The 41,728-nt window shown below is 60.4% G+C and carries 40 protein-coding genes and 5 pseudogenes; 16 read left to right on the top strand and 29 right to left on the bottom strand.

The window, feature by feature from the left end; all coding sequences use genetic code 11:
- Together AC1DLB_RS04485 and AC1DLB_RS04480 are read right to left on the bottom strand one after the other, a co-directional pair.
- On the bottom strand, positions 1–737 hold a 737-nt coding region (locus AC1DLB_RS04485), incomplete at its 3' end, for a GTPase/DUF3482 domain-containing protein (protein WP_477784656.1).
- Positions 730–2,109, bottom strand: coding sequence for a DUF2868 domain-containing protein (locus tag AC1DLB_RS04480; RefSeq protein WP_477743616.1), 1,380 nt, complete (start codon positions 2,107–2,109; stop codon positions 730–732). The genes AC1DLB_RS04485 and AC1DLB_RS04480, both read right to left, overlap by 8 nt.
- 85 nt (positions 2,110–2,194) lie before the next feature.
- Here AC1DLB_RS04480 and AC1DLB_RS04475 point away from each other — a divergent pair, with 85 nt between their 5' ends.
- Entirely contained in the window at positions 2,195–2,707 is a 513-nt protein-coding gene (locus AC1DLB_RS04475; protein WP_477743617.1) for a dihydrofolate reductase, read from the top strand.
- A gap of 110 nt (positions 2,708–2,817) precedes the next feature.
- Here the strand turns inward: AC1DLB_RS04475 and AC1DLB_RS04470 are convergent, their stop codons facing one another.
- Positions 2,818–4,209 (bottom strand): L-cystine transporter, encoded by a 1,392-nt coding sequence (locus AC1DLB_RS04470; RefSeq protein ID WP_477784655.1) that lies wholly within the window; start codon positions 4,207–4,209, stop codon positions 2,818–2,820.
- Between the two features lie 238 nt (positions 4,210–4,447).
- Here AC1DLB_RS04470 and AC1DLB_RS04465 point away from each other — a divergent pair, with 238 nt between their 5' ends.
- On the top strand, positions 4,448–5,515 hold the full coding sequence (locus AC1DLB_RS04465; RefSeq protein WP_018928673.1) for an HAD family hydrolase: 1,068 nt from the start codon (positions 4,448–4,450) through the stop codon (positions 5,513–5,515).
- A gap of 91 nt (positions 5,516–5,606) precedes the next feature.
- Here the strand turns inward: AC1DLB_RS04465 and ilvD are convergent, their stop codons facing one another.
- The 5 genes and pseudogenes from ilvD to AC1DLB_RS04440 form a co-directional block, all read right to left on the bottom strand.
- Positions 5,607–7,448: a dihydroxy-acid dehydratase gene (ilvD, locus tag AC1DLB_RS04460; protein ID WP_477784654.1), complete on the bottom strand. Its 1,842-nt coding sequence runs from the start codon at positions 7,446–7,448 to the stop codon at positions 5,607–5,609.
- Between the two features lie 257 nt (positions 7,449–7,705).
- Positions 7,706–8,926 carry an MFS transporter gene (locus AC1DLB_RS04455; RefSeq protein WP_477743618.1) on the bottom strand — a complete coding sequence of 407 codons (1,221 nt, stop codon included), beginning with the start codon at positions 8,924–8,926 and terminating at the stop codon, positions 7,706–7,708.
- Complete coding sequence (locus AC1DLB_RS04450; protein WP_019580593.1) at positions 8,919–9,896, bottom strand: diiron oxygenase; 978 nt, start codon at positions 9,894–9,896, stop codon at positions 8,919–8,921. The genes AC1DLB_RS04455 and AC1DLB_RS04450 overlap by 8 nt, the downstream gene beginning before the upstream one ends.
- A pseudogene (locus tag AC1DLB_RS04445) lies at positions 9,893–10,807 on the bottom strand (SagB family peptide dehydrogenase); the annotation flags it as partial. The gene AC1DLB_RS04450 and the pseudogene AC1DLB_RS04445, both read right to left, overlap by 4 nt.
- Positions 10,808–11,096: 289 nt before the next feature.
- A complete protein-coding gene (locus AC1DLB_RS04440) occupies positions 11,097–12,293 on the bottom strand; it encodes a class I SAM-dependent rRNA methyltransferase (protein WP_477784653.1) in 1,197 nt (398 codons plus the stop codon).
- A gap of 232 nt (positions 12,294–12,525) precedes the next feature.
- Here AC1DLB_RS04440 and AC1DLB_RS04435 point away from each other — a divergent pair, with 232 nt between their 5' ends.
- The 3 genes and pseudogenes from AC1DLB_RS04435 to AC1DLB_RS04425 all read left to right on the top strand — a co-directional run bounded on the left by AC1DLB_RS04435 (position 12,526) and on the right by AC1DLB_RS04425 (position 14,129).
- A complete protein-coding gene (locus tag AC1DLB_RS04435; RefSeq protein WP_477784658.1) occupies positions 12,526–13,338 on the top strand; it encodes an HDOD domain-containing protein in 813 nt (270 codons plus the stop codon).
- Positions 13,339–13,368: 30 nt separating this feature from the next.
- Positions 13,369–13,839 (top strand): annotated as a pseudogene (locus AC1DLB_RS04430) (DNA-formamidopyrimidine glycosylase family protein); the annotation flags it as partial.
- Positions 13,821–14,129 (top strand): multidrug transporter, encoded by a 309-nt coding sequence (locus AC1DLB_RS04425; RefSeq protein WP_477784657.1) that lies wholly within the window; start codon positions 13,821–13,823, stop codon positions 14,127–14,129. The pseudogene AC1DLB_RS04430 and the gene AC1DLB_RS04425, both read left to right, overlap by 19 nt.
- A gap of 57 nt (positions 14,130–14,186) precedes the next feature.
- On the opposite strand, the gene AC1DLB_RS04420 is transcribed toward AC1DLB_RS04425, so the two are convergent.
- The 5 genes and pseudogenes from AC1DLB_RS04420 to AC1DLB_RS04400 form a co-directional block, all read right to left on the bottom strand.
- Positions 14,187–14,438: a YfhL family 4Fe-4S dicluster ferredoxin gene (locus AC1DLB_RS04420; protein WP_003195146.1), complete on the bottom strand. Its 252-nt coding sequence runs from the start codon at positions 14,436–14,438 to the stop codon at positions 14,187–14,189.
- 123 nt (positions 14,439–14,561) lie between these two features.
- Positions 14,562–15,041 carry a pantetheine-phosphate adenylyltransferase gene (gene coaD / locus AC1DLB_RS04415; protein ID WP_477784652.1) on the bottom strand — a complete coding sequence of 160 codons (480 nt, stop codon included), beginning with the start codon at positions 15,039–15,041 and terminating at the stop codon, positions 14,562–14,564.
- A gap of 115 nt (positions 15,042–15,156) precedes the next feature.
- Positions 15,157–16,752, bottom strand: a complete 1,596-nt coding sequence (locus AC1DLB_RS04410; RefSeq protein ID WP_477743619.1) for a GMC family oxidoreductase — start codon at positions 16,750–16,752, stop codon at positions 15,157–15,159.
- A gap of 73 nt (positions 16,753–16,825) precedes the next feature.
- Positions 16,826–17,371, bottom strand: a complete 546-nt coding sequence (locus tag AC1DLB_RS04405; RefSeq protein ID WP_477743620.1) for a twin-arginine translocation pathway signal protein — start codon at positions 17,369–17,371, stop codon at positions 16,826–16,828.
- A gap of 41 nt (positions 17,372–17,412) precedes the next feature.
- Positions 17,413–18,504: pseudogene (locus AC1DLB_RS04400) on the bottom strand (aldehyde dehydrogenase family protein); the annotation flags it as partial.
- Positions 18,505–18,650: 146 nt separating this feature from the next.
- Here AC1DLB_RS04400 and AC1DLB_RS04395 point away from each other — a divergent pair.
- Both AC1DLB_RS04395 and AC1DLB_RS04390 read left to right on the top strand, forming a co-directional pair.
- The gene (locus AC1DLB_RS04395; protein WP_018928685.1) at positions 18,651–19,322 is read left to right on the top strand and encodes a TetR/AcrR family transcriptional regulator; all 672 of its coding nucleotides are present in this window, start codon (positions 18,651–18,653) and stop codon (positions 19,320–19,322) included.
- 33 nt (positions 19,323–19,355) lie between these two features.
- Complete coding sequence (locus tag AC1DLB_RS04390; protein WP_086944402.1) at positions 19,356–20,210, top strand: sulfurtransferase; 855 nt, start codon at positions 19,356–19,358, stop codon at positions 20,208–20,210.
- A gap of 51 nt (positions 20,211–20,261) precedes the next feature.
- Here the strand turns inward: AC1DLB_RS04390 and AC1DLB_RS04385 are convergent, their stop codons facing one another.
- From AC1DLB_RS04385 to AC1DLB_RS04365, 5 genes are all read right to left on the bottom strand, one after another.
- Positions 20,262–21,104 (bottom strand): AraC family transcriptional regulator, encoded by an 843-nt coding sequence (locus tag AC1DLB_RS04385; RefSeq protein WP_018928687.1) that lies wholly within the window; start codon positions 21,102–21,104, stop codon positions 20,262–20,264.
- 3 nt (positions 21,105–21,107) lie between these two features.
- Complete coding sequence (locus AC1DLB_RS04380) at positions 21,108–22,118, bottom strand: hydrolase (protein ID WP_477784651.1); 1,011 nt, start codon at positions 22,116–22,118, stop codon at positions 21,108–21,110.
- 73 nt (positions 22,119–22,191) lie between these two features.
- Positions 22,192–22,803: a 16S rRNA (guanine(966)-N(2))-methyltransferase RsmD gene (gene rsmD / locus AC1DLB_RS04375; RefSeq protein ID WP_018928689.1), complete on the bottom strand. Its 612-nt coding sequence runs from the start codon at positions 22,801–22,803 to the stop codon at positions 22,192–22,194.
- Positions 22,803–24,293 (bottom strand): M16 family metallopeptidase, encoded by a 1,491-nt coding sequence (locus AC1DLB_RS04370; protein ID WP_477784650.1) that lies wholly within the window; start codon positions 24,291–24,293, stop codon positions 22,803–22,805. Before AC1DLB_RS04370 ends, rsmD begins: the two co-directional genes overlap by 1 nt.
- A complete protein-coding gene (locus AC1DLB_RS04365; protein ID WP_018928691.1) occupies positions 24,286–25,641 on the bottom strand; it encodes a M16 family metallopeptidase in 1,356 nt (451 codons plus the stop codon). The genes AC1DLB_RS04370 and AC1DLB_RS04365 overlap by 8 nt, the downstream gene beginning before the upstream one ends.
- Positions 25,642–25,986: 345 nt before the next feature.
- Here AC1DLB_RS04365 and ftsY point away from each other — a divergent pair, with 345 nt between their 5' ends.
- The 4 genes from ftsY (at position 25,987) to rpoH (ending at position 30,168) form a co-directional block, all read left to right on the top strand.
- On the top strand, positions 25,987–27,510 hold the full coding sequence (gene ftsY / locus AC1DLB_RS04360) for a signal recognition particle-docking protein FtsY (protein WP_477743621.1): 1,524 nt from the start codon (positions 25,987–25,989) through the stop codon (positions 27,508–27,510).
- Positions 27,507–28,178 carry a cell division ATP-binding protein FtsE gene (ftsE, locus tag AC1DLB_RS04355; protein ID WP_477784649.1) on the top strand — a complete coding sequence of 224 codons (672 nt, stop codon included), beginning with the start codon at positions 27,507–27,509 and terminating at the stop codon, positions 28,176–28,178. Before ftsY ends, ftsE begins: the two co-directional genes overlap by 4 nt.
- Entirely contained in the window at positions 28,175–29,200 is a 1,026-nt protein-coding gene (gene ftsX, locus AC1DLB_RS04350; RefSeq protein ID WP_477784648.1) for a permease-like cell division protein FtsX, read from the top strand. The genes ftsE and ftsX overlap by 4 nt, the downstream gene beginning before the upstream one ends.
- A gap of 113 nt (positions 29,201–29,313) precedes the next feature.
- Positions 29,314–30,168 carry an RNA polymerase sigma factor RpoH gene (rpoH, locus tag AC1DLB_RS04345; RefSeq protein ID WP_007897890.1) on the top strand — a complete coding sequence of 285 codons (855 nt, stop codon included), beginning with the start codon at positions 29,314–29,316 and terminating at the stop codon, positions 30,166–30,168.
- Positions 30,169–30,267: 99 nt separating this feature from the next.
- On the opposite strand, the gene mtgA is transcribed toward rpoH, so the two are convergent.
- Positions 30,268–30,990, bottom strand: a complete 723-nt coding sequence (gene mtgA, locus AC1DLB_RS04340) for a monofunctional biosynthetic peptidoglycan transglycosylase (RefSeq protein ID WP_477743622.1) — start codon at positions 30,988–30,990, stop codon at positions 30,268–30,270.
- A 74-nt stretch (positions 30,991–31,064) separates the two neighbouring features.
- On the opposite strand from mtgA, the gene AC1DLB_RS04335 reads away from it, so the two are divergent.
- The 4 genes and pseudogenes from AC1DLB_RS04335 to AC1DLB_RS04320 all read left to right on the top strand — a co-directional run.
- Positions 31,065–31,436, top strand: a complete 372-nt coding sequence (locus tag AC1DLB_RS04335) for a DUF423 domain-containing protein (RefSeq protein WP_019580607.1) — start codon at positions 31,065–31,067, stop codon at positions 31,434–31,436.
- Positions 31,437–31,526: 90 nt separating this feature from the next.
- Complete coding sequence (gene thiS, locus AC1DLB_RS04330) at positions 31,527–31,727, top strand: sulfur carrier protein ThiS (RefSeq protein ID WP_007897898.1); 201 nt, start codon at positions 31,527–31,529, stop codon at positions 31,725–31,727.
- Positions 31,728–31,790: 63 nt separating this feature from the next.
- Positions 31,791–32,585, top strand: coding sequence for a thiazole synthase (locus AC1DLB_RS04325; RefSeq protein WP_477784647.1), 795 nt, complete (start codon positions 31,791–31,793; stop codon positions 32,583–32,585).
- Between the two features lie 9 nt (positions 32,586–32,594).
- Positions 32,595–33,092 (top strand): annotated as a pseudogene (locus AC1DLB_RS04320) (tRNA (guanine(46)-N(7))-methyltransferase TrmB); the annotation flags it as partial.
- Positions 33,093–33,121: 29 nt separating this feature from the next.
- Here the strand turns inward: AC1DLB_RS04320 and AC1DLB_RS04315 are convergent.
- The 9 genes and pseudogenes from AC1DLB_RS04315 to AC1DLB_RS04275 all read right to left on the bottom strand — a co-directional run bounded on the left by AC1DLB_RS04315 (position 33,122) and on the right by AC1DLB_RS04275 (position 39,603).
- A complete protein-coding gene (locus AC1DLB_RS04315; protein ID WP_477784646.1) occupies positions 33,122–33,445 on the bottom strand; it encodes a DUF3392 domain-containing protein in 324 nt (107 codons plus the stop codon).
- Between the two features lie 9 nt (positions 33,446–33,454).
- The gene (gene hemW / locus AC1DLB_RS04310) at positions 33,455–34,657 is read right to left on the bottom strand and encodes a radical SAM family heme chaperone HemW (RefSeq protein ID WP_477743623.1); all 1,203 of its coding nucleotides are present in this window, start codon (positions 34,655–34,657) and stop codon (positions 33,455–33,457) included.
- Positions 34,654–35,250, bottom strand: coding sequence for an RdgB/HAM1 family non-canonical purine NTP pyrophosphatase (rdgB, locus tag AC1DLB_RS04305; protein ID WP_007939349.1), 597 nt, complete (start codon positions 35,248–35,250; stop codon positions 34,654–34,656). The genes hemW and rdgB overlap by 4 nt, the downstream gene beginning before the upstream one ends.
- The gene (locus AC1DLB_RS04300; RefSeq protein ID WP_018928701.1) at positions 35,247–35,681 is read right to left on the bottom strand and encodes a DUF4426 domain-containing protein; all 435 of its coding nucleotides are present in this window, start codon (positions 35,679–35,681) and stop codon (positions 35,247–35,249) included. Before AC1DLB_RS04300 ends, rdgB begins: the two co-directional genes overlap by 4 nt.
- 26 nt (positions 35,682–35,707) lie before the next feature.
- Positions 35,708–37,393: a homoserine O-succinyltransferase MetX gene (gene metX, locus AC1DLB_RS04295; RefSeq protein WP_477784645.1), complete on the bottom strand. Its 1,686-nt coding sequence runs from the start codon at positions 37,391–37,393 to the stop codon at positions 35,708–35,710.
- 96 nt (positions 37,394–37,489) lie between these two features.
- Entirely contained in the window at positions 37,490–37,783 is a 294-nt protein-coding gene (locus tag AC1DLB_RS04290; protein ID WP_477743624.1) for a DUF167 domain-containing protein, read from the bottom strand.
- A gap of 4 nt (positions 37,784–37,787) precedes the next feature.
- Positions 37,788–38,051: pseudogene (locus tag AC1DLB_RS04285) on the bottom strand (YggT family protein); the annotation flags it as partial.
- 12 nt (positions 38,052–38,063) lie between these two features.
- A complete protein-coding gene (gene proC, locus AC1DLB_RS04280; RefSeq protein ID WP_018928705.1) occupies positions 38,064–38,882 on the bottom strand; it encodes a pyrroline-5-carboxylate reductase in 819 nt (272 codons plus the stop codon).
- A gap of 34 nt (positions 38,883–38,916) precedes the next feature.
- Positions 38,917–39,603 carry a YggS family pyridoxal phosphate-dependent enzyme gene (locus AC1DLB_RS04275; RefSeq protein ID WP_018928706.1) on the bottom strand — a complete coding sequence of 229 codons (687 nt, stop codon included), beginning with the start codon at positions 39,601–39,603 and terminating at the stop codon, positions 38,917–38,919.
- Positions 39,604–39,659: 56 nt separating this feature from the next.
- Between AC1DLB_RS04275 and AC1DLB_RS04270 the strand changes: the two genes are divergently transcribed.
- Positions 39,660–40,694, top strand: coding sequence for a type IV pilus twitching motility protein PilT (locus AC1DLB_RS04270; protein ID WP_018928707.1), 1,035 nt, complete (start codon positions 39,660–39,662; stop codon positions 40,692–40,694).
- A gap of 155 nt (positions 40,695–40,849) precedes the next feature.
- Here the strand turns inward: AC1DLB_RS04270 and AC1DLB_RS04265 are convergent, their stop codons facing one another.
- A complete protein-coding gene (locus tag AC1DLB_RS04265; RefSeq protein WP_018928708.1) occupies positions 40,850–41,470 on the bottom strand; it encodes a C40 family peptidase in 621 nt (206 codons plus the stop codon).
- Positions 41,471–41,728 lie beyond the last annotated feature (258 nt).

Here is a 41,728-nt window from a genome sequence, read left to right as displayed (position 1 = left end):
CTGCGGCGGCAGGCGGCGCAATCGATCAATAAATCGGCAATCAACTGTGCTGCACTCTGCTGACGGGCCAGGCGTTGGGCCTGCTGATCGGCGATCAGGCGTTCCAATTGTTCGCGGGAGTTTTCCAGCAGCAGCGCGAGGCTTTCATACAGTCGGCGTTCGCCATCTTCCGGCGGCGCGACGCTGTCGAACCGCACCAAGGCATGCAAGCCCAACCGCGCCAGGGCTTCACGCCAATCCGGTTCGCGCTGCTGGGCGCTGCTGACAAAATTCAGTACTGGCAGCAGCGGTTTGCCGCAACTGGCCAGCACTTGCAGTTCGTCGCGGTACTTGGCCAGCACTGGCTCCCGAGCGTCGATCACATAGAGGCCGGCGTCGGAGGCGAGCAATTGTCGCAACACCTTGGCTTCCTGTTCGAAGCGCTGCCGGGCTTCGCTGCCCTCAAGGAAGCGCGCCAGCCGCGCCGGGCCGTCGAGGCGTTCGCCGGGCCGTTCCAGGCGCTCGAGGTAGTCGAGCAGGGCGATGGCGTCTTCCAGGCCCGGCGTGTCGAACAGATCGAGCAACGGCTCGCCGTCTACCGACAATCGCGCGCCTTCGACGTGGCGCGTGGTGCTGGGGCGATGGGAGACTTCGCCGAAGCCGACATCCCGCGTCAGCGTTCGCAGTAACGAGGTTTTGCCGACGTTGGTGTGGCCGACCACGGCGAGTTTCAATGGCCGTTTCCAGGCATCAGTCATGACCCGTCTCCAGCCAGCTCAACGGCGCGCAATCGGCGAATGGCAAGTCCAGTTGTTGCAGCGCAACGTGCCAGTCGCCCAGGCGTTCGGCATCCAGCGCTTCGCCGGGCGGCGCTTGCAGCAGCCACACGCGGGTAGCCGTAGCACTGCGAGCCAGTTCGGCAATCAGCGCGAGGCTGCCACGGTCCGGCGAACGCCGTGGATCGCAGGCGATGGCCAGGCGGGCCGGGGGAAAGCGACTCAGCTGTTCAAGCAGTTTGTGCCGGGATTCGCGGCTGTCGAGGATGCCGGCGTCGTTGACGCTTTTCGGCAGCTGCGGTGGCCAGGGGCGTTGATCGTCCAGCTCGATGGCCACCAACAGTGCGCCATCGCTTTGCAGGTCGCTGGCCGCGTTTTCAACCCGGTGAAGTTGCTCAGGMGCGGCATCGCTAATACCCAGGCGTTCGCTGGTGGGCATCAGCCGTTCGCGCAGTTGGGCGTAACCTGGCAGGTTCAAGTCCAGATGCAAGGCTGCCTGGCCGGTTTTCCAGCGCCACCGGCAGAACAATGCGAGCAGCAAACGCGGTAACACGCCGTACACCAGCAGCACGCCCACCAGCCACGCCGCCCAGGCCTGGCGGGCGCTTTCGATGTTCAGCGCGGCATCGCCGCTGGCGCGGATCATCTCCACGCTGGGCACACTGAAACCGAGCAAGGCCGGCAGGGCGCCGAGGGCATGGGTCATGGCGACGAAGGTGTCGGCGCCGAGAATGGTGGTCTCCCAGACGAAGCCATAGCGCCGGGTCGCCATCAGCGTCAGCAGCATCACCAAGGCACTGAGCATCGCCAACAACCACAAGCCGTTGACCAGCACACCCAACGCCCACCGATTGAGTTTCTGCCGTTGCAGCAACAGCAGCAGGGCCGGCGCCAGTTGCGCGGCGTTGGCATCGCGGGCGAGTTTTTCACTGAGCCACAACCACAAGCGTCCGAGGGCGGCGCCCTGTTCGCCGGCGAACACCAGGCCCAGGGCCCAGCTCAATAGCAGAATCAGGTTCAGCCCCAGCAGGCTGCCCAAGGCCCAGAACACATTGACCGGGGTCTGGCCGTCGCCCAGCGCGGCAAACGCCAGGCCAGCGCCACTGATCACGGCCAGCACGGCGAGCACGATCAACGCCAGTCGCGCGCCTTGCAGCCAGTGTTTGAGGGCGCGGGTCTGCCCGTCGCGCTCGGCCAGCCACCGGGCGCGGCATTGAATACGCGTCGGCAGGTCGCCGCCGGCGCTACGGGCGACTCGGTTGGCTTCCAGATCATCCAGGGGGCCGGCGTGTTCTTCACGCAGGCGTATGGTTTCGCTCAGCCAGAGGTTTTGCAGGGGCGTCAGTTCAGTCACGCGGCATCCCGTCGCTTCATTGAGCGATGAGCATAACCGCTGTGACGCTTATCGGGGTAAGGGAGGCTCTGGTATCCTCGCCGGCATGACTAAATCACTCCCCCTCAGCCTGATCGCAGCCCTCGGTGAAAACCGTGTGATCGGCGTCGACAACAGCATGCCCTGGCACTTGCCGGGGGACTTCAAATACTTCAAGGCCACCACCCTCGGCAAGCCGATCATCATGGGGCGCATGACCTGGGATTCCCTCGGTCGTCCGCTGCCGGGCCGGTTGAACATCGTGGTCAGTCGCCAGGTGGATTTGCAGCTGGAAGGCGCGGAGGTTTATCCGTCACTGGAGGCGGCCGTGGTTCGCGCCGAGGAATGGGCGCTGGAGCAGGGTGCCAATGAGTTGATGTTAATTGGTGGTGCGCAGTTGTATGCGCAAGGTCTGGAGCAGGCCGATCGGCTATACCTGACGCGCGTGGCGCTGAGCCCGGAAGGGGATGCGTGGTTTCCGGAGTTTGATGTGAACCAGTGGAAGCTGGTGTCGAATGTTCCGAATCCGGCAGAAGGCGATAAGCCGGCGTACAGCTTTGAGGTGTGGGAGCGCACATAGATCATTCCCACGCTCTGCGTGGGAATGCAGCCCGTGACGCTCGGCGTCACTGGACGCGGAGCGTCCCTTGAGGCATTCCCACGCGGGAGCGTGGGAACGATCAGTGCGGGCTAAGCGTGAGCCAACTCCGAATGCTCATCCGCATCCAACAGCGCTTTATCCGTCTGCTGCATGATCTGGCTGGTGATCGCCCCAGCGGTGATCGAGCCACTGACGTTCAACGCCGTGCGACCCATGTCGATCAGCGGTTCAACGGAAATCAGCAACGCCACCAGTGACACCGGCAAACCCATGGCCGGCAACACGATCAGCGCGGCGAAGGTTGCACCGCCACCAACCCCGGCCACCCCGGCCGAACTCAGCGTCACRATCSCSACCAACGTCGCGATCCACARMGGGTCCAGCGGGTTGATGCCCACGGTTGGCGCAACCATCACCGCCAGCATTGCCGGGTACAGACCGGCACAGCCGTTCTGGCCAATGGTCGCGCCAAACGAGGCAGCGAAACTGGCGATGGACTGTGGAATACCCAAACGGCTGGTCTGGGCTTCGATGCTCAGCGGAATGGTGGCGGCGCTGGAGCGGCTGGTGAAGGCGAACGTCAGCACCGGCCAGATCTTGCGGAAGAAGCGCAACGGGTTGATCCCGGCGGCCGACACCAGCACGCCATGGACCACAAACATCAGGCCCAGGCCGATGTAGGACACCACCACGAAACTGCCGAGCTTGATGATGTCTTGCAGGTTGGAGCCGGCGACCACTTTGGTCATCAGCGCCAACACGCCGTATGGGGTCAGCTTCATCACCAGGCGCACCAGACGCATCACCCAGGCTTGCAGGGTGTCGATGGCGTTGATCACTTTCTGACCTTTTTCGACATCATCCTTGAGCAGTTGCAGCGCCGCGACCCCAAGGAATGCGGCGAAGATCACCACACTGATGATCGACGTCGGTTTGGCGCGAGCGAGGTCGGCGAACGGGTTCTGCGGGATGAACGACAACAACAGTTGCGGCACATTCAGGTCGGCGACCTTGCCCGCATAGTCGGTCTGGATGGTTTGCAGACGCGCCATTTCCTGGGTGCCGGCGACCAGACCTTCGGCGGTGAGGCCGAACAGGTTGGTCAGGCCGATACCGATCAGCGCCGCGATGGCGGTGGTGAACAGCAGCGTGCCGATGGTCAGGAAACTGATCTTGCCCAGCGACGAAGCGTTGTGCAGACGGGCCACGGCACTGAGGATCGAGGCGAACACCAGCGGGATCACGATCATTTGCAGCAACTGCACATAACCGTTGCCCACCAGATCGAACCAGCCGATCGAGGCTTTCAGCACCGGGTTGCCCGCACCATAAATCGTGTGCAGGGCGATACCGAATACCACGCCCAGCACCAGCGCCAGCAACACCTTTTTCGCCAGGCTCCAGGTGGTGTGACGGGTTTGCGCCAGGCCAAAGAGCAAGGCGAGGAACACCAGCAGATTGAGGATCAGCGGCAGATTCATAGAGGCTCCATAGACTTGTGCCAGCCACCTTCGTGTGTGACTGCGAACCGGTGAGCCTAACAGCTTGATATGTAATGATTTAATATCAAAAACAGCGGTCAACTGTCGTTTTTGGAATAAGCCAATGCCGCTATAAGGAATGCCGCTGACGGAATCAGGATGCAAGCGGTCGCGGGCAGGCGAGGATTGTCACACTTATTTGTTAGCGTCGATTTCTTTGAACCGGGGAGAAACGCCGATGAAGCTTGCACCGAAATTTCTTGCTGCTGCACTTGGATTGGGTTTGAGTCTTGGCCTTGCCGGCCAGGCGTTCGCTACCGACCTGAAGCACTGGCCAGCGGATCAGGCCAAGGCGCTGGACGCGATGATCGCGGCCAATGCCAACAAGGGTAACTTCGCGGTGTTCGACATGGACAACACCAGTTACCGCTACGACCTCGAAGAGTCATTGTTGCCGTTCATGGAAAACAAGGGCCTGATCACCCGCGAGAGCCTCGACCCCTCGCTGAAACTGATCCCGTTCAAAGACACCGCCGACCATAAGGAGAGCCTGTTCAGCTACTACTATCGTCTCTGCGAAATCGACGACATGGTCTGCTATCCATGGGTCGCCCAAGTGTTTTCCGGCTTCACGCTTCAAGAGCTCAAGGGCTACGTCGATGAGCTGATGGCGTCTGGCAAACCGGTGCCGAGCACTTATTACGACGGCGATGTGGTCAAGACCATCGACGTCCAGCCGCCGAAAGTCTTCACCGGCCAGGCCGAGCTCTACAACAAGCTGATGGAAAATGGCATTGAGGTCTACGTGATGACCGCTGCCTCCGAAGAATTGGTGCGCATGGTCGCTGCCGATCCGAAGTACGGCTACAACGTCAAACCGCAGAACGTGATCGGTGTGACCACGATGCTCAAGGACCGCAAGACTGGTGAACTGACCACGGCGCGTAAGCAGATCACTGCGGGCAAGTATGACGAGAAGGCCAACCTTGGCCTCGAGTTGACCCCGTACCTGTGGACTCCGGCAACCTGGATGGCCGGCAAACAAGCGGCGATCCTGACCTACATCGATGAATGGAAAAAGCCGGTCCTGGTGGGTGGTGATACGCCGAGCAGCGACGGTTACATGCTGTTCCACAGCGTCGACGTGTCCAAGGGCGGCATCCATTTGTGGGTCAACCGCAAAGACAAGTACATGACCCAGATTAACGGCATGATGGCCAAGCACGCAGCGGCCCAGGCGAAAGAAGGGTTGGCGGTGACGGCGGACAAGAACTGGGTGATCGTCAAACCGGAAGAGATTCAATAAGCGCTGTGATCTCGTTCCCACGCTCTGCGTGGGAACGATCAAAAAAATGCCCCGCACTTGGCGGGGCATTTTTTTGTTCGACGGTTAAGTATTACAGCCCGTCGAGCATCGCTTTGTTACGCACGGCACCCTTGTCGGCGCTGGTCGCCAACAGGGCATAGGCTTTCAGAGCGGTGGTCACTTTACGTGGACGCTTTTCCACCGGCTTCCAGCCTTTCTTGTCCTGCTCGACCCGGCGCGCGGCCAGTTCTTCGTCGCTGACCAACAGGTTGATCGAGCGGTTCGGAATGTCGATCAGGACCTTGTCGCCGTCCTGCACCAGACCGATCGCGCCACCGGCAGCGGCTTCTGGCGAAGCGTGGCCGATGGACAGGCCCGAAGTGCCGCCGGAGAAACGGCCGTCGGTCAGCAGGGCGCAGGCTTTGCCCAGGCCTTTGGATTTCAGGTAAGAGGTCGGGTAGAGCATTTCCTGCATGCCCGGGCCGCCTTTCGGGCCTTCGTAACGAATGATCACGATGTCGCCAGCCTTCACTTCGTCGGCGAGGATGCCGCGTACGGCGCTGTCCTGGCTTTCGAAGATCTTCGCGTTGCCTTCGAAGACGTGGATCGACTCGTCGACACCGGCGGTTTTCACCACGCAACCGTCCAGCGCGATGTTGCCGTACAGAACGGCCAGGCCGCCTTCTTTCGAGTAAGCGTGTTCGACACTGCGGATGCAGCCGTTTTCACGGTCGTCGTCCAGGGTTTCCCAGCGGGTCGACTGGCTGAACGCGGTTTGCGTCGGGATGCCCGCCGGGCCAGCCTTGAAGAAGTGATGCACCGCTTCGTCGTTGGTCTGGGTGATGTCCCACTTGGCGATACCTTCGGCCATGGTCTTGCTGTGTACGGTCGGCAGGTCGGTGTGCAACAGGCCGCCACGGGCCAGGGAGCCGAGGATGCTGAAGATCCCGCCGGCGCGGTGCACGTCTTCCATGTGGTACTTCTGGATGTTCGGCGCGACCTTGCACAGTTGCGGTACATGGCGGGAGAGGCGGTCGATGTCGCGCAGGTCGAAATCGATCTCGGCTTCCTGGGCCGCGGCCAGCAAGTGCAGGATGGTGTTGGTGGAACCGCCCATGGCGATGTCCAGGGTCATGGCGTTTTCGAACGCCTTGAAGTTGGCGATGTTGCGCGGCAACACCGACTCGTCGTTCTCGCCGTAGTAACGCTTGCACAGCTCGACGATGGTGCGGCCGGCTTGCAGGAACAGCTGTTCGCGGTCGCTGTGGGTGGCCAGGGTCGAACCGTTGCCCGGCAATGCGAGACCAAGGGCTTCGGTCAGGCAGTTCATCGAGTTGGCGGTGAACATGCCGGAGCAGGAACCGCAAGTAGGGCAGGCGCTACGCTCGTACTCGGCGACCTTCTCGTCAGAGGCGCTGGAGTCGGCGGCGATCACCATGGCGTCGACCAGGTCGAGACCGTGGCTGGCCAGTTTGGTCTTGCCGGCTTCCATCGGGCCGCCGGACACGAAGATTACCGGGATGTTCAGGCGCAAGGCGGCCATCAGCATGCCAGGGGTGATCTTGTCGCAGTTGGAAATGCAGACAATGGYGTCGGCGCAGTGGGCGTTGACCATGTATTCGACGGAGTCGGCGATGATCTCGCGGCTCGGCAGCGAATAGAGCATGCCGTCGTGGCCCATGGCGATGCCGTCATCCACGGCGATGGTGTTGAATTCTTTGGCTACGCCGCCGGCCCGTTCGATTTCACGTGCGACCAGTTGACCCAGATCCTTCAGGTGCACATGGCCCGGTACGAATTGGGTAAAGGAGTTGGCAATGGCGATGATCGGCTTCTTGAAGTCGTCATCTTTCATCCCCGTGGCGCGCCACAGTGCGCGAGCACCGGCCATGTTGCGACCGTGGGTGGATGTTTTCGAGCGGTAATCAGGCATGGAGCACTCCGGGCGGCAAATCAGGTATCAAAAGGGAAGTGAGCTTCTATTGACGTCTGGAACACTCAGAAATGGCCGTGTGTCCGGAAGTTGCCGATAACTTTGCGGGATCGCCGCGCGCTTCAGCTTGAGCTCATAAACCCGCCGGGGGATGACTGGCGATGAATCTCGCGATTCTACACCGCTGGCGTCAGGAGGGAATGCCGGAAAACGTTGATCCAGTGCTGACGGGGCGTGTGGGATGACGACTGGCAGGATTATTCGACGCTTGGGCTGGCTCCCGGGCTCTTGGCTCGGCTATGGATACGACTGTTGAGTACCAGCGCCACGCTGCTCAGGATGATAAAGCTGTATCCCAGCGTGGATTGCAGGTTGGCCGGGCTCAGGCTGATGAGCGCACTGATTAACCCGCCACAGATGAAAATCACCGTACTGCCGGCCGACGCCGAAGTTCCCGCATTTTCAGGGAACAGGCTCATGGCTTTGGACGTGGCGGCCGGTCGGGCAATGGTGGTGCCGGCGGTACAGATGAGCATCGGTACCAGGACGGTAATCGGGGACAATGCAAAGTGGCTTGAGAGGTAAAGCATGATCAGGCCGGACAGCAGGATCAGGCTCAGCCCGCTGATGACTTGATGGCCGGGACTGAGACGTTTACCCAGCAGCGTCGCAACCGTGCCGCCGACAATGTAGGCGCCGCCATAGACCAGCAGAATCAGCGAGAAGTCATAGGCCGACAGCTGGAGTTGATCCATGAAAATCAGCGGCGAAATCACTATGAAGGAAAAATGGCAGGCGAAAGCAAAGGCGGAAATCAGCCAGTAGGACAGAAAGTCGACATCGCACAAGACCCGGCGGTAGGGCTGGAAGATATTCGATAGCGCCCCGGTTGCCGCAGGCCGAGTGCTTTCGAGAAAAAAACAGGCCTTGAGCAGTACTATTCCAGCCAGTGCGATAAACACCACAAAGCTGCCCTGCCAGCCCAGCGTGGCTTGCAGGAACGTGCCGGCCAACGGTGAGACCGAGATGAAAACGCCGGTGGCAGTCACCATCAGGATCCGCAACCGGTCACGCTCCTCGCCCTCGAACAGGTCCTGGATCAATGCTTGTGACAGCACGAAACACCCGCAGCCGAGTGCCTGAATCACACGGAACAACAGGAAGTGAACATAGTCCGTGGTCAGCGTGCAGCCCACTGCACCCAGCATCGAGATGGTTATTCCAGCGAGCAACAGTCCTTTGCGCCCGATCACATCCGACAGCGGCCCGATCAGCAGTTGGGAGACCGCTATGCCGACGGCAAACAGACTGATCGACAGCGCAATGTCGGCGGGTGTGCTGCGAAAGTGTTCGGCGAGCGCCGGGAAAGAGGGCAGCAGGACATCCAGCGGGAACACGCCAAGCAGCACCATGGCCAACAACAGGCTGACCGCTCCCCGACGTTGTTTGACGGTCGCCGCGGATTGTCCTTCAGCCATCGATAAGCCCTGCCTTCATGAACAGTTGCTGGTTGGAGGGCAAGTCGAAGAAACCAGCCTTTTTTAACGCCTGAAGCGTTGCGCCAGCACCGGATCGCGCCCGTTGATGGGTGGCTTGGGGGCTGGTCAGTCCGCCAAGAATTTCCGTGATGGTGGTCTCGCCAAGACCCGCGCTGAGCAGGCTTTCGCGCATCCATCGCTCATCGGCTTCGAAGAACATCCGGATGATGTCCAGCAGCGCTTTGGCGACAAACGTGCGTTGAGGGCTGTTCAGCGTCAGCCACAGGTAATGGAACACTTCAGAGAAATAGCGACTATGGCGCGCCTCGTCCGCCAGATGATCCCTGAGCATTGCCTGGACGCTGGAAACCAGGTCGTTACGGCAGACATCGAGCAGTTCCTTGGCAATGATCGTCTCCGACACGAACCCGACGAGGAACCAGGCCAGCGCCCTGTATCTTTCCGGGGCGCCGTCAAGCAGGGCGTTCAATCGCATGATGCGGTGGGGCATGACCGGACGTCGGCTGATCCCGTAGAAACTGGCTACTTGCTCGGCAAGGCTGTTGGAAAACAGGGCGTGATAACCCTCGTCGGTATAAAGCTGAAGCGCGGCGGTCTTCATTCGTGCGGGAATGTGGACGTTCAGTTCATCATGGATGATGGTTTCCACGGAGCGGTTGACGATGCGGTGCTCAAGCAAGGTGGTGTAGTCGAGGAAGTACACCAGATGATTGGCCGACAACCGATGGATGACGGTTTGACCTGCCGCCTGGATAGCCGGGTGAGTCAGGTAAGCCAGGAAGCCTGGAGGAAACCAGTGGCGCGTTTCCAGTTGCTGTTCCAGGTCTGGTGGTAATAGATAGTCGTGTTCGCTGGTGCGCACTGACGCACGGGTATTCCAGTCGCCCAGGGTGTAACGATGAGCCCAGGACACGGGCTGCTCCAACGGGGCAATGATGGGAGTGGTCATTGTTGCGGCTCCCGACTGCTCAGAAGATCTTTCAATTCCTTGCACATCACTTGTCCGTCGCTGTAGCCACAGCCGACAAAAAACAAAGGTTGTTCCGCGCTGTTCTCGATCCCCAGCAAGACCTCGACCTGATCATCGGCCAGCGCCCCCGTCAGCCAGGTGTTCAACCCCAGTGCAGTGGCCACCAGTTGGAATGTTTGAGAAATATGCCCTGCTTCCACGAAGGCCATTCGGTAGGCTCGCGAGTGTTCATATTTCCACCACAGCTTGTCGAACCGACTGGTGATGAACAGGCCCACGGGCAGGTTGTTGATGAAGTGCTGTCCACACAGCAACTGCCCCAGTGGTGAGTCAGGTGTCGGGTTGACGAAACTCAAGGCGTGGTCGGTGGGGTGATAGGCGTAGAGCCCGGGTTTCAGGCCGCTGACGTTGTGTACATGAAGAAAGCCTTCGCAGGCATTCAGCCCGCCACCGGATGGGCTGCTGCGCCGGGCATCGAGACCTTCGACAAGGGTTTCGTCGACATCGTTTTCGCGCTCATGCAAGTAGCCAAGGGACAGGTAAAGCAGCGTGCCGATAGCTTCCAGTGAAACTGCTGCGTCCGTGAAGGTGCGGCAGGTTTTTCGGCCGATCAGGACGTTGGCAAGAGACCCTTCCGGCAGGCAGGAAGGCTTTGGCAGGCCAATCAGCTCCCGCGCCTGGCGTTCTGTGGGCCGGTTGCTCGGCGCAGGAGCGGCCAGCACTTCGGTGCAGTGATCCAGGTAGTGTCTGGACCATTCATGAATATCCTGAGGGACATGTTCGCAGGGGATGTTTTTGGTACCGATATGGAATATCTTCGACAGTTCATCCCAGCCCCATTCAACAGTACCTTGTATTGATGTTGTCAGTATTCCTGCGTTCAGGAGTTGAGCTCCTTGTCATTTGATAGTGAGTGTCACTTCGAGGTGACAACTCAATCATAGGCTTTAATGGGCTCTTATCAAGGGGAGATCAAGTAGGAATATTCCAGTAATTTTGTCGGAGCAGTCTTGGGGTTGGAGAAAGTTTGTAAGTTATATTCTTTCAAATCAAATGTGCAGGGAAACGTCCTGCAAGTTTGTAGGACTGCAAGAGTAAGACGATGGGGCGGGAGAGGAGATGTCGCAGCGTCAGAATGGCTGACGGAGAGCCTGTCGGCTCCCCGTCAAACCGGCGTACTCAGCTGTTTGGCAGCAGACGGCAGGTAATGCTCTTGATGTAGCGGGTTTCGGCAATGGCTGGGTGAACCGGGTGATCCGGGCCTTGTCCGCCGCGCTCCAGCATCTGGATGTTGCGGTCCAGGTGACGGGCGCTGGTCAGCAGGATGTTCTGCAAATCGTCTTCCGGCAGGTGCATCGAGCACGATGCGCTGACCAGGATGCCGTCCTTGCTGAGCAGGCGCATGGCTTGTTCGTTCAGGCGACGGTAGGCACCTTCACCGTTTTTCATATCTTTCTTGCGTTTGATGAATGCAGGAGGGTCGGCCACGATGACGTCGAAACGTTCTTCGCTGGCTTTCAGCTCTTTGAGGGCTTCGAACACGTCGCCTTCAATGCAGGTCATTTTTTCGGCGAAACCGTTCAGTGCGGCGTTGCGCTCGACGCCGTCGAGGGCGAAGGCCGACGCATCGAYGCAGAACACTTCACTGGCGCCGAAGGCGGCTGCTTGCACGCCCCAGCCGCCGATGTAGCTGTACAAGTCCAGCACGCGTTTGCCTTTGGCATAAGGTGCCAGACGCGCGCGGTTCATGCGGTGGTCATAGAACCAGCCGGTTTTCTGGCCCTGGATGACCGGCGCTTCGAACTTCACGCCGTTTTCTTCCAGCGCCACCCACTCCGGCACCAGGCCGAACACGGTTTCGACGTAACGGTTGAGGCCTTCGGCGTCTCGGGCTGCGGAGTCGTTCTTGAACAGGATGCCGCTTGGCTTGAGCACTTGGGTCAGGGCCGCGATCACGTCATCTTTGTGAGCTTCCATGGTCGCCGAAGCGATCTGGACCACCAGGATGTCGCCGAAACGGTCGACCACCAGGCCTGGCAGCAGGTCGGAGTCGCCGTAGACCAGACGATAGAACGGCTTGTCGAACAGGCGATCGCGCAGCGACAGGGCGACGTTCAGGCGATGCACCAGCAGCGATTTGTCCAGCGGCAACTTGATGTCGCGCGACAGCAGGCGGGCGCAGATCAGATTGTTCGGGCTCATGGCAACGATGCCCAGCGGCTTGCCGCCGGCGGCTTCGAGGATCGCCTGATCGCCAGCCTTGAAGCCGTGCAATGGGGTGGCGGCTACATCGATTTCGTTGCTGTAGACCCACAGGTGACCGTTGCGCAGGCGTCGGTCGGCGTTGGCTTTGAGGCGCAGGCTAGGCAGGGACATGACGTCGCTCCGGAAAAAAGAGCGGGAGTATAGCGTGTTGAGGGAGTGGCGGGTTTGACGGACGATGAAACGCGCATGGCGCCATCGCGGGCCCGCACACATATGGATTGAGTTTGACTGGCTGTCGGATCGATCTTTTTAAGGGTTAGAATCCCCGCCTGACCCGGAGTGCGTACTTATGTCCCAAGAGCTGTCTTCTGAACAGATTCAACAGTCCCTGCAAGGCATCAGTGTGCCGGCCCAGCCGCAGATCATGGTGGATCTGCAGATGGAGCAATATATGCCCGACCCGGACCTGGAGGTGATCGCCAAACTGATCTCCCAGGACCCAGGCCTTTCGGGCGCTTTGTTGAAAATCGTCAACTCGCCGTACTACGGCTTGAGTAATAAGATCACCGCGATCCAGCGTGCAGTAAACCTGTTGGGCAGTCGTTCGATCATCAACCTGATCAACGCGCAGTCGATCAAGGGTGAGCTGAACGACGAGACCATCGTCACCCTCAACCGTTTCTGGGACACGGCGCAGGACGTGGCGATGACCTGCCTGAGCCTGGCCAAGCGCGTCGGTGTCCAGGCCGGCGATGAAGCTTATGCGCTGGGCCTGTTCCACGATTGCGGCATTCCGCTGATGCTCAAGAAATTCCCCGATTACATGAAAGTGCTGGAACAGGCCTATGCCAACGCCAGCGCCGAATGCCGCGTGGTGGATACCGAGAACAAGCAATACAACACCAACCACGCCGTGGTCGGGTATTACACCGCCAAGTCCTGGCGTCTGCCGGAACATGTCACCCAGGCCATTGCCAACCATCACAATGCCCTGGCCATTTTCAGCGATGAGTCGTGCCGCAATACGCCGCTGAAGAACCTGCTGGCAATCCTGAAGATGGCCGAGCACATTTGTGCTTCCTATCGGGTGCTGGGCAACCAGTCTGAAGACCACGAATGGAACAATGTCGGGCATCTGGTGCTCGATTACATCGGCCTATCGGAATRCGATTTCGAAACCCAGAAACAAGAAATTCGCGACCTCGCCACACGTTGAGTGTCGAACCTCGCCTGATTCGAGAGCCCCATGCCAGAACTGCCGGAAGTCGAAACCACCCGCCGCGGAATTGCACCGCACCTGGAAGGCCAGCGCGTCAGCCGGGTGATCGTGCGTGAGCGCCGTCTGCGCTGGCCGATCCCCGAAGACCTGGATGTGCGGCTGTCGGGCCAGCGCATCGTGCTGGTGGAACGGCGGGCCAAGTATTTACTGATCAATGCCGAAGTCGGCACGTTGATCAGCCATTTGGGCATGTCGGGGAATCTGCGGCTGGTGGAAGCCGGCTTGCCGGCGGCCAAGCATGAGCATGTGGACATCGAGCTGGAATCGGGCCTGGCCCTGCGTTACACCGACCCGCGTCGGTTCGGGGCGATGCTCTGGAGTCTGGACCCGCTGAATCACGAACTGCTGGTTCGCCTGGGGCCGGAGCCGTTGACCGATCTGTTCGATGGCGAGCGTCTGTTCCAGCTGTCCCGCGGGCGATCCATGGCGGTCAAGCCCTGCTGAGCATCGCTGCGCCCACGCTGGCTACTGAGAACGGCAGCGGCGACCCGCGTTACACCATCCAGAATCCACCGGCCTACGCCATGCTTGGCGATCTGCTGATTGCCCGACCGTTGCTGGTGGTGGCGACAGTGATCGGTGCCGGGGCGTTTGTGGTGTCGCTGCCATTTACCGCGTTGGGCGGCGGCATTGGCGATGCAGGACAGGCGCTGGTGGTCGACCCGGCGAAAGCGGCGTTTGTGCGGTGTCTGGGGTGCGTCGGGGAAGGGTTTGAGCAGCGGGAGTGAGGCATAAAAAAGATCGTCCGAAGGTTCGGGCCGCCTTCGGACGATCTTTCCAGGCTTTCAAGCCTTACCGGTAATCTTCCGGTACTTCTCCATCAACTGTTCTTCAGTTTCCGGATGGGCCTCGTCCAGTGGAATGCAATCCACAGGGCAGACCTGCTGGCACTGCGGTTCGTCGTAGTGGCCGACACATTGCGTGCACAGGTTCGGGTCGATCACGTAGATCTCTTCGCCCTGGGAAATGGCGGCGTTCGGGCACTCGGGTTCGCAGACGTCGCAGTTGATGCAATCGTCGGTGATGATCAGGGACATGCTAACTCCAGCCGGGGCGGCAGGCCCTGGCGCAATAAACCAATGCGCACAATTGTGCCGCATTGGCGCCCGCAGTGCACGCGGGCGCGATCAAGTGCAGCAGATCGCAGCCTTCGGCAGCGCCTACTTTTTGAAGCGTTCGGTGAGGGCATCGGCCACCACCGGGTGGACGAACTTGGTGAYATCGCCGCCCAGGGCCGCGATTTCACGGACCAGTGTCGAGGAAATGAACGAATAACGCTCGGACGGGGTAAGAAACAGGCTTTCCACATCCGGTGCCAGTTGGCGGTTCATGTTGGCCAGCTGGAATTCATATTCGAAGTCCGACACCGCGCGCAAACCACGCAGGAATACATTGGCGTTCTGCTCTTTGGCGAAATGCGCGAGCAGCGTCGAGAAGCCGACGACTTCAACGTTCGGCAAATGTTTGGTGACCTCGCGGGCCAGCTCCACACGTTGTTCCAAGGGAAACAGCGGGTTTTTCTTCGGGCTGGCGGCGACGGCGATGATCACGTGATCGAACAGGCGCGAGGCGCGTTCGACCAGATCGCCATGGCCCTTGGTAATAGGGTCGAAGGTACCTGGGTACAACACTCGGTTCATCGCGTCGTCCTGGCGGGAGTCCGTTGGGGAGTCGGATGGTATCGCAGCCTTCCCGGTCGGCCAAGTCGCCTGTTGGGTAAGAAAGCACTATAGACGATGGGAATATTCCTCGTTTTCATGGGTTTTTCAAACGCTGGGCCAGTGAATTCGCCAGTTGTGCCGTCAGTCCGTAGACCGACAATTGTGGGTTTGCACCAATGCTGGTGGGGAATAGCGAGCCGTCGTGAATCGATAGATTGTGCAGTTGGTGATGTCGGCCGAGGCTATCGGTCACGGCGTTTTTCGGGTCTTCACCCATGGCACAACCGCCCATTACATGAGCACTGCCCAGGCGCGTGCGATACAGCTCAAGGCTCAATCCATTGATCAAGGCACGCGCTTCGGTGAGGGTTCTGACGTAACGGGCGTCGGCATGCATCGGCATCACGGCGTTGGCGCCACCGGCGAACTGGATCTCGGCCATGCTATGGAACGCCCGACGCAACCCGTCCCAGGCATACGATGAAACCTGATAGTCGAGCACCGGCGTGCCGTCACTGCGTAATTCGACACTGCCGCCGGAGCTGTCCGGGTGAAAGCCGTCTCGCAGCAATGCCAGCATGGCGTGGGTATGCGGAAGGTTTTCCATGTGCCGGGCGTTTTCCGTGCCGAAGCCACCGAGCAGGGTGGTGGCCAGCGCCGGGTGCAGCGGTGGGACCTCCAATTTGTAGGACATCTTGCCGGTGATGCCGTCCTGCCACTGGAAATGGTCGGAATAAATCGACTGCGGCGCGCCGTAGAACGGGTTGATCACCTCGTCGAACAGCCCGGCGGACATGTTGACCAAATGCAGGAACGTCCGTTTTCCCAGTCGCTCATGGGGATCCGGCGCCTCTGAACGCAATAGCAGCGCCGGGCTGTTGATCCCGCCGCCGGCCAGCACGTAATGCCGTGCCTTGACCGTGATTGTGCGTCCGGTAGGGGCAACGCAACGCTCATCCATCGCCACACAGTGCAGACCCGTGACCCTGGCGTCCTTGATCGACAACTTTTCAGCGCGGGCCAGATAGAGCAGCTCGCCACCTTTTTCCAGGGTCGCCGGGATGGTCGTGACCAGCATCGATTGTTTGGCGTTGGTCGGGCAACCCATGCCGCAGTAGCCGATGTTCCAGCAGCCGCGCACGTTGCGCGGGATCACATGCCAGGCGTAGCCGAGTTTTTCGCAGCCTTTGCGGATGACGTCGTTGTTGGCGTTGGGCGGTACTAGCCACGGGGCGACGCCCAGGCGTTGTTCCATTTTCTCGAACCAGGGCGCCATCTCGGCCGGTGTGTGGCCTACGACGTCATGTTCTTTGGCCCAGTGTTCGAGCGTCTGATCCGGGGTGCGAAAGCTCGAAGTCCAGTTGATCAGCGTGGTACCGCCCACCGCCCGGCCCTGGAGGATGGTGATCGCACCGTCCTTGCTCATGCGCCCGATGCCTTCCTGATAGAGGCTGGTGTAGGCCTGATCTTCGAGCATCTTGAAGTCGCTGCTGGTCTTGAGTGGGCCTTCTTCGATGAGCAAGACCTTGTAGCCTGCGGCGCTGAGGATTTCGGCGGTGGTTCCGCCGCCGGCACCGCTGCCGATGATCGCCACATCCGCTTCGAGGGTCAGGTCCTGGGGCAATTGCGAACCGTTATAGGTTTTCCAGCCACGGGCCAGGCCTTCGCGAAACGGATCGGGTACGGGCATGTTCGGGTTCTCTTGTTGTTATGTTTTGGGTGCGATGGTGAGGCGGCTTGCCCGCGAAAGGGACGCCACGGTTTCAGACCGTAGGCGGCCCCGGATACCCACAATGCGCCCAAGACTCCGCCCGGCTGTACCACGCCATCATCACCATTTGCAGCAACGAGCTATGGCCCATGCGCAGCAGGCTCAACGAGCTGTTTTCCCAACGGTCGAGAAAATGTCGGATGGCTTCGCTGCTGGCGTTTTCCCAGCTGCCCCAGATCCCGGTCAGTGGGCCGCGGGTGATGCTCATCCCCAGCGCATCGAACAATTGTCGGGTCAGCTTGAGCATTTCCGGCGACAGGTGATCGAGGCTGTAATCCAGGCTTTTGAGGGTGCCTTCGACGGCGGCCGGCATTTTCTCGACGGCCACGGCTCCGTCGAGCATCACCGGGATCAGTGCCCGCAGAAACAACAGGTCACCGCTGCGCAGAGTCGCGAAACCGCTGGCCGCCGTGCTCGACGAGCAGCCGCTGAGGCTCGCGCCGAATCCGGCTGTGGCCAGAAAGGCGCTGGCGCCCAGGCTGAATTTAAGCAGGCCGCGCCGTGACAGCGCGGGTGTGTCGGACAGGCTTGGGCTCATTATTGTTATTACCCGGCGGTGTTGATCGTTAGCGGATAAACCTTGTAGGGGACGATCGGCAACAGCGGGCCGAAAATTTCGTCCTGCATCACCGTCATGTCGTCGCTGACGTTGAGCAGCAGGCTATGACCCATGCGTCGGCCCTGGCCCTGATCGAACAGTGGAATCAGCAGCGCGCCCTTGCTGGTAGCGTCGCTGAGGTAACCGTTGAGCCGCGCCAGTTGTCGGTCATTGATGATGGCGGTGTAGTCCGGATTGTCGGCCAGGGTCGGATAAAACCCGCGAATTGCCTGGCGATAGGCTTCGACGAAGGAGCCGACGCGGTCTTCCGGCACCAGCACGTAGTCCGGGGCGACACAGGTTTGCCCGGCGTTGAGGGTCTTGCCGAAAGCGATGCGTTCGGCGGCATCCTTGAGCGGCACATCGCGGGAAACGATGGCCGGGGACTTGCCGCCCAGTTCGAGGGTCACTGGAGTCAGGTTCTCGGCGGCGGCGCGCATCACGTGTTTGCCGATGCTGGTGGCGCCGGTGAACAGCAGGTGATCGAAGCGCAACCGGGAGAACGCCACGCCGATGTCGGCCTCGCCGAGCACCACGCAAACCAGGTCTTGAGGGAATATCCGCCCCAGCAATTCCTTGAGCAGCAAACCGGTGGCGGGGGTCGATTCGCTGAGTTTGAGCATCACCCGGTTACCCGCCGACAGCGCCCCCACCAGTGGCCCGATGGCCAGATACAACGGGTAGTTCCACGGCACGATCACCCCGACTACGCCCAGCGGTTGATAAACGACTTTGGCCGAGGCGGGTTGAAAGGCGATGCCGACTTTACGCCGCGAGGCCTTCATCCAGCTTTTGAGGTGTTGGCTGGCGTAGTGAATACCGTGCAGGCTGGGCATCAATTCGGCGAGCAGGGTTTCGTCGGCGCTACGGTGGCTGAAATCCTGGCTGATGGCGTCGATCAAGGCCTGGCGCTCATTGCTCAACAGGTCCCGCAATGCCTTTAGCCATTGTTGGCGCTGAGCTGCTGGCGGCATCGGGTTGCCTGTATACGCAGCGCGTTGAGCATCGAACAGGGTTTGGAGCTCGTCCAGAGGCTGCTGCAAGTTCTTCAGGTAGGCGATGTCAGCAGGCATGGTCGGCTCCGGATTTATTGTAATGAGGGGATTTTTAGAGTCAGTACTCTAAAAAGTCAAATGACATCCTGACGCAGCTTTGTTTTATCCACCCACGGATAGGTCGTAAGATGCCCGTCACCGCACTCTGAATTAAAGCTCAAGCCATGGCCCCTCGGATCAAAACCAGCGAGCGCATCGTGCAGAACAGCCTGGAGCTGTTCAATCAGCAGGGCGAGCGCAGCATCAGCACCAACCACATTGCTGCCCACATGGAGATTTCTCCGGGCAACCTGTACTACCACTTCCCCAACAAGCAGGCGATCATCGCTGTGCTGTTCAGTGAGTACGAAAGCCTGGTGGACAGCTTCCTGCGCCCACCCCAGGGCCGCGCCGCGACGGTCGAAGACAAGCGCTTCTACCTCAAGGAATTGCTCGCCGCCATGTGGCGTTACCGTTTTTTGCATCGCGACCTCGAGCACTTGCTCGACAGCGATCCCGAGCTGGCCGCCCGTTACCGGCGCTTTTCCCAGCGCTGCCTGATCCAGGGCACCGCCATTTACGAAGGGTTCGTCGCCGCTGGCATCCTGAACATGGATAAGGTTCAGATCGAGTCCCTGACGCTGAACGCCTGGATCATCCTCACGTCGTGGGTGCGGTTTCTGTGCACCACGCGGGAAAACTCCAACCACTTGAGCGAACAGGCTATTAAGCGCGGCGTGTATCAGGTGTTGGTGCTTGAGGCCGGGTTCGTCACCGATCAATCGCGCGACGCGGTAAATGCGCTGTTCGACGAATTTTACGTGCCACTGGCCCAGGCGCTGGAAGAAGTGCATTAGGATTCAAGACTGACAACATCACAGGAGCCCGTTATGCCCATTGCGCAACTGATCAGCCCGCAAGCGTTGGACCTGAAAAAGGAGACCCCGGGGCTGGTGATTCTGGATTGTCGTTTTGCCCTCGAAGACCCGGATTATGGTCAGCGCAGTTATGCCGAAGGGCATATTGCCGGGTCGAGTTTTGCCGATCTCGAGCGTGATCTGAGCGGGGCGGTGGTCAAGGGGGTTACCGGGCGTCATCCGTTGCCTGAACCCGAAAAGCTGATCGAGCGCCTGCAAGCCTGGGGCATCAATGCCGACAGCGAAGTGGTTTTGTACGATGACGGTCCAGGCGCCTACGCGGCGCGGGCCTGGTGGTTGCTGGCCTGGCTGGGCAAGCGCGACGGTGTGTTCATTCTCGATGGCGGGCTGAAAGCCTGGCATGCCGCCGGATTACCCCTGAGTCTTGATCCGCCGTCGATCAATCGCGGCACCTTCACCGGGACGCCGGATGCTTCGCTGGTGCTCAGCGCCAAACAGCTCCAGAAACGTCTCGGCCAGCCCGCGTTGACCTTGCTCGACGCCCGCGCCCTGCCGCGCTTCAAGGGCGAAGTGGAACCGATCGATCCGATTGCCGGGCACATTCCCGGCGCACAATGCGCCGCGTTCACCGAAAACCTGGGCAGCGACGGACGTTTTCTGCCCGCCGATCAGCTCAAGCAGCGGTTTGCCGCGAAGCTCGGTGATCGTTCGCCGACGGAGCTGGTCGCGTATTGCGGTTCCGGCGTGACGGCCTGCCACAACCTGTTCGCCCTGTGCCTGGCGGGTTATCCATTGGGGGCGTTGTATGCCGGTTCGTGGAGTGAGTGGATCAACGACCCTGCACGAGGCGTCGCCACCGGCGAGTAAGCGCAGAGCAGATGTGGGAGCGGGCCTGCTCCCACATTTGGATCTTCGTTGTCATCTATGGTCGGGCAATTGCCGCGCGCTGCGATACGCTCCCGGTCCAACGCCATAAACCTGCTTGAATTGCCGACTCAGATGACTTTGGTCGGCAAAACCCAGTTGCGTCGCGACTTCCAGCGGCAGACAGCCGTCCTGTAACAACGCCCGTGCCCGAGCGATACGCTGCTGCATCAGCCAGGCGTGCGGCGGCATGCCGGTGGTGCGGCGGAACACCCGGGCGAAGTGGAAAGGGGACAGGTTCACCGTCGCCGCCAGTTCTTCCAGCGAGGGCGGCGCCGCCAATTGCGATTGCAGCCGTTCTTTGGCCAAGGTCACCGCGCGGTGTTCCTTGCCGGGTTTGCCGGCGATCGGGACAGCTGCGTGGCGTTGCAACAGCGACAACATCATTTCCCGCCAGACCGTTTGCTGCTGCAGGGCCGTGGACGGACTTTCCAGCAGTCGATGCAGTTGGCAGAACCCCCTCACCAGGTCCGGGTCGCGGTACAGCGTGGCGCCAAACACCGGCAAGGTGTCGCTCGGCAGTTCAAGCTCTTCCAGCAGCGAGAGAATTTGCCCGCTGTCGGGATAAAACGCCCGGTACAACCAACCGTCTTCCGTACCTTTGTGGCCGGTGTGCAGTTCGTCCGGATTGATCAGCACCAGCGTGCCGCTGCCCGCCAGATGCTCGGCACCGCGATAGCGATAACGCTGGGCGCCGGCCATGATCATGCCGATCACATAGCCGTCATGCACATGCGGGGCGAAACGGTGTTCAATGTAGCGCGCAGACAACAACTCGACCCCGGCCAGCGGTGCCGTTTGCCAGAAGTGGATCGACTCGCCCTGATCGACTTCCACTGTTTACTTGCGCCCAGTGGCGGCCAGCCATTGGGGAATGCGCCGTTCCAGGTAGTAACCCGGTTGTCTGAACGAACCCTCGACGAAACCGACATGCCCGCCCTTGGCCTGCAGCTCGAATTGAGTGCTGGCGGACAATTCGTCGGCTTGCGGCAGGCTATGCGGAAACACAAACGGATCGTCAGCCGCCTGGATAATCWGGGTCGGCGTGCGAATCTCTCCAAGGAAATAACGACTCGAAGCGCGACGATAGTAATCCGCGGCATCGGCGAAACCATTGAGCGGTGCGGTGACCCGGCCGTCGAAATCCCAGAAGGTGCGCAAGTTCTCCAAAGAGCCCAGCGCCTCCAATGCCGCCAGGCCATCCTCATGTCCCTCATGCTGGAATCTGCGTTGCTTGTTCTTGATGTAGGCGACCATCTCTCGCATGAAATGCGCTTGGTAGAACTGGGAAAAACCCTGGCTGATACGATCGGCACAGTGATCGAGGCGAAACGGCACCGACACTGCCACCGCACCGAGTACACCGCTGTTGCTGCCGGTTTCACCCAGATGCTTGAGCAACACGTTACCGCCCATGGAATAACCGACCGCATACAGCGGCGCGAGGGGGCGTTGGGTGCGCAGGTGCCTGATGGTTTCGGCCAAGTCTTCACTGGCCCCGGAATGGTAGCTGCGCGGCAACAGATTGGGCTCGCCGGAGCAGCCTCGCCAGTTCAACGCGACGCTGGCCCAACCCTGGGCACCCAACGCTTTCTGCATGCCGGCCACATAAGGCGAATTCGACGAGCCGGTCAGGCCGTGCAATACCAGCACCAACGGTGCATTCGCGCTGTGTGGGCCGTGCCAGTCCAGGTCAAGGAAATCGCCATCTTCAAGCCACAATCGCTCGCGCTCACGCTCGATATGTGTGGTTTTGCGCCATAGCGGTCCCCACAAGGTTTGTAAGTGCGGATTACCCAGGCCGTAGGCGGGCGTGAAGGCAGGGGTGAAACGTTCTGGCAGATGGGACACGATTGCTCTCGATGCTGCGGCGCGTACCCGCAGCGTTAGCTGACTGAGCTTCGCACCGTTTTCTCAGGCCGGACTAGCCGGCGATCCCTGCCATACGTTGCCACAACGCGTAGTACACACGTCCCGATTTTTGCTCCCGATGCAGGCGCCAATTTTCTGGCAAACCCAATATCGACGGTGCGCTTTCGCTTTCAGTGTAGACCCACGCATCGTCGGCCAGCCAATGACGTTCTTCGAGCAGAGTGCAAACCACAGGCAACAGATTCTGATTGAACGGCGGGTCGAGGAATACCAGGTCGAACGCCGTGGCCGGTTGGGTTTCCAGATAGCGCAAGGCGTCGGCAGTCTGTACCTGGCCGTTGGTGCAGCGCAGGGTGCCCAGATGTTCTTTCAGGCTGGACACCGCGATGTTGCTGGCGTCCAGCGCCTGGCCCATGGCGGCGCCACGGGACAAGGCTTCCAGGAACAGCGCGCCGCTGCCGGCAAACGGATCGAGTACCTTGGCCCCGGCGACGTAAGGCGCGAGCCAGTTGAACAGGGTTTCCCGCACCCGGTCCGGCGTCGGGCGCAGGCCCGGAGCATCCGGGAAGCTCAGCTTTCGGCTGCGCCATTCGCCACCGATGATGCGCAGTTGGTTCACACCGTTATGCACGTTGTGGACAGGTTTTTTTGGGCGAGTGGCCATTAATGCTCCGGAACCCCGAGCGGCTGCTCGGCAGGTTTGTCAGTAGGGGCCGGCAACGGCTTTTGTGGCACGGTCGGGCCAGCGCTGACGATGACCAGTTTATCCGTGCTCAGGTGTTTGTTCAGTGCGGCTTTGACTTGCTCGACGGTCAGGCTCTGGGACTGTTGCATGAAGTCTTCCAGGTAGCTCAGCGGCAAGTTGTAAAAGCCCATGGCGCCGAGCTGACCGACGATATCGGCGTTGCTGGCGGTGGACAGCGGGAAGCTGCCGGCCAGTTCACGCTTGGCGTCGTCGAGTTCTTTCTCGGTGGGGCCGGTCTTAAGGTAGTCGGCGAGCACATCCTGCACCAGTTTCAGGGTGCCTTCGCTCATTTCGGCGCGGGTTTGCAGGTTGATCATGAACGGGCCGCGAGCCTGCATCGGGCTGAAACCCGAATACACGCCATACGACAAGCCACGCTTCTCGCGCACTTCGCTCATCAGCCGGGTGCCGAAACCGCCGCCGCCAAGAATCTGGTTGCCCATGGACAGCGCTGCGTAATCCGGATCGTCACGGTCGATACCCAGTTGCGCGATCATCAGGTTGGTCTGTTTGGACGGAAACTCAATGTGGCCGATGCTGGGCTTGGGGTCGGTCGGTTGTTCGATTTTCGCCAGGGCCGGGCCTTTGGGCAGGTCGGCGGACACTTGTGCGGCAACTGCCTCTGCCTCGGCACGCGACAGGTCGCCTACCAGCGCAATCACCACGTTGCCGGCGGCGTAGGCTTTCTGATGGAAGGCTCGCAACTGCGCCAGGGTAATCGGGGGAATACTCTTGGCTGTGCCGTCGCTGGAGTGTGCGTACGGATGATCGCCGTACAAACGGTTCATCAGCTCCAGGCTGGCGAGTTTGCCGGGGTTCTGTTTCTGGTATTCGAAGCCGGCGAGCATCTGGTTCTTGATGCGCGCAAACGAGTCGGCGGGGAAGGTCGGCTTGCCGACGACTTCAGCGAACAGCTTCAAGGCAGGCTCGCGCTTGTCCACGGCACTGAGGCTGCGCAGGGAGGCAAGCGCCATGTCCTTGTACGCGCCGTTGCTGAAGTCGGCGCCCAATCCTTCGAAGCCCTGAGCGATGGCGCCGACATCTTTGCCGGCCACACCTTCGTTGAGCATGGCGTTGGTCAGCAATGCCAGGCCGGGTGCATCACCGTCCTGGCTGCTGCCGGCGGCGAAGATCAGGCGCATGTCGAACATCGGCAGTTCACGGGCTTCAACGAACAATACCTTGGCGCCTTCGGYGGTATTCCAGGTCTGCACGTTCAGCGAGCGATGGCTTGGGGCCTTGCCGTCGAGTTCGGCCAGCGATTGCAGCTTTTGGCTGGACTTGGCCTTGTCGAGGGCTTCGCTGGCGTTGGACTCGTCGGGTTTTGACAGATAGAAGGCGGCAGACCCGATCAGTGCAACAGCGATCAGGCCGATCAGGGCCAGACGCGACTTTTTACGCTCACTCATGAGTCGTCTCCTGTGGCAGTACATGGGCGACGCTGAGACGTTCGCGGGTGAAATACAGCTTGGCGGCCTTCTGGATATCTTGCGGGGTCACGCTTTCCAGGTCGGCGAGTTCGGTGTCCATCAGTTTCCAGGACAGGCCGACGGTTTCCAACTGTCCGATGGCGGTGGCCTGGCTGGTGATCGAGTCACGCTCAAAAACCAGGCCGGCAATGACCTGCGCTCGTACCCGCTCCAGTTCTTCAGCGGATGGCGCGGTGGTTTTCAGTTGTTCGAGCAGTTTCCACAGGCCGGCTTCGGCCTGGGCCATGGTTTTATTTTTCTGGGTGTTCGGCGAAGCCGACAAGGTGAACAGGCTGTCGCCACGGGTATAGGCGTCGTAGCTCGACGACCCGCCGGACACCAGCTCTTCGCCGCGTTCCAGTTGCGTCGGGATGCGGCCGCTGTAGCCGCCGTCAAGCAGGGCGGAAATCAAGCGCAGGGCGTTCACCGAGCGTTTGTCTTCGGCGGTGGCAATGCTCGGCACGTTGAAGGCCAGCATCAGGCTCGGCAATTGGGTCTGCACATGCAGGGTGATCTTGCGTTCGCCGGGCTCAGCCAGCTCCAGCGGGATTTTCGCCGGTGGCACGTCGCGCTTGGCGATCGGGCCGAAGTAACGCTGGGCCAGGGTTTTGACTTCGTCCGGGGTCACATCGCCGACCACCACCAGAGTGGCGTTGTTCGGCACATACCAGGACTGGTACCAATGGCGCAGTTCTTCGACTTTCATGCGGTCGAGGTCGGCCATCCAGCCGATGGTCGGCGTGTGGTAACCGCTGGCGGGGTAGGCCATGGCCATGAAACGTTCGTAGGCCTTGGACATCGGCTTGTCGTCGGTGCGCAGGCGACGCTCTTCTTTGATCACCTCGATTTCGCGGGTGAACTCGTCGGCCGGCAGGCGCAGGTTGGCCATGCGGTCGGCTTCCAGTTCGAAGGCCACGCCAAGACGGTCGCGGGCCAGCACCTGGTAATACGCGGTGAAGTCGTCGCTGGTGAAAGCGTTCTCTTCGGCGCCGAGGTCGCGCAGGATCAGCGAGGCTTCGCCGGGGCCGACTTTCTCGCTGCCCTTGAACATCATGTGTTCCAGCGCGTGGGACAACCCGGTCTGGCCCGGGGTCTCGTAGCTGGAGCCGACCTTGTACCAGATCTGGGAAACGACGACCGGCGCACGATGGTCTTCGCGCACGACAACCTTCAGGCCGTTGTCGAGGGTGAATTCGTGGGTCGGTTGTGGATCGGCAGCCAGGGCCGAGAGGGGCAGACAAACTGTGCTGAGCAGCAGGCCTGCAGCGCGGCGGGCTAGAGCATTCATTCGTTTTTAAACCTGTTGGGCTGCCCGCTTGGTCTTAGCGTCGGCGGGCGAGAGGGTGCTAGGATACTGATCCGTTTTACTGGCGGCCACGCCTATCAAGCCTTTGATCGGCTTGCAGGTTGTATGGGTTACCGGCAGAAGCTTTGAGTTTGTCAGCTAAACTCTGCGTTTTCGCCGACGATGCCGTTCCAGTCCTTCGTATTAGTCGACCTTTGAGGCGCCGTTGGCTCCTCGACAAAATGTTGCGCGTGAACAAGCTGGATGAATCGCAGTCTGTTCAGCATCGAATTATTTATTTGCCGAGGCGCCTTTTGGCGCGTCGCTACCGTGAGATAGCCGTCCTCCATGTTTGGTTCCAACGACGACAAGAAGACCCCAGCCGCGGCTGGTGAGAAGAAAAGCCTGTTCGGATGGCTGCGCAAAAAGCCGCAGGAACCCGTTGTCGAACAGCCACAGCCACTTTCTGAGCCAACCCCGGCACCGGTTATAGAGCAAAAGCCTGCGCCGATTGCCGAGCCGGTGCTGCAACCTGCGGCCGCGCTCGTACCTGAAACCGAAGTCGCGGCCCCATTGCCGCTGACGCCAGTTGCCACGCCGTGGCTGACTTTGCCGGTAGCGGAAGAGCCGGTGGCGCTGGTTGAAGATGAGCAAGCGCCGCACATCACGCCACCGATTCCGGCTCCGACTGCGTTTGCTCCGGAGCCGGTTCGGGCGCCAGTGGTTGAGCCGGCAGTCGTTGCACCGGCAGCCGTTGCACCCGTGTTCGTGGCCGAACCTGCTCCAGTGGTTCCAGAGCCTGTAGTGCCAGCATTTGTTGCTCCGGTTGCTCCGGTTGCTCCGGTTGCTCCAGCGCCTGCACCCGTCATCGCTCCTGTTGCCGCCACACCGGTTGCGCCCCTCGAAACTCCAGTCGAGCCTGTGCGTACCGAAGAGACCAAAGCCGGTTTCTTCGCCCGTCTCAAGCAAGGCCTGTCCAAGACCAGCGCCAGCATTGGCGAGGGCATGGCCAGCCTGTTCCTCGGCAAGAAAACCATTGATGACGAACTGCTCGAAGACATCGAAACCCGTCTGCTGACCGCCGATGTCGGCGTCGAAGCGACGTCGGTGATCATTCAGCGCCTGACTCAGAAAGTCGCCCGCAAGGAGCTGGCCGATGCCGACGCGCTGTACAAATCCCTGCAAGCCGAATTGGCAGCGATGCTCAAACCGGTCGAGCAGCCGCTGAAAATCACCTCGCAGAACAAGCCGTTCGTGATTCTGGTGGTCGGCGTCAACGGTGCCGGCAAAACCACCACCATCGGCAAGCTGGCGAAGAAGCTGCAACTGGAAGGCAAGAAAGTCATGCTCGCCGCCGGTGACACCTTCCGCGCCGCAGCGGTCGAGCAACTGCAGGTCTGGGGCGAGCGCAACAAGATTCCGGTGATCGCCCAGCACACCGGCGCCGACTCGGCTTCGGTAATTTTCGACGCTGTGCAGGCCGCCAAGGCCCGTGGCATTGATGTGTTGATCGCCGACACCGCCGGTCGCCTGCACACCAAAGACAATTTGATGGAAGAGTTGAAGAAGGTTCGCCGGGTGATCGGCAAGCTCGATGCCGACGCGCCTCATGAGGTGCTGTTGGTGCTCGACGCCGGTACCGGCCAGAACGCCATCAACCAGGCCAAGCAATTCAACCAGACCGTCGAATTGACCGGCCTGGCGCTGACCAAACTCGACGGCACGGCCAAGGGTGGGGTGATTTTCGCCCTGGCCAAGCAGTTTGGCTTGCCGATCCGTTACATCGGCGTTGGTGAAGGCATCGACGATTTGCGTACTTTTGAAGCAGAACCCTTTGTCCAGGCATTGTTTGCCGAGCGGGAGCGTTCATGATTCGTTTCGAACAGGTCGGTAAACGCTACCCGAACGGTCACGTCGGCTTGCATGAGCTGAGCTTTCGAGTCCGTCGGGGCGAATTCTTGTTTGTCACCGGCCATTCCGGCGCCGGTAAAAGCACCTTGTTGCGGCTGTTGCTGGCCATGGAGCGTCCGACCACCGGCAAATTGCTGCTGGCCGGGCAAGACCTGAGCACCATCAGCAATGCGCAGATTCCGTTCCTGCGCCGACAGATCGGCGTGGTGTTCCAGAACCACCAGTTGCTGTTCGATCGCACGGTGTTCAATAACGTCGCGTTGCCGTTGCAGATCCTTGGCCTGTCCAAGGCCGRGGTCGTCAAGCGCGTGGACTCGGCCCTGGAGCGCGTGGCGCTCTCGGACAAAACCGATCTCTACCCTGGCGACCTGTCTACCGGCCAGCAACAGCGCGTCGGCATCGCTCGCGCCATCGTTCACCGCCCGGCCTTGCTGCTGGCGGATGAACCGACCGGTAACCTCGACCCGCGTCTGGCGGCAGAAATCATGGGCGTGTTCGAAGACATCAACCGTCTGGGCACCAGCGTGCTGATCGCCAGTCACGACCTGGCGCTGATTGCCCGCATGCGTCATCGCATGCTGACCCTGCAGCGTGGCCGATTGATCGGCGACGGGGAGGCTGGCGTATGAGTGCGACACGTAGCCCCAAGGTTTCCGAGCGTGTGGCCCCGAAGGCCGCCGACCCGCAACCACAGCAGAAGAAAAAACGCGACGATGACGATGGCCCGGATTTCGCCACGCTGTTCCGCGCCTGGATCGAAAGTCATCGTGCCAGTTTGCTGGACAGCTTGCGTCGCTTGGGCAAGCACCCGATCGGCAGTTTTTTCACCTGCATGGTGATGGCGGTGGCCCTGAGCTTGCCGATGGGTCTGTCACTTTTGCTGAATAACGTCGAGCGTCTCGGTGGCTCCTGGCAGCGTGCGGCGCAGATTTCCCTGTATCTGCAACTTGAGGCCAGCCCTGCCGAGGGTGAGTCGTTGCGTGAGCAGATCAAAGGCATGCCGGGCGTAGCGGATGCCGAATACGTGGGTCGCGATCAGGCGCTGGAAGAATTCCAGCAGCAGTCCGGTCTGGGCGAAGCCCTCAAGGAACTGCCGGAAAACCCGCTCCCGGGCGTGGTCCTGGTGACTCCGAAAGAGGTCGACAAGCCTGYGCTTGAAGCATTACGACAAAAACTTTCCGAGTTGCCGAAGGTACAACAGGCGCAACTTGATCTAGTCTGGGTCGAGCGTCTGGCGGCCATCCTCAAGCTGGGCGACCGTTTTGTCTTCGGTCTGACCGTGCTTTTGGTTTCTGCATTACTTTTGGTGATAGGCAATACCATTCGTCTTCATATTGAAAACCGCCGCACAGAGATAGAAGTGATTAAACTCGTCGGCGGCACGGACAGTTATGTGCGCAGGCCCTTTCTGTACATGGGCGCGCTATATGGCTTCGGTGCGGGGATTCTTTCCTGGGGCGTATTGGCGTTCGGCCTGAACTGGCTGAACGACGCGGTGGTTGGACTGGCCGGTTTGTACGGCAGTGATTTTGCGCTGGCCGGAGTGCCAGTTGCCGACGGTCTGTCGCTCTTGCTTGGCGCGGTGCTGTTGGGGTATATCGGTGCATGGATTGCAGTCGCACGCCACCTGCGGGAGCTTGCGCCAAAGTAATATCATTTTGCTCGTATTGACCTTTCAGCGTTTATGGGAACTTGTTTTTTGGTTTCCGGTCAATTTTCGCAGTGCTGAACTGCACGAGTTATGTAAGTCGGAGGTTTTTTCGTATGACCAATTCTTTGCAGCCTGCATATGCTCTGGTCCCGGGTGCGAACCTGGAGGCCTATGTGCACACGGTGAATAGCATTCCATTGCTGACGCCGGAGCAGGAGCGCGAACTGGCCGAGAGTCTCTATTATGAGCAGGATTTGGGGGCGGCTCGGCAGATGGTGCTCGCCCACCTGCGTTTTGTCGTACACATTGCCCGTAGCTATTCCGGTTACGGCCTGGCCCAGGCTGACCTGATCCAGGAAGGCAACGTCGGCCTGATGAAAGCGGTCAAGCGTTTCAACCCGGAAATGGGTGTGCGCCTGGTGTCCTTTGCGGTGCACTGGATCAAGGCGGAAATCCACGAGTTCATCCTGCGCAACTGGCGGATCGTCAAAGTCGCGACCACCAAGGCTCAGCGCAAGCTGTTCTTCAACCTGCGCAGCCAGAAGAAACGTCTGGCCTGGCTGAACAACGAGGAAGTCCACCGTGTGGCGGAAAGCCTCGGCGTAGAGCCGCGGGAAGTGCGCGAGATGGAAAGTCGCCTGACCGGCCATGACATGGCCTTCGACCCGGCCGCGGAAGCGGACGACGACAGTGCCTTCCAATCGCCGGCCAACTACCTGGAAGACCACCGGTACGACCCGGCCCGTCAACTGGAAGATGCCGACTGGAGCGACAACTCCAACCACAACCTGCACGAAGCGCTTGAAGTGCTGGACGACCGCAGCCGCGACATTCTCTACCAGCGCTGGCTGGCAGAAGAAAAAGCCACGCTGCATGACCTGGCGCAGAAGTACAACGTGTCGGCCGAGCGTATTCGTCAGCTCGAGAAGAGCGCGATGAACAAGCTCAAGTTGTCGATCGCTGCGTAACCCGCGCGAAGGCAATAAAAAACGCCCCGATCATTGATCGGGGCGTTTTTGTTTCTGTCCAATTTCCGGTTTAGCGTCGACTTTGTGGGATCTTCGGTGTCATTGAGCCCATGGCGCCCGGCGGGAATCGTTGAGGCCGACCAGATAGCTGTCCCCGCCCAACTGATTCATCTGCTGGCGAATCCACCCCGCCCGCCTTGCAACGTAAGAAGTCGGATGGCTGGCACTCCACACCCGCGGGTTCGGCAGTACCGCGGCCAACAAACTTGCCTGCTGCCGGGACAGCGAACCAGCGCCCACGCCAAAGTGATGCCGGGCCGCTGCTTCGGCGCCGAACACACCTTCATCCCACTCGACGCTATTAAGGTATACCTCAAGAATCCGCTGCTTGGGCCAGAACACTTCGATCAGCCCGGTAAACCAGGCTTCCAGGCCTTTACGCAGCCAGCTGCGGCCAGACCACAGAAACAGGTTTTTCGACACTTGCTGGCTCAGGGTGCTTGCGCCGCGAATCGAGCCGCCGCGTTCGTTATGTGCAAACGCCGCCTGAATCGCGCTGAAATCAAAGCCCCAATGCTCGGCAAACTTCTGGTCTTCACCGGCAATCACCGCGACTTTCAGGTCGTCGGAGATTTCATCCCAGGGTTTCCAGGTGCGTTGCAGATCGATGGGCTCGCCGTCGAACCAGGATTCGATCTTGCGCTCGATCATCAATGCCGTTCCCGGTGGCGGCACCACCCGAAACAGCAGAACCAGCAAAACACTGCCGACCGCGAACCAGAGCAGGGCCTTTGTGAAACGACGGAAAATTAACTGCAGCATAGAGATGGCTTGGCCGAACCCGTTGAGCCGGCCATTATACAGACCCTGCTGATCGAGTCTGACTGGAGTTCTTCATGCTGCGTGGCTTTCTGATGCTTGCCGCTTTCTTCGGATTCACCGGCGTTGCCTTGGGCGCATTCGCCGCCCACGGCCTGAAAAACCGCCTGACGCCTGAGTATTTGGCGATTTTCCACACGGGCGTCACTTATCAACTGGTGCATACCCTGGCGTTGCTGGGTGTTGCATTGCTGGCCACGCAGATTCCCGGTCGTCTGATTACCTGGGCCGGCGCGTCTTTTGCTCTCGGCATTGTGTTGTTTTCCGGCAGCCTGTACCTGCTGACGATGACCGGCGTCAGCAAGCTCGGGATCGTTACACCGTTCGGCGGCCTCGCGTTTCTGGTCGGCTGGGTTTGCCTGGGGCTAGCCGCCTGGCGGCTGAGCTGACCACGCAGTCCATTTCGTGACGAATGGCTTGGGTCGCCAAGTCTGATCGGGCTAGAATGCCAGCCCCTAAAAATGATGGCGGCATTCGGCATGCGCATTCAGTTGAACGGCGAATCCCTTGAACTGCCCGACGGTGAAACCGTTGCGGCCCTGCTGACCCGTCTGGAACTGACCGGGCGCCGGGTGGCGGTCGAGCTCAATCTGGATATCGTCCCGCGCAGCCAGCACGCTGAAACCACGCTGAACGACGGCGACTCGGTCGAAGTGGTACACGCCATCGGCGGCGGCTAGCCGCCCGGCCCGAGCGGCCACAGAATCATTGTGCAAGAACCTCACCCCAACAGAGGATTTCCCATGAGCATCGTTCGTAGCGACAAGCCCTTCGTCCTGGCCGGTCGTACTTACCAGTCGCGTTTGCTGGTAGGCACCGGCAAGTACCGTGACATGGAAGAAACCCGCCTGGCCATCGAGGCTTCGGGTGCCGAGATCGTCACCTTCGCCGTGCGCCGGACCAACCTCGGCCAGAACCCGGGCGAACCGAACCTGCTCGAAGTCCTGTCGCCGGATCGCTACACCTTCCTGCCGAACACTGCCGGTTGCTACGACRCCATTGAAGCCGTGCGCACCTGCCGCCTGGCCCGTGAGCTGCTCGACGGCCACAACCTGGTGAAGCTGGAAGTGCTGGCGGATCAGAAAACCCTGTTCCCCAACGTGATCGAAACCCTCAAGGCCGCCGAAGTGCTGGTCAAGGAAGGCTTCGACGTGATGGTGTACACCAGCGATGATCCGATCATTGCCCGTCAACTGGCGGAAATCGGCTGTATCGCAGTCATGCCGCTGGCTGGTTTGATCGGCTCGGGCCTGGGGATCTGCAACCCGTACAACCTGCAGATCATCCTCGAAGAGGCGAAAATTCCGGTGCTGGTGGATGCCGGTGTCGGTACTGCCTCCGACGCCACCATCGCCATGGAGCTGGGCTGTGAAGCGGTGCTGATGAACTCGGCCATTGCCCATGCCCAGCAGCCGATCATGATGGCTGAAGCCATGAAACACGCCATCGTGGCAGGTCGTCTGGCCTACCTCGCGGGCCGCATGCCGAAAAAACTCTATGCCAGCGCCTCCTCGCCGCTGGATGGTCTGATCAAGTAAGAGCCATTGATGACTGAATCAAACGACACGCCTATCCAGCAGGAAGAAGGCGAAGAGCGCCAACACCGCCGCATCAAGAGTTTCGTGATGCGCGCCGGGCGCATGACCGAAGGCCAGCAACGCGGCCTGGAGCAGGGCGCTCCGCTGTTCGTGCTGCCTCTGGCCGATGCGCCGGTGGATTTCGACCAGGTGTTCGGCCGTTCGGCGCCGCGCTCGCTGGAAATCGGTTTCGGCATGGGCCATTCGCTGTTGGAAATGGCCGCGGCCTCGCCGGAGCAGGATTTCATTGGCGTTGAAGTTCACCGTCCGGGTGTTGGCGCGCTGCTCAATGGCGTGCTGACTCAGGGCCTGACCAACCTGCGTGTCTACGATTGCGATGCGATCGAAGTGCTCAACCGTTGCATCGCCGACAACAGCCTCGACCGCCTGATGCTGTTTTTCCCGGATCCGTGGCACAAGAGCCGTCACGGATTGAGACCGCGTCATCGTTCTTCGCGGGCAAGCCTCGCTCCTACGGGATTTGTGTTGTGCCCGGCTTAGCGGCGGTCTGCCACAACCCCGATCAACACCAGCACCACCAACAACACCGGCGCCAGGCTGTAGTTGTTGAACTGGCTCAAGCCTTTGATGATCCATGGCGTGGCATAGATCAGTGCTACGCCGCTGCCGACCATGCACAGCAGGGCCATCAGCGGGATGCGCAAGGCGCYGGCGATGCTGCCCAGGCGTTGGTCGACCCAGCCCTTGAGGTCGGCGCCAAACAGCACGAGCAGGCAGCCCACCAGTGCCAGAGAGATTTCCGACAGGTTGCTACGGCTCCAGCGGGACACGGTGGCGAGCAGGTCGAGTACCRGATCCATTCGATTTCCTTATGTCAGAAAAGTCTGCAGCAAGTCATTGAGAAAGAGTTGTCCGCGCATCGTGGCTGCCAGACGTGACGGTTCGACCTGCAACAAGCCACTTTGTTCGGCCTCTCGGCGGCCTTCGGCAAGGCTTTCCAGGGGCAGCCCGGTGCGCTCCGTATACAACCGCGCTTCGACACCCTCGGTCAGGCGCAAGGCGTTCATCAGGAACTCGAACGGCAGTTCTTCGTTGCTCAGCGCTTTCTCGCCAGCCTTGAAGCTTTTGGCCGGATTGAGGTAATCCTTCGGCAGGCGAGTCTTCCAGGTGCGTACGATGCGCCCGTCCGGATGGCTGAGCTTGCCGTGGGCACCGGCGCCGATGCCGATGAAGTCGCCGAAACTCCAGTAATTGAGGTTATGCCGCGCTGGCCGGCCGGGCTGGGCATAGGCCGAGACTTCGTACTGCGCGTAACCGTGTTCGGCCAACAGCGCCTGGCCGGCCTCTTGAATGTCCCACAGGGCGTCATCTTCCGGCAGCGTCGGCGGCTGGTTCCAGAACACCGTGTTCGGCTCCAGGGTCAGCTGATACCAGGACAGGTGCGTCGGCCTCAAGGCGATGGCCTGGCGCAGGTCGCTCAGGGCATCGTCCAGAGTCTGATCGGGCAAACCGTGCATCAGGTCCAGATTGAAGTTGTCGAAGCCAGCCTGGCGCGCCATGTCGGCGGCCCGCACGGCTTCATCGCCGTTGTGGATCCGTCCCAGCGCCTTGAGTTTTTCTTCCTGAAAGCTCTGGATACCGATCGACAGGCGATTGATGCCCAGCGCCCGGTAGGCGCGGAATTTCTCCTGCTCGAACGTTCCTGGGTTGGCTTCCAGGGTGATTTCTATGTCGCTGGCAAACGGAATACGTTGCTCGACACCCTTGAGCAAACGGCCCAACGCCTCGGCGCTGAACAGGCTCGGCGTACCGCCACCAAAGAAGATCGAGCTCAGTTCGCGGCCATAGACCGCATGCAGGTCCTGATCGAGGTCGGAGAGCAGGGCGTCCACATACTCTTGTTCCGGCAGCACCGGGCTAGCGGTGTGGGAGTTGAAGTCGCAATAAGGGCATTTGCGTACACACCACGGGATGTGGATGTACAGCGCCAAGGGCGGCAGCACAGGCAAAGCGGCCCGAGGCGATTGCGCGCCGCCGAAGATCAGCGGCGACGCGGACGATTCAATGGTCATTTCAAGCCCAGACGCTGGCGCAGCAGATCCATTGCACGGGCGCGGTGACTGATCTGGTTCTTGTCGCTGGGCTTAAGCTCGGCGCTGGAGCACTCGCGCTCCGGCACCCAGAACAGCGGATCGTAGCCAAAACCGTGCTCACCGCTGGCCTGGGTCAGGATGCGCCCATGCCACAGGCCTTCGCAAAGGATTGGCAACGGATCGTCGGCATGACGCACCAGCGCCAACACGCAGACGAATTGCGCGCCGCGCTCGGCTTGCGGCACGTCTTTCATGACGTCGAGCAGTTTGGCGTTATTCGCCGCATCGCCCTTGCCGTCGGCATAACGGGCCGAATAGATACCCGGCGCACCGCCAAGGAAATCCACCGCCAGCCCCGAATCGTCGGCCAAGGCCGGCAGGCCGGAAATACGCGAGGCATTGCGGGCCTTGAGAATGGCGTTTTCGACGAACGACAGGCCGGTTTCTTCAGGCTCGACGCTGCTGAACTCGCCGATCGAGCGCAAGTGCACCGATTCGCCCAGCATGGCCTGGAGTTCCTTGAGTTTGCCGGCGTTATGGCTGGCCAGTACGAGTTGCGTGAAATTGATCATTCGCCGGGGAAGAGCTCTTGGTTGAAATTGATGGTGTTGATTTTGTCACCGGTCTGCACCTTGATTTCAAAGGTGCGGATTTCCTGCTGTGGCACCGGATACTGGGCGATGTAGTAGACCGCGCCGGTTTCGGTGATCTGTTTGAACTGCAATGGGACGCTTTGGCTGGTCAGGTCTTTGACCGTCCCGCTGACTTGTGCGGTTTGCGGTTTGCCGTCCTTGATCACCGAGACGTTGATCACGCCCTGGTTCTTGCTGCGGATCAGCTCGGCAGCCTTGGCGATGTCCGGTGTCAGATAAGTCGAGTTGAAGGTGTTGTAGTGCACTGTCACATCGCCAAATGTTTCCTGGCGTTCGCTTTTGATGACGTCGGCGGCCATGGCGGTGACGCTCAGGCAGGCAGTAAGTACAAACAGCGCTAGACGACCCATGATCGTTCTCCTCGAAGTGTCGTGATTCAGACCGCGACCTTGTGGTCCGGCAGACCGGGGCTGCTGACGCGATAGATACCGATCTCACCTAACAGATTAGGCCATAGCTTACTGGCCCACCCGTGTCGATGCTGTTGATCCACGGCAAGTCGATCAATGACCTTGGCTTCACGTTCGCGACACAGCGCTTCAAAGTCTTCGAAGGTGCAGAAGTGAATGTTTGGCGTGTTGTACCAGGTGTACGGCAGAAACTCCGAAACCGGCATCCGGCCCTTGCTCGCCAGGTACCAGCGGCAGCGCCAGTGGCCGAAGTTGGGGAAGGTGATGATGCACTGGCGACCGACCCGCAGCATTTCGTCGAGGATCTTGTCCGGGTAATGCACGGCTTGCAGGGCCTGGGTCATGACCACGATGTCGAAACTGTTGCTGGCAAAGTTGCCCAGGCCCTTGTCCAGGTCCTGCTCGATGACGTTGATGCCTTTGGCGACGCACTCGGCAATGTTGTCCGGGTCGTTTTCCAGGCCATAGCCGGTGACCTGCTTGTGGTCACGCAGCCAGGTCAGCAGCTCGCCGTCACCGCAGCCGAGGTCGAGCACGCGGCTGAAGGCCTGCAAGTAACGCGGGATCGGAATCAGGAAGGCATCGTGGCCTTGCGGAGCGTCGATCTCCAAATAGCAGACGTCTTTCCTGGCCGCCATCAGCGCGTCCACCAGCTCCCGCGAGCGGGCAGGGGAGAAACGCCAGTCGGTGGTGAAGGACATCACACAGAACTTGGCTTTCGCGCCTTCGAAGGTTTTCGCCAGGTCATCGTCGAAGTTCGCCGCAGGATCGAAGTAGTCCAGCGCCTTGGTCATCAGCAGGTAGGTGTTGGCGTCGAAACGTCCGGAAAACTCCTCGCCTTGATAGCGCAGGTAGCTTTCGACCTGGAACTCGACACTGTGGAAGTCGTAGTTGAGCTTTTCGCTCTTCAGACCGCGGCCGAATTTTTCGCCCATGGAGTCATCGGACAGGTACGTGATGTGCCCGACCATTCGCGCCAGCATCAGCCCGCGCTTGGGGATCACCCCGTATTCCTGGAATGAACCGCCGTGGAACTCCGGGTCGGTAAGAATCGCCTGGCGTGCGACTTCGTTGAACGCGATGTTCTGCGCCGACAGTTTCGGTGCCGAGGCGATCGCCAGGCAGTGCCGCACGCGATCCGGATAGGTGATGGTCCACTGCAAGGYCTGCATGCCGCCCAGACTGCCGCCGATCACCGCCGCCCATTGGCCGATGCCGAGCAGGTCGGCAAGGCGTGCCTGGCTGTGCACCCAGTCTTCCACGGTCAGTACCGGGAAGTCGGCGCCAAACGGCTTGCCGGTTTCCGGATTGACGCTGCTGGGGCCGGTGGAGCCGTTGCAACCGCCGAGATTGTTCAGGCTGACCACGAAGAATTTGCGGGTGTCGATCGGTTTGCCGGGGCCGATGCAGCTGTCCCACCAACCGGGTTTGCGGTCGTCGGGGCTGTGGAAGCCGGCGGCGTGATGGTGACCGGACAAGGCATGGCAGATCAGCACGGCATTGCTCGCCGTGGCGTTCAGCGTGCCATAGGTTTCATAGATCAGGTCATAAGCGGGCAGCGAACGACCGCAGGCCAGGGCCAGGGGTTCACTGAAGTGCGCCACTTGCGGCGTCACCAGACCAACAGAATCGGGGGGGAAGGCAGCTGGCATCGACCCTGCTCTCATTGAAATGAGGCGTAAGTCTAAAGACCGCTGTGGCTAGCGGCAAGCAAAGGCCGGGCCTGATTTTCCCTCGCCACATTGAGGTCAGGCCGGGCGCACCAGATCCGGCAAATCCGGCAGCTTCTTCGGCGAACAGATCCGCACCCGCTTCTGCCGGTTCAACTCGCCGCTGATCAGGCTGACCTGGCTCTTGGAAACCCCGAACGCCTTGGCCAGAAACGCCATCAGGTACGCATTGGCCTTGCCCTCGACCGGCGGCGCCGTCAGACGGATCTTCAGGCGATCACCGTGCAGTCCGCAGAAATCATCGCTGCGGGCCGCAGGTTGCACGTGACATTCCAGAATCAGGTCATCACCGTCCCAGCGAAAGTAGCTCACCGGATCAGATCAGCAGGCGCAGGACCTGCGGCATCATGGTCAAGGCTGCGAGGTTGTTGATTACCAGCATGTCGATCAGCTYGAGCACCATGAACGCCAGGATCGGCGAGATATCCAGGCCGCCGAGGTTTGGCAGAATCTTGCGGAACGGCGCCAGGGCCGGCTCGCAGATCTGGTTCACCAGCTCGGCGCCGGGGTTGTGGCTGCCCGGCGCGACCCAGGACAGGATCACGCTGATGATCAGGGCATAGAAGAAGATATTCAGGAAATGTAAGGCTCCTTATTTGCCCAGTTGTTCGGCCATCTCGGCCGAGCGGTGCGCGGCGGCGCCGAGTGCTTTTTCCACCAGGGCTTCGAAGCCGCCGGCCTGGAACGCTTTGATCGCCGCTTCGGTGGTGCCCGCAGGCGAGGTCACGCGGCGACGCAGTTCAGCGGCGTCGACATCACTGGCGACTGCCATGTGTGCAGCGCCCAGCGCGGTTTGCACGGTCAGTTGTGCAGCGATTTCGGGTGGCAGGCCGAGCTTCACGCCAGCGGCGGTCATGGCTTCGATCAGCAGGAAGAAATACGCAGGGCCAGAGCCGGAAACGGCGGTGACCGCGTCCAGTTGCTGTTCTTCGTCCAGCCACAAAGCGATGCCGACTGCCGACAGCAGCTCTTGGGCCTGCTGGCGTTGCTCGGCGCTCACTTGGGCCGTGGCGTACAAACCGCTCACACCCTGGCGCACCAGCGCCGGGGTGTTGGGCATGCAGCGCACGATGGGCTGGGCACCCAGCCAGTTGTTCATGCTGGCGCAGGTGATGCCGGCCGCAATCGACACCACCAGCTGGTTCGGCTTGAGGCTTGGGCGAATGGCTTCGCAAACGGCTTTCATCGCCTGTGGCTTGACCGCCAGCACGACCACGTCCACGCCCTCAATGGCTTGGGCGTTGTCGGCAAACACTTCGATGCCGTGTTCGGCTTTCACGCGGGCACGGGTTTCTTCGCCCGGATCGCTGGCGCGGATCTGCGCGGCGTCCAGACCTTTGGCGCGCAGGCCGCCGATCAGGCTGGCGGCCATGTTGCCGGCTCCGATAAAGGCAATACGAGTCTTGCTCATGTCAGGTCCTTATAGAGAGGTGAGTCAGCCATGTTCATGGTCGACTGTAATCGCGGGCGCCAAACAGGGCCGTACCGATGCGGACCCAAGTGGCACCCTGGGCGATGGCCGACTCGAGGTCGTGGCTCATGCCCATGGAAAGTGTGTCGAGTGGCAGGTTCAGGCTGGCTTGCAGGCTCTGCACGGCAGCAAAGGCAGCGTCCTGGGCGGCGCGATCTTCAGTCGGCTCGGGAATCGCCATCAGCCCGCGCAGTTTCAAACGCGGCAGCGCACTGATGGCATCGGCCAGGGCGGGCAGGTCGGCCGGGGTGCAGCCGGATTTGCTGGCTTCACCACTGACGTTGACCTGGATGCAGATGTTCAAGGGCGGCAAATCGGCAGGGCGCTGTTCGGACAGGCGTTGTGCGATTTTCAAACGATCCACGGAGTGCACCCAGTCGAAGTGCTCGGCGATAGCGCGAGTCTTGTTCGATTGAATGGGGCCGATGAAGTGCCAGATCAAGGGCAGGTCGGCCAATTCGAGCTGTTTGCCCAAGGCTTCCTGCAGGTAGTTTTCGCCAAAGTCGCGGATCCCGGCGGCATAGGCTTCACGCAGGGCCTCGGCGGGCTTGGTTTTGCTCACGGCCAATAGCTGGATGCTGTTCTCATCGCGGTGGGCGGCTTTGGCTGCTGCCTGGATGCGTGAACTAACCTGAAGAGTGTTGTCTGCTATCGTGGACATCAAGAGGCGCCAGCGGTCTGAAGGTTCGCGGCATTCTACTGGAATTGAGGAGCGCTATGGATATCACTGAGCTGCTGGCTTTCAGCGCCAAACAAGGCGCGTCCGACCTGCACCTGTCCGCCGGCCTGCCACCGATGATCCGCGTCGATGGCGATGTGCGACGCATCAACTTGCCGGCCCTGGACCACAAGGAAGTGCATGACCTGATCTACGACATCATGAACGACCTCCAGCGGGTGGACTTCGAGAAGCATCTTGAAACCGACTTTTCCTTCGAAGTGCCCGGCGTGGCGCGTTTCCGGGTCAATGCCTTCAACCAGAATCGTGGCGCGGGCGCGGTGTTCCGGACCATTCCGTCGAAGGTCCTGAGCATGGACGATCTGGGCATGGGGGACGTGTTTCGCAAGATTACCGAAGCGCCCCGGGGCCTGGTGCTGGTGACCGGCCCGACCGGCTCCGGCAAGTCCACCACGCTGGCGGCGATGATTGATTACCTGAACAACCATCGCCATCACCACATCCTCACCATCGAAGACCCCATCGAGTTCGTCCACGAATCGCGCAAATGCCTGATCAATCAGCGTGAAGTCCATCGCGATACCCGCAGCTTCGCCACGGCCCTGCGCTCGGCCCTGCGTGAAGACCCGGACGTGATTCTGGTGGGGGAAATGCGTGACCTGGAGACTATTCGGCTGGCATTGACCGCCGCCGAGACCGGCCACCTGGTATTCGGCACGCTACACACCACCTCGGCGGCGAAAACCATCGACCGGGTGGTGGACGTGTTTCCGGGTGACGAGAAATCGATGGTGCGCTCGATGCTCTCCGAGTCGTTGCTGGCGGTGGTGTCCCAGACACTGATCAAGAAAATCGGCGGCGGGCGGATTGCCGCCCACGAAATCATGCTCGGCACCTCGGCGATCCGTAACCTGATCCGTGAAGACAAGGTGGCGCAGATGTACTCGTCGATTCAGACCGGTGGGTCGCTGGGGATGCAGACGCTGGATATGTGCCTGAAGGATCTGGTGACCAAGGGTGTGATCAGTCGCGAGCATGCGCGGGAGAAGGCGCGGTCGCCGGATAATTTTTGAGGGTTGGAGCGCGACCTGTGGCGAGGGGGCTTGCCCCCGTTCGGCTGCGAAGCAGTCGCAAACTCGGGCGACGCGGTCTTTCTAGTAACGCTTGGTGGCAGGTTTTGGGGCCGCTCCGCRGCCCAACGGGGGCAAGCCCCCTCGCCACAATCGGATCAGCGCTGTACGACGCGCAGTTGATTCGGTTCTTTTGGCAGAACCCGCTTGGCAACCACGTAGTGGTTATCCCAATACGGCTTCTTCAGGGTGTCGATGCTTACCGACTTGCCACGGCGTGGTGCGTGGATGAAGCGGTCGTTGCCCAGGTAGATGGCCACATGGTTGACCCGGCGGCTCTTGATGTTGAAGAAGATCAGGTCGCCTGGCTTCAGTTCGTTGCGATCGACTTTCTCACCGTGACCACTGGCCATGGCATTGGAGGTGCGTGGCAGGTCGAAGGTCGCGTCGTTGAACGCGTATTTCACCAGGCCGCTGCAATCGAACCCTTTACTTGGGCTGCTGCCACCCCAACGATAAGGTGTGCCGAGCACGTTTACCGCGCGGCTCAACACGTTGCTGCTTTCCTTGGTCGCCATCGGCGGAACCAGCTTGCCGTTGGCGCGGCTCAGTTGGGTGGAGCGTTTTACCGTCTGTTGGTTTTTGCTCGAAGGAGCAGAAACGTGGGATTTTGGGGTGTAACCATTAACGTTCGGAAGACGTTGCTCACGATTGGTGGCGTGGGCGGCCAGGGGCAATAATAGGCAAATGGTTAGCCATGTCTTGAAAAATGGACGCATTAGGCAAGGCTCGTATGGGTTAGCGCGCAACTTTATAACAGCTTTTTTGTCCCTTCCGAGGCCGTTGGTCGATTCAACCTTGGGGTCAACGGAACCAAATAAGCGGCAATTTGGCGCAATTGTCGGACACAAGTCAGGTGTTACAAGGCTTTGACGGGACCCAAGGTAGCATTCGCCGTATGTCGGCTGCCTGTAAAAAAGTCACAAAGAATTCAAGAATATTTCTCTATCGCGTGAATCGAGGCCATCCATGAACAC

The organism is Pseudomonas sp. 05N434, from assembly GCF_056396965.1.
This window is presented reverse-complemented; position numbering and strand designations above follow the sequence as displayed.

Excerpts from the sequence above, each read along its gene's own strand:
- rpoH (WP_007897890.1), top strand. The coding sequence starts at position 29,314 with ATGACCAATTCTTTGCAGCCTGCATATGCTCTGGTCCCGGGTGCGAAC.
- AC1DLB_RS04390 (WP_086944402.1), top strand. The coding sequence starts at position 19,356 with ATGCCCATTGCGCAACTGATCAGCCCGCAAGCGTTGGACCTGAAAAAG.
- hemW (WP_477743623.1), bottom strand. The coding sequence starts at position 34,657 with ATGACCATTGAATCGTCCGCGTCGCCGCTGATCTTCGGCGGCGCGCAA.
- AC1DLB_RS04365 (WP_018928691.1), bottom strand. The coding sequence starts at position 25,641 with ATGAATGCTCTAGCCCGCCGCGCTGCAGGCCTGCTGCTCAGCACAGTT.
- AC1DLB_RS04270 (WP_018928707.1), top strand. The coding sequence starts at position 39,660 with ATGGATATCACTGAGCTGCTGGCTTTCAGCGCCAAACAAGGCGCGTCC.
- rdgB (WP_007939349.1), bottom strand. The coding sequence starts at position 35,250 with ATGATCAATTTCACGCAACTCGTACTGGCCAGCCATAACGCCGGCAAA.
- AC1DLB_RS04265 (WP_018928708.1), bottom strand. The coding sequence starts at position 41,470 with ATGCGTCCATTTTTCAAGACATGGCTAACCATTTGCCTATTATTGCCC.
- AC1DLB_RS04420 (WP_003195146.1), bottom strand. The coding sequence starts at position 14,438 with ATGTCCCTGATCATCACCGACGATTGCATCAACTGCGACGTCTGCGAA.
- AC1DLB_RS04405 (WP_477743620.1), bottom strand. The coding sequence starts at position 17,371 with ATGAGCCCAAGCCTGTCCGACACACCCGCGCTGTCACGGCGCGGCCTG.
- AC1DLB_RS04475 (WP_477743617.1), top strand. The coding sequence starts at position 2,195 with ATGACTAAATCACTCCCCCTCAGCCTGATCGCAGCCCTCGGTGAAAAC.
- mtgA (WP_477743622.1), bottom strand. The coding sequence starts at position 30,990 with ATGCTGCAGTTAATTTTCCGTCGTTTCACAAAGGCCCTGCTCTGGTTC.
- AC1DLB_RS04410 (WP_477743619.1), bottom strand. The coding sequence starts at position 16,752 with ATGCCCGTACCCGATCCGTTTCGCGAAGGCCTGGCCCGTGGCTGGAAA.
- rsmD (WP_018928689.1), bottom strand. The coding sequence starts at position 22,803 with ATGGCCACTCGCCCAAAAAAACCTGTCCACAACGTGCATAACGGTGTG.
- AC1DLB_RS04450 (WP_019580593.1), bottom strand. The coding sequence starts at position 9,896 with ATGACCACTCCCATCATTGCCCCGTTGGAGCAGCCCGTGTCCTGGGCT.
- proC (WP_018928705.1), bottom strand. The coding sequence starts at position 38,882 with ATGAGCAAGACTCGTATTGCCTTTATCGGAGCCGGCAACATGGCCGCC.
- AC1DLB_RS04455 (WP_477743618.1), bottom strand. The coding sequence starts at position 8,926 with ATGGCTGAAGGACAATCCGCGGCGACCGTCAAACAACGTCGGGGAGCG.
- ftsY (WP_477743621.1), top strand. The coding sequence starts at position 25,987 with ATGTTTGGTTCCAACGACGACAAGAAGACCCCAGCCGCGGCTGGTGAG.
- AC1DLB_RS04335 (WP_019580607.1), top strand. The coding sequence starts at position 31,065 with ATGCTGCGTGGCTTTCTGATGCTTGCCGCTTTCTTCGGATTCACCGGC.
- AC1DLB_RS04300 (WP_018928701.1), bottom strand. The coding sequence starts at position 35,681 with ATGGGTCGTCTAGCGCTGTTTGTACTTACTGCCTGCCTGAGCGTCACC.
- AC1DLB_RS04465 (WP_018928673.1), top strand. The coding sequence starts at position 4,448 with ATGAAGCTTGCACCGAAATTTCTTGCTGCTGCACTTGGATTGGGTTTG.
- thiS (WP_007897898.1), top strand. The coding sequence starts at position 31,527 with ATGCGCATTCAGTTGAACGGCGAATCCCTTGAACTGCCCGACGGTGAA.
- AC1DLB_RS04275 (WP_018928706.1), bottom strand. The coding sequence starts at position 39,603 with ATGTCCACGATAGCAGACAACACTCTTCAGGTTAGTTCACGCATCCAG.
- AC1DLB_RS04395 (WP_018928685.1), top strand. The coding sequence starts at position 18,651 with ATGGCCCCTCGGATCAAAACCAGCGAGCGCATCGTGCAGAACAGCCTG.